The sequence below is a fragment of the Novosphingopyxis baekryungensis DSM 16222 genome (genome assembly GCF_000420305.1).
Lineage (GTDB): Bacteria > Pseudomonadota > Alphaproteobacteria > Sphingomonadales > Sphingomonadaceae > Novosphingopyxis > Novosphingopyxis baekryungensis.
This window is the reverse complement of the sequence record NZ_ATUR01000007.1, coordinates 1-57,671: the sequence shown is the minus strand read 5'-3', so window position 1 is coordinate 57,671 and position 57,671 is coordinate 1. Positions and strand designations below refer to the sequence as shown.

General features: G+C 58.6%; 48 protein-coding genes and 2 pseudogenes (1 of these 50 running past the window's edge). 25 read left to right on the top strand and 25 right to left on the bottom strand.

Going from position 1 to position 57,671, the window contains the following annotated elements; translation table 11 throughout:
* Positions 1-69: the 3' end of a nucleotidyltransferase family protein gene (locus G410_RS0112110; protein WP_028971396.1), read on the top strand. The gene continues 498 nt to the left of window position 1, outside the view; 69 of the gene's 567 nt are visible here — the last part of the coding sequence; its start codon lies beyond the left edge, outside the window; the stop codon is at positions 67-69.
* Between the two features lie 58 nt (positions 70-127).
* Here G410_RS0112110 and G410_RS0112105 read toward each other — a convergent pair whose 3' ends face one another.
* The 6 genes from G410_RS0112105 to G410_RS0112080 all read right to left on the bottom strand — a co-directional run bounded on the left by G410_RS0112105 (position 128) and on the right by G410_RS0112080 (position 6,441).
* The gene (locus G410_RS0112105) at positions 128-2,320 is read right to left on the bottom strand and encodes a xanthine dehydrogenase family protein molybdopterin-binding subunit (RefSeq protein ID WP_022673925.1); all 2,193 of its coding nucleotides are present in this window, start codon (positions 2,318-2,320) and stop codon (positions 128-130) included.
* Positions 2,317-3,309, bottom strand: a complete 993-nt coding sequence (locus G410_RS0112100; protein ID WP_022673924.1) for an FAD binding domain-containing protein — start codon at positions 3,307-3,309, stop codon at positions 2,317-2,319. Before G410_RS0112100 ends, G410_RS0112105 begins: the two co-directional genes overlap by 4 nt.
* Complete coding sequence (locus tag G410_RS16650) at positions 3,306-3,818, bottom strand: 2Fe-2S iron-sulfur cluster-binding protein (RefSeq protein WP_022673923.1); 513 nt, start codon at positions 3,816-3,818, stop codon at positions 3,306-3,308. Before G410_RS16650 ends, G410_RS0112100 begins: the two co-directional genes overlap by 4 nt.
* Before the next feature lie 87 nt (positions 3,819-3,905).
* Positions 3,906-4,481 (bottom strand): molybdenum cofactor guanylyltransferase, encoded by a 576-nt coding sequence (gene mobA, locus G410_RS16645; RefSeq protein WP_022673922.1) that lies wholly within the window; start codon positions 4,479-4,481, stop codon positions 3,906-3,908.
* Positions 4,482-4,491: 10 nt separating this feature from the next.
* Positions 4,492-5,298 (bottom strand): formate dehydrogenase accessory sulfurtransferase FdhD, encoded by an 807-nt coding sequence (gene fdhD / locus G410_RS0112085; RefSeq protein WP_022673921.1) that lies wholly within the window; start codon positions 5,296-5,298, stop codon positions 4,492-4,494.
* A 42-nt stretch (positions 5,299-5,340) separates the two neighbouring features.
* Positions 5,341-6,441: a catalase family protein gene (locus G410_RS0112080; protein WP_028971395.1), complete on the bottom strand. Its 1,101-nt coding sequence runs from the start codon at positions 6,439-6,441 to the stop codon at positions 5,341-5,343.
* A gap of 109 nt (positions 6,442-6,550) precedes the next feature.
* Between G410_RS0112080 and G410_RS0112075 the strand changes: the two genes are divergently transcribed.
* The 6 genes from G410_RS0112075 (at position 6,551) to G410_RS16630 (ending at position 16,569) form a co-directional block, all read left to right on the top strand.
* Positions 6,551-8,854, top strand: coding sequence for an FdhF/YdeP family oxidoreductase (locus tag G410_RS0112075; RefSeq protein ID WP_028971394.1), 2,304 nt, complete (start codon positions 6,551-6,553; stop codon positions 8,852-8,854).
* Complete coding sequence (gene moaA, locus G410_RS0112070) at positions 8,854-9,867, top strand: GTP 3',8-cyclase MoaA (RefSeq protein WP_022673918.1); 1,014 nt, start codon at positions 8,854-8,856, stop codon at positions 9,865-9,867. The genes G410_RS0112075 and moaA overlap by 1 nt, the downstream gene beginning before the upstream one ends.
* Positions 9,868-10,005: 138 nt before the next feature.
* Positions 10,006-10,461, top strand: a complete 456-nt coding sequence (locus G410_RS17465; RefSeq protein ID WP_022673917.1) for a GbsR/MarR family transcriptional regulator — start codon at positions 10,006-10,008, stop codon at positions 10,459-10,461.
* A complete protein-coding gene (locus G410_RS16635) occupies positions 10,458-11,720 on the top strand; it encodes an efflux RND transporter periplasmic adaptor subunit (protein ID WP_022673916.1) in 1,263 nt (420 codons plus the stop codon). Before G410_RS17465 ends, G410_RS16635 begins: the two co-directional genes overlap by 4 nt.
* Positions 11,721-11,731: 11 nt before the next feature.
* Positions 11,732-14,977: an efflux RND transporter permease subunit gene (locus G410_RS0112055; protein WP_022673915.1), complete on the top strand. Its 3,246-nt coding sequence runs from the start codon at positions 11,732-11,734 to the stop codon at positions 14,975-14,977.
* A gap of 8 nt (positions 14,978-14,985) precedes the next feature.
* The gene (locus G410_RS16630; RefSeq protein ID WP_156851957.1) at positions 14,986-16,569 is read left to right on the top strand and encodes an efflux transporter outer membrane subunit; all 1,584 of its coding nucleotides are present in this window, start codon (positions 14,986-14,988) and stop codon (positions 16,567-16,569) included.
* Positions 16,570-16,815: 246 nt separating this feature from the next.
* Here the strand turns inward: G410_RS16630 and G410_RS0112045 are convergent, their stop codons facing one another.
* From G410_RS0112045 to G410_RS0112035, 3 genes are all read right to left on the bottom strand, one after another.
* Positions 16,816-18,090 (bottom strand): nucleotide sugar dehydrogenase, encoded by a 1,275-nt coding sequence (locus G410_RS0112045; RefSeq protein WP_022673913.1) that lies wholly within the window; start codon positions 18,088-18,090, stop codon positions 16,816-16,818.
* Positions 18,087-19,142 (bottom strand): SDR family oxidoreductase, encoded by a 1,056-nt coding sequence (locus G410_RS0112040; RefSeq protein ID WP_245559361.1) that lies wholly within the window; start codon positions 19,140-19,142, stop codon positions 18,087-18,089. Before G410_RS0112040 ends, G410_RS0112045 begins: the two co-directional genes overlap by 4 nt.
* A 127-nt stretch (positions 19,143-19,269) precedes the next feature.
* A complete protein-coding gene (locus G410_RS0112035; RefSeq protein ID WP_022673911.1) occupies positions 19,270-20,238 on the bottom strand; it encodes a UDP-glucuronic acid decarboxylase family protein in 969 nt (322 codons plus the stop codon).
* Positions 20,239-20,389: 151 nt separating this feature from the next.
* Between G410_RS0112035 and G410_RS16625 the strand changes: the two genes are divergently transcribed.
* The 6 genes from G410_RS16625 to G410_RS0112005 are packed head-to-tail and all read left to right on the top strand — an operon-like array spanning position 20,390 to position 27,036.
* On the top strand, positions 20,390-21,148 hold the full coding sequence (locus tag G410_RS16625) for a TylF/MycF/NovP-related O-methyltransferase (RefSeq protein ID WP_022673910.1): 759 nt from the start codon (positions 20,390-20,392) through the stop codon (positions 21,146-21,148).
* A gap of 6 nt (positions 21,149-21,154) precedes the next feature.
* A complete protein-coding gene (locus tag G410_RS0112025) occupies positions 21,155-22,699 on the top strand; it encodes an O-antigen polymerase (protein ID WP_156851951.1) in 1,545 nt (514 codons plus the stop codon).
* Between the two features lie 9 nt (positions 22,700-22,708).
* Complete coding sequence (locus G410_RS0112020; RefSeq protein ID WP_022673908.1) at positions 22,709-23,872, top strand: glycosyltransferase; 1,164 nt, start codon at positions 22,709-22,711, stop codon at positions 23,870-23,872.
* Between the two features lie 2 nt (positions 23,873-23,874).
* Positions 23,875-25,029, top strand: coding sequence for a glycosyltransferase family 4 protein (locus G410_RS0112015; protein WP_022673907.1), 1,155 nt, complete (start codon positions 23,875-23,877; stop codon positions 25,027-25,029).
* 1 nt (position 25,030) lies between these two features.
* Positions 25,031-26,371, top strand: coding sequence for a lipopolysaccharide biosynthesis protein (locus tag G410_RS0112010; RefSeq protein WP_162604096.1), 1,341 nt, complete (start codon positions 25,031-25,033; stop codon positions 26,369-26,371).
* Positions 26,368-27,036 (top strand): class I SAM-dependent methyltransferase, encoded by a 669-nt coding sequence (locus G410_RS0112005; RefSeq protein ID WP_022673905.1) that lies wholly within the window; start codon positions 26,368-26,370, stop codon positions 27,034-27,036. The genes G410_RS0112010 and G410_RS0112005 overlap by 4 nt, the downstream gene beginning before the upstream one ends.
* On the opposite strand, the gene G410_RS16620 is transcribed toward G410_RS0112005, so the two are convergent.
* The 8 genes from G410_RS16620 to G410_RS0111970 form a co-directional block, all read right to left on the bottom strand.
* Entirely contained in the window at positions 27,019-28,218 is a 1,200-nt protein-coding gene (locus G410_RS16620) for a glycosyltransferase family 4 protein (RefSeq protein WP_022673904.1), read from the bottom strand. The genes G410_RS0112005 and G410_RS16620 overlap by 18 nt on opposite strands.
* Positions 28,219-28,300: 82 nt before the next feature.
* On the bottom strand, positions 28,301-29,632 hold the full coding sequence (locus G410_RS0111995; RefSeq protein WP_022673903.1) for a glycoside hydrolase family protein: 1,332 nt from the start codon (positions 29,630-29,632) through the stop codon (positions 28,301-28,303).
* A 130-nt stretch (positions 29,633-29,762) separates the two neighbouring features.
* A complete protein-coding gene (locus G410_RS16615; RefSeq protein WP_156851950.1) occupies positions 29,763-30,962 on the bottom strand; it encodes a hypothetical protein in 1,200 nt (399 codons plus the stop codon).
* The gene (locus G410_RS0111985; RefSeq protein WP_022673901.1) at positions 30,959-33,112 is read right to left on the bottom strand and encodes a GumC family protein; all 2,154 of its coding nucleotides are present in this window, start codon (positions 33,110-33,112) and stop codon (positions 30,959-30,961) included. The genes G410_RS16615 and G410_RS0111985 overlap by 4 nt, the downstream gene beginning before the upstream one ends.
* 10 nt (positions 33,113-33,122) lie before the next feature.
* A complete protein-coding gene (locus G410_RS0111980; protein WP_084489188.1) occupies positions 33,123-33,743 on the bottom strand; it encodes a polysaccharide biosynthesis/export family protein in 621 nt (206 codons plus the stop codon).
* A gap of 155 nt (positions 33,744-33,898) precedes the next feature.
* Positions 33,899-35,197 carry an O-antigen ligase family protein gene (locus G410_RS17790; protein WP_162604095.1) on the bottom strand — a complete coding sequence of 433 codons (1,299 nt, stop codon included), beginning with the start codon at positions 35,195-35,197 and terminating at the stop codon, positions 33,899-33,901.
* Positions 35,198-35,358: 161 nt separating this feature from the next.
* Complete coding sequence (locus G410_RS16610) at positions 35,359-37,350, bottom strand: polysaccharide biosynthesis protein (RefSeq protein ID WP_156851949.1); 1,992 nt, start codon at positions 37,348-37,350, stop codon at positions 35,359-35,361.
* A gap of 101 nt (positions 37,351-37,451) precedes the next feature.
* Complete coding sequence (locus G410_RS0111970; RefSeq protein ID WP_022673898.1) at positions 37,452-38,588, bottom strand: glycosyltransferase family 4 protein; 1,137 nt, start codon at positions 38,586-38,588, stop codon at positions 37,452-37,454.
* Between the two features lie 5 nt (positions 38,589-38,593).
* On the opposite strand from G410_RS0111970, the gene G410_RS0111965 reads away from it, so the two are divergent.
* Positions 38,594-39,847: a DegT/DnrJ/EryC1/StrS family aminotransferase gene (locus G410_RS0111965; protein WP_245559360.1), complete on the top strand. Its 1,254-nt coding sequence runs from the start codon at positions 38,594-38,596 to the stop codon at positions 39,845-39,847.
* 12 nt (positions 39,848-39,859) lie between these two features.
* Here the strand turns inward: G410_RS0111965 and G410_RS0111960 are convergent, their stop codons facing one another.
* Entirely contained in the window at positions 39,860-40,480 is a 621-nt protein-coding gene (locus tag G410_RS0111960; protein WP_028971388.1) for a NeuD/PglB/VioB family sugar acetyltransferase, read from the bottom strand.
* On the bottom strand, positions 40,480-41,070 hold the full coding sequence (locus G410_RS0111955) for a sugar transferase (protein ID WP_022673895.1): 591 nt from the start codon (positions 41,068-41,070) through the stop codon (positions 40,480-40,482). Before G410_RS0111955 ends, G410_RS0111960 begins: the two co-directional genes overlap by 1 nt.
* A gap of 643 nt (positions 41,071-41,713) precedes the next feature.
* Here G410_RS0111955 and G410_RS17785 point away from each other — a divergent pair.
* The 3 genes and pseudogenes from G410_RS17785 (at position 41,714) to G410_RS18470 (ending at position 43,586) form a co-directional block, all read left to right on the top strand.
* Positions 41,714-42,494, top strand: a pseudogene (locus G410_RS17785) (IS5 family transposase).
* Between the two features lie 757 nt (positions 42,495-43,251).
* A pseudogene (locus G410_RS18475) lies at positions 43,252-43,419 on the top strand (CobW C-terminal domain-containing protein); the annotation flags it as partial.
* An 8-nt stretch (positions 43,420-43,427) separates the two neighbouring features.
* Positions 43,428-43,586: a GTP-binding protein gene (locus G410_RS18470; protein ID WP_084489209.1), complete on the top strand. Its 159-nt coding sequence runs from the start codon at positions 43,428-43,430 to the stop codon at positions 43,584-43,586.
* Between the two features lie 381 nt (positions 43,587-43,967).
* On the opposite strand, the gene G410_RS18405 is transcribed toward G410_RS18470, so the two are convergent.
* From G410_RS18405 to G410_RS0111910, 5 genes are all read right to left on the bottom strand, one after another.
* Positions 43,968-44,108 carry a hypothetical protein gene (locus tag G410_RS18405; RefSeq protein WP_022673891.1) on the bottom strand — a complete coding sequence of 47 codons (141 nt, stop codon included), beginning with the start codon at positions 44,106-44,108 and terminating at the stop codon, positions 43,968-43,970.
* 136 nt (positions 44,109-44,244) lie between these two features.
* Positions 44,245-44,469, bottom strand: coding sequence for an SDR family NAD(P)-dependent oxidoreductase (locus G410_RS18400; RefSeq protein ID WP_022673890.1), 225 nt, complete (start codon positions 44,467-44,469; stop codon positions 44,245-44,247).
* Complete coding sequence (locus tag G410_RS0111920) at positions 44,466-45,659, bottom strand: zinc-dependent alcohol dehydrogenase (RefSeq protein ID WP_022673889.1); 1,194 nt, start codon at positions 45,657-45,659, stop codon at positions 44,466-44,468. The genes G410_RS18400 and G410_RS0111920 overlap by 4 nt, the downstream gene beginning before the upstream one ends.
* Positions 45,659-46,315 carry an SRPBCC family protein gene (locus G410_RS0111915; RefSeq protein ID WP_022673888.1) on the bottom strand — a complete coding sequence of 219 codons (657 nt, stop codon included), beginning with the start codon at positions 46,313-46,315 and terminating at the stop codon, positions 45,659-45,661. Before G410_RS0111915 ends, G410_RS0111920 begins: the two co-directional genes overlap by 1 nt.
* A 17-nt stretch (positions 46,316-46,332) precedes the next feature.
* Positions 46,333-48,420: a catalase gene (locus tag G410_RS0111910; RefSeq protein ID WP_022673887.1), complete on the bottom strand. Its 2,088-nt coding sequence runs from the start codon at positions 48,418-48,420 to the stop codon at positions 46,333-46,335.
* A gap of 261 nt (positions 48,421-48,681) precedes the next feature.
* Between G410_RS0111910 and G410_RS18020 the strand changes: the two genes are divergently transcribed.
* From G410_RS18020 to ligD, 8 genes are all read left to right on the top strand, one after another.
* The gene (locus tag G410_RS18020) at positions 48,682-48,888 is read left to right on the top strand and encodes a hypothetical protein (protein ID WP_156851948.1); all 207 of its coding nucleotides are present in this window, start codon (positions 48,682-48,684) and stop codon (positions 48,886-48,888) included.
* 146 nt (positions 48,889-49,034) lie between these two features.
* Positions 49,035-50,018, top strand: a complete 984-nt coding sequence (locus tag G410_RS0111900; RefSeq protein ID WP_156851947.1) for a glycosyltransferase family 2 protein — start codon at positions 49,035-49,037, stop codon at positions 50,016-50,018.
* Positions 50,011-51,105: an acyl-CoA dehydrogenase family protein gene (locus G410_RS16595; RefSeq protein ID WP_022673884.1), complete on the top strand. Its 1,095-nt coding sequence runs from the start codon at positions 50,011-50,013 to the stop codon at positions 51,103-51,105. Before G410_RS0111900 ends, G410_RS16595 begins: the two co-directional genes overlap by 8 nt.
* Entirely contained in the window at positions 51,102-51,833 is a 732-nt protein-coding gene (locus tag G410_RS0111890; RefSeq protein ID WP_022673883.1) for a PIG-L deacetylase family protein, read from the top strand. The genes G410_RS16595 and G410_RS0111890 overlap by 4 nt, the downstream gene beginning before the upstream one ends.
* Entirely contained in the window at positions 51,823-52,446 is a 624-nt protein-coding gene (locus tag G410_RS16590) for an SAM-dependent methyltransferase (protein ID WP_022673882.1), read from the top strand. Before G410_RS0111890 ends, G410_RS16590 begins: the two co-directional genes overlap by 11 nt.
* Positions 52,447-52,454: 8 nt before the next feature.
* The gene (locus G410_RS0111880) at positions 52,455-53,684 is read left to right on the top strand and encodes a DUF389 domain-containing protein (protein WP_245559358.1); all 1,230 of its coding nucleotides are present in this window, start codon (positions 52,455-52,457) and stop codon (positions 53,682-53,684) included.
* A 288-nt stretch (positions 53,685-53,972) separates the two neighbouring features.
* A complete protein-coding gene (ku, locus tag G410_RS0111875; protein WP_022673880.1) occupies positions 53,973-54,797 on the top strand; it encodes a non-homologous end joining protein Ku in 825 nt (274 codons plus the stop codon).
* 3 nt (positions 54,798-54,800) lie between these two features.
* A complete protein-coding gene (ligD, locus tag G410_RS0111870; RefSeq protein ID WP_022673879.1) occupies positions 54,801-57,290 on the top strand; it encodes a DNA ligase D in 2,490 nt (829 codons plus the stop codon).
* A gap of 153 nt (positions 57,291-57,443) precedes the next feature.
* Here ligD and G410_RS0111865 read toward each other — a convergent pair.
* Positions 57,444-57,671, bottom strand: a 228-nt coding sequence (locus G410_RS0111865) for an integrase core domain-containing protein (protein WP_022673878.1), incomplete at its 5' end; no start/stop codon positions are given.

Sequence of the window (57,671 nt, the reverse complement as noted above, 5' to 3'; positions counted from 1 at the left end):
GACGCGGTGTCGGTGCCGGTCGAACCGGCGCAGCTGCGCGATATCGACCGGCCATCCGATCTGAGCTGACGCCCGCACGGCACCCCCGTCATGGCGAGAATGCCGTGCGCGCCCTATCGACTGCGGCTTATTCCGGCAGCTGATCCAGCAATTTGTCCAGCGTTACCGGATATTCGCGCACGCGCACGCCGGTGGCGTTGTAGATGGCGTTGGTCACCGCTGCCGCCGCGCCGCACAGGCCCAGCTCGCCGATGCCCTTGGCCTGGATCGGGCTGGCCCAGTCGTCACGCTCTTCCAGCAGATGCACGTCGATCTGCGGCACATCCAGGTTCACCGGCACATGATATTCGGCCAGGTCATGATTGACGAGGTGCCCGTCACGCGTATCGAACAGCAGCTCCTCGTGCAGCGCCATGCCGATGCCCCAGATACAACCCCCATAGCATTGGCTGGTGGCGGTCTTCTCGTTCAGGATACGGCCCGCACCGAACACCGCGGTCAGGCGGCGCACGCGGGTTTCACCGGTCACGGCATTCACGCCAACCTCGGCAAAATAACTGCCATAGGTGGCCTGCCGCTTGTCCTTGGAGGTCTCGCCCGGTTCGATATGGCCATTGCCGACGATCGCGTCTCCGGCCAGCGCATCGGCCAGGGCCATGTCGCCAGCCTTGCCGCCGTCCAGTTTCAGATCGTCCTCGTCCATGCCCATCTTCTGCGCCAGCTGCGTGCGGATATCCTGGCAGGCCAGGAACACGGCGCTGCCGCTGGACGATGCCCCGAAGCTGCCGCCCGAGCCGGAACCCTTGGGCAAATCGCTATCGCCCAGCACGGTTTCCACCTTGTCGCCGGGCAGACCCAGCATGTCCGCGGCGATCTGCGTCAGGATGGCATAGGTGCCCGTGCCGGGGTCCGACATGTCGGTTTCCACCGTGGCGGTGCCATCGGCGTTCAGCGTCACGCGCGCCTTGGCTTCCTTCAGCATGTTGACGCGGGCTGCCGAGGCCATGCCCATGCCGATCCACCATTCGCCATCGCGCGTCTGCGCCGGCTTGGCGTTGCGCTTGTCCCAGCCGAAGCGGCGGGCGCCTTCGTCCAGCGCCTCCGCGAACGGGCGTGAACTATAGCCCTGGCCCGTTTCGGGATGCATCTCCGGAATGTTGCGCTTGCGCAGCTCGACCGGATCGATGCCGCTGATATCGGCCAGCTCGTCCATCGCATTTTCCAGCGCCACCATGCCGATCGCCTCACCGGGCGCGCGGACGGAGCCGGCGCAGATGCGGTTCACGCGGGCCACTTCCATGTTCATCCGCCGGTTCTCCCCGGTGTAGATGAAATGGGTCGCCTGCATCACCGGCTCGTAGAAATCCTCGCCGGGCAGGTTGGAGACCAAGCTGTCATGGCCAAGGCCGATCAGCTTGCCGTCCGCGTCCGCCGCCAGCCGAATGTGCTGGCGCGATTCGGATCGGCGCATGACCGTCTCGAACACCTGTTGGCGGCTCAGCGCCACCACCACGGGCTTGCCGAGTTCCCTGGACGCGATGGCCGCCGCCACCGCCTCCGCCGAAATGCCGAGCTTGGAGCCGAAGCCGCCCCCCACGAACGGGCTGAGCATGCGGATATCCTCCGCATCGATCTTCAGCGAATCGGCCAGCTCGTTGATATTGTAATTCAGCATCTGATAGCTGCCGCGCAGGGTCAGCTTGTCGCCTTCCCAGCTGGCGATCGAACAATGCGGCTCCATCGCGGCGCTGTTATGGCCCGGTGTGCGATAGACCTGATCGACTACCGACACCGCCTGCTTCATGGCCGCATCCAGATCGCCCTGATCGAGCTGATCGTCCTCAGGGCGTTCATGCGGCACATTGGTCGCTTCGGGATCGAACACGCCGTCGGCGGCCACATCGTAGCGCATCTGCAGCCGATGGGCGCCATGGCGGGCCTGCTCGAAGGTCTCGGCAACCACCAAGGCGATCGGCTGACCGAGATAGGCGATTTCGTCCGGACCCTGGATCGGCGCTTCATTGGCGGTACCCTGCGCCGGATTGCGCAGGAAACGCTCATCGTTGAACACGCCCAGCACGCCGGGCAGCTTCATGACCGCATCCTTGTCGATGGCCGTCACCTTGCCCTTGGGCACGGTGGCGCGCACCAGCACGCCGTGCACGGTGCCCGGCAAGTTCCACTCATGCGCATAGGTGGCCGTGCCGGTGACCTTTTCGGGGCCATCGGGCCGGTCCATCGGCTTCCCGGTAAGCGATTGGGGCAGCTCATCGAGCACGCGCTTGGTGGCGGGCTCGTCCATCACGAGGTGACGTGTCATGCGGTCTCTCCCATCTGGGTGGCTTCGCGTAGCACGGCTCTCAACGTGCGGCGCAGAAGCAGAATCTTGAAATTATTGCCGCCCTGTCCCTGGGCTTCGGCCAGCAGCAGATCCGCCGCCTCCGCGAACAAGGCGTCGGACGGCTCCTTGCCGGTCAGCAGCGCATCCAGCTCCGGCTTGTGCCAGGGCTTGTGCGCCACACCGCCAAAGGCCAGCGCAGCATGGCTGATCTTGCCATCTTCCATGCCGATGTCTGCCGCCACGGACACCAGCGCAAAAGCATAGGAGGCCCGGTCACGCACCTTGCGATAGCTCTGCCTGCCGCCGGTGGGTGCGGGCAGCGTGACGGCGGTGATCAGCTCGCCATCCTCCAGCACATTGTCCTTGTCCGGCCGGTCGCCCGGCAGGCGATGAAAGTCGCGGACCGGCACGGTACGGCTCGCTCCGTCCTTGCCTTCGATCTCCACCGAGGCATCCAGCGCGCTCATCGCCACCGCCATGTCGCCGGGATAGGTGGCAATGCACTGGTCCGACGCGCCGAAGATGGCGTGCAAACGGGTCGCCCCGCCGATCGCCTGACAGCCCGATCCGGGCTCGCGTTTGTTGCAGGGCATGGCGGTGTCATAGAAATAATAGCAGCGGGTGCGCTGACACAGATTGCCGCCCGTGGTAGCCTTGTTGCGCAGCTGACCGCTCGCCCCGGCCAGAATGGCGCGGGACAGCACCGGATAATCGCGGCGGATGCGGTCATCGGCGGCGCAATCGCTGTTGGTCACCAGCGCGCCGATACGCAGGCCACCGTCTTCGGTCTCGCTGATCTGCTTCAGGTCCAGCCGGTTGATGTCGACCAGCTTGTCCGGCGCCATCACTTCCAGCTTCATCAGATCGAGCAGATTGGTGCCGCCCGCGATGAAATCATGGGAGGGGCCGCTGGCCTCGCGGACCGCTTCAGGCGTGTCTGCGGCGCGGGCATAGGTGAACGGCTTCATGCCTCGGCTCCTTCGGCGACTTCGCGGATCGCATCGACAATATTGGGATAGGCGGCGCAGCGGCAGATATTGCCGCTCATGCGCTCGCTGATTTCCTCGTCTGTCAGCTTCTGGCCCTTTGCCAGATCGTCCGACACATTGCTCGGCCAGCCATCCTTGGCCTCCTGCAACATGGCCGTGGCGGAACAGATCTGGCCCGGCGTGCAATAGCCGCACTGATAGCCATCATGCGCCACAAAGGCGGATTGCAGCGGCGACAGATTGCCCGGCTGACCAAGCCCCTCGACGGTGGTGATCTCGTCTCCATCATGCATGCAGGCCAAGGTCAGGCAGCTGTTGATCCGCCGCCCGTTGACGATGACCGTGCAGGCCCCGCACTGGCCATGGTCACAGCCTTTTTTCGATCCGGTCAGCCCGATATGGTTGCGCAGCGCATCCAGAAGCGTGGTGCGCGGATCGGCATCGAGCGCATGCTCCTGCCCGTTGATGGTGAGATTGGTCTGCTGCATGGGGGGCCTCTTTCGGGGACGATCATTTCCCCACCAATGCGCAAGGCCCCAGAACAGTTCGACCGGCACCGCTATTTTATGCGTTTGTTACGTTGGGTCCCTGTCTGACAGAGCGCCTGAATGGGCGTCTGGCCGGGCGGGATGATCATCCAGGGCCACCAGATCGCCGGGCCGGTTGATATTGGCAATGGCATGGGGCGAATGCACCGCCCGCGCGCCGACATGCGCCGCAAAGCCGCGCAAGGACCGTTTCGGTTCCGTATCGATAAAGTGCAGCAACGGGGCAAGCGCGCTGCCGGGCCAAGAGCCGATGGTGGGATGGCCTTCCAGAAAGGCCGGGCCGGGGGTCAGCAGCGCCGCCAGATCGGGCGGCAACGATATGATGTCCACCGGGCAGCAGATGATGGCGCCATGGCCGCGCCGCGCCGCTTCGGTCAGCGCGCCAGCCAGCCCGCCCAGGGGGCCGAGATCGGGGGCCGGCATGTCGGGGGCGCAAGGGTAGTGCGGCTCTTCCCGCCCGACCACCACCACCTCGGCGCAGGCGGGCTGCAAGGCGGCCACCGCCCAGTCGATCAGCCGCTTGCCCCGATGAACCGCCAGCGCCTTGTCCGATCCGAAGCGGCTGGACCGCCCGCCCGCCAGCACCGCGCCCATGATGGTCATGGCGCTATCGTCATGTCAGGCGATCGAACGGATCGTTCAGCACCAGCATCGAATCGCGCCGGGCCAGTGCCACCAGGGTCAGCCTGGCCAGGGTCGCCCGCTCCACCGCCAGACTGGTCGGCGCGCTGATCGTGACCAGCAACCCCGCCCCGGCGCGGGCGCATTTCTCCACGATCTCATAGCTGCAGCGGGAGGACAGCAAAACCATGCCGCCCGCCGGATCGATATCAGCCAGCGCCAGCGCCCCGATCAGCTTGTCGAGCGCATTGTGCCGCCCGACATCCTCGTAGGCGTGGCGGATCACGCCATCGAAGCCGGCAAAGGCCGCCGCATGCACCGCGCCGGTTTCCCGGTTGAGCGGTTGCCAGTCGCGCAAATCATGCATGGCCGCGGCGATCGCGGCGCGCGCCACCGGCGGGCCGGAGGGCAATTGCGGCAGCGCGCGGTGAACCGCGGCGATATTTTCCACCCCGCACAGACCGCAACTGCTTTCGGACATGCGTGCGCGCTGCCGTTCCAAGATGCGCGCGGCATTGTCCTGCGGCACCGAAATCCGCACGATCCAGCCGCCCTCGATCTCGGCGACATCGCTACGGATTTCGTCCGCCCGCGTGGCCAGCCCTTCGGACAGGGCGAAGCCGGTTGCGAAACAGGCCAGATCGGACGGGGTGGCCATCATCACGGCATAGCCCAGCCCGTTGACCGCGATGGAGATCGGCGCTTCCACCGGCACCATGCGCAGCACGTCCGGCCGCTGCGCATCATCGAAGCGATATTCGCGCGCCGGAAAGGCGATGGCGGAAGGCGGCTGGTCCATGGGCCCGGTCTAACCGATGCCAGCCGTCGCCGCCATCCCGGCTCAGCCCAGCGCGTCCAGTTCCGCCGCGCTCGGTTCATGCATCGGGCAGCCATTCACCCGGCTGCGGAAATTGGCGGACTGGTCATAGCTGTCCTGCCGGATGCGGTTGATCCGCCCGATCGGCTGGAAGGCGGCAAGGCCGTTCCACGGACTGAACCGCATGCAATCGTCCACCCGGTGCGCGCGCGCCTCGCTCCAGCCTGTCTGCGCCGGGACGGTAAACCGCGCGACCGGCACATAGGGACTCTGCTCCTCGTCCCATTCCACCGTGGCATCCTCGATCGGCATCGCGGCAATGTCGTGGCACAGTTGCACGCGCAGTTCCCACACGCCGTCGCCTTTCTGCATGGCGCTGGCCACTTCTTCACGCAGCGCATCGGGGCGGCCGGCGGTATCGACGATCTCACCCGTCAGCGCCGTAAGGCTGTCCGAAACGGGGGCGAGCGAGAATTTGGCCATATAGTCGCCATAGCGATAGGCGGTCGCGGTAAAATAGGTCTCGCCCAGGGGATGGACATTGGCCGCGCCGCCCATGGATTGCAGCAGCGCGCTTTCATGGCCCGTGGCCTCGACCAGCTTCTCCGCCCCGCGCAGCACGGCGGCCAGCCCGCGCTTGGCCCATTCGGCGCGATCGGTGGTCTTGGCCAGAAGCTTCAGATTGCGCAGGAAATCGGCCCCGTCGGCGGCGTTGAAGGTCGGCGCGTTGATCATGAGGAAATCCTGCACATGGCTGTCCTCGGATCCCGGCAGGCGATCGCCCGCCACATCCAGAATCTTGAGCGCCATGCCGCGTGGCAGACCGATGGAATCGTGCAGGATATCGCCGGGATTGGTGGACACCCGCGCCAGTGCGGCATGGCTGCCGGGGCGCGCGAACATGCCCTGCGCATATTCGGGCGGCAGATCGGGCAATATGTCCACCCTGCCGGTCAGGATGCCATGGCTCTTGGCGTGGACCGAACGCACGGCCCGGCCCTCGTCCTTAGCCGTAATATCGAGGATCTCCTGAAAGGTTTCCTGCATCTCGCGATTGGTCTGGCTTTCCCCGTCCTCGAGCGTTTCATAGGTGGGTGCATAGGGAACGGGATCGTTTTGGGGCACAGCGGCGTTTCCTTGGGAATTGATCGGGCGCATGATAAAGTGTGGAATCGCCGACCGGTTCCGCTGTGCAGGCCATGATCATGAAACGTCCGATGGAAAGATATCCGCGATGAGCGATACGCGCGATCCCGCAAACAAATCCAATCCCGATATGCCCAATTATGACTGGCCGGCGGGCGGCTGGGGCAGCATGAAGGGCATGGTGCGGATCCTGGGCACGGAAAAGCCGTCGCCAGGCATGCTGGAAACCCTGCAGCGACAGAACAAGCCGGACGGCCATATGTGCACCAGCTGCGCCTGGGGCAAACCGGCCAAGCCGCATATCGCCGAATTCTGCGAAAATGGCGCCAAGGCGACGATGTGGGAGCTGACCTCCAAGCGCTGTACGCCGGACTTTTTCGCCAAGCACAGCGTGACCGAACTGCGCGGCTGGAAGGATTATGATCTGGAGATCGAGGGGCGGCTGACCCACCCCATGCGCTACAATGCCGAGACCGACCATTATGAACCGGTCGCCTGGGAAGAGGCTTTTTCCGCCATCGGCGCCACGCTCAAGACGCTCGATCCCAAATCGGCCATCTTCTACGCGTCCGGACGGGCCAGCCTGGAAACCAGCTATCTCTATGCCCTGTTCGCCCGGCTTTATGGCCACAATAATCTGCCGGACAGTTCGAATATGTGCCACGAAACCACTTCGGTGGCGCTTAGCAAGGTGATCGGCGTGCCGGTGGGCACCTGCACGCTGGACGATTTCGAGCATTGCGACGCGATCTTCTTCTTCGGCCAGAACACCGGCACCAACAGCCCGCGCTTCCTGCATCCGCTGCAGGCCGCTTCCAAGCGCGGCTGCAAGATCGTGACGTTCAATCCGCTCAAGGAAAAGGGGCTGGAGGAGTTCATCTCCCCGCAAAACCCCCTGCAGATGCTGACCGGCAAGGCGACGAAGATCAGCGCCCAATATCATCAGGTGAAGGCGGGCGGAGACATTGCGGCCATTCTGGGCATGTGCAAGTTCATCCTGGAATGCGACGCCAAGCGGCGGGAGAGCACCGGCCAGGCCATCCTGGACGATGCATTCATTGCGCAGCACACCCATGGCTTCGATGCCTTCAAGGCCAAATGCGCCGCGGTCAGCTGGGAAGAGATCGAAAGCCATAGCGGGCTGAAGCGCACTGCATTGATGGATGCTGCGCGTGTCTACATGGATGCCGACAAGGTGATCGGCGTCTATGGCATGGGCCTGACCCAGCATGTCCACGGGTTCGAAAACCTTGCTTTGCTGACCAACTTCCTGCTACTGCGCGGCAATATCGGGCGGCCCGGCGCGGGCATGAGCCCCGTGCGCGGGCACAGCAATGTGCAGGGTCAGCGCACCGTTGGCATTGCGGAAAAGACCAAGCTGGTCCCGCTCGACAAGATTGCCGAGCAGTTCGGCTTCGCGCCGCCCCGAGAGGACGGCATGAACACCGTGGAGGCCTGCGAGGGCATTCTGGATGGGTCCGTGAAGGCGTTCGTTTCCCTCGGCGGCAATTTCGTGCGGGCCATCCCGGACATCGTGAAGATGGAAAAGGCGTGGGCGCGGATGGACCTGACCGTCCAGATCGCCACCAAGCTCAACCGCAGCCATCTGATCAACGGAAAGCAGGCCTATCTGCTGCCCTGCCTCGCCCGGTCCGAGCAGGACAAACAGGCCAGCGGACCGCAATATGTCTCGATGGAAGACACGTTCAGCCATGTCTCCGCCTCGCTCGGCAAGCGCCCGCCGGCCAGCGGTGCATTGCTGAGCGAAGTCGCTATCGTCGCCGGCATCGCCAAGGCCACGCTGGCGCCCAATCCCAAGGTGCATTGGGACGACTGGACCAGCGATTATGCGCTGGTGCGCGATCTGATTGCCGAAACCTATCCCGAGCAGTTTTACGACATGAGCACGCGGATGCATCAGGCGGGCGGCTTCTATCGCGGCAACAGCGCGCGCGAGCGCATCTGGAAAACAGCCAGCGGCAAGGCGGAATTCACCACGCCCACCATGCTCTCGGCCACCGGCGTGGCGGACAAGGCCGGGCGCTTCCGCCTGATCACGCTGCGATCCAACGACCAGTTCAACACCACCATCTATGGCTATTCCGATCGCTTCCGCGGGATCGAGGGGACGCGCGACGTCATCCTGATCAACCCGGCGGAGATGGAACGGGCGGGCCTGCGCGCCGGACAGCTCGTTACGCTGGTGGGCGATGCCGATGATGGCGAGGACCGCCGCGTTGCCGGATTGGCGGTGACCCCCTATGAATTGCCGGACGGTTGCCTTGCGGGATATTTTCCCGAACTCAATCCGTTGGTGCCGCTGTGGTATCATGACGAACATTCGAAAACCCCGGCGTCCAAGGGCGTGCCGGTGAGGATAGAAACCAACTGATGGCTTGCCAGAATCTGGTCGATGAATTCGGCCGCACGATCAAATATCTGCGCATGTCGGTCACGGACCGCTGCGATCTGCGCTGCAATTATTGCATGGGCGAGGCGATGCAGTTCATGCCCCGGCGCGAACTGCTGGACCTGGACGAGCTGGTCCAGGTAGCCGATGCGTTCATCGCGCGCGGCGTGAACAAGATCCGTCTGACCGGCGGCGAGCCGCTGGTGCGCGCCGTCACCTTGCCGCTGATCGACGAACTGGGCACGCGGCTGGGCACCAGGGCCGGCGAACCGGGTCTGGACGAGCTGACCATGACCACCAATGCCACCAATCTGGCCCGCCATGCCACGCGCATCGCGGCGGCGGGCGTGAAGCGGCTCAACGTCTCGCTCGACACGCGCGATGCGGAGAAATTCCGCGCGCTGACCAATCGCGACATGCTGGACCGGGTGCTGGCCGGGATCGATGCCGCGCTGGATGCAGGCATCCGGATCAAGCTCAACACCGTGGCGCTGGCCGATACCAATCGCGAGGAAATTCCCGAACTGACCGCCTGGGCCCATGGCAAGGGCATGGACATCACCTTTATCGAGGTGATGCCGCTGGGCGATATCGTGGCCGAACGGTCGGACCAGTTCCTGTCGCTGGAAACCGTGCGGCAGGATCTGGAGGCGCGCTATACGCTGAACGCCTCCAGCCATGTCAGCGGCGGCCCGGCGCGCTATTGGGACGTGCCCGAAACGGGCGGGCGCATCGGGTTCATCAGCCCGATCAGCCATAATTTCTGCGCCAGTTGCAACCGCGTGCGGGTGACCGCCAAGGGCGAGCTGTTTCCCTGCCTCGGCCATGGCGAGCTGACCGATCTGCGCGCCGCCGTGCGCGGCGATGCACCGCAGTCCGCGCTGGACGTGGCGCTGGACCGCGCGATGAAGACCAAACCGGAACGCCATCATTTCCAGATCGCCAAGGGCGCGCAGCCCACGCTGGCCCGCCATATGTCGGTAACCGGCGGCTAGCACCTCGCCGCGCCAAGCGGCCCCGCCGCTGGCCAGCCGTGCCGCGCCATTTTTCTTATTTCAGTGACTAGTGAAATGCTTGACGCTGCACTGCAACATGGCTAATGGCCCTCCCTGCCCAAGCAGTGGAGACCGACATTGTCGTTACGTATCAATACTGCCGAGCAGGAGTTTATCGAGCAGATCGGATTGATGGCCGAAGGAGAAGGCCACCCCAGAATCTTCGGACGCATCTGGGGGCTGCTGATGATCATCGGAGAACCGATAACAGCGGGCTCCATTACCGAAATTCTGCAAGTCAGCCGTGCGAGTATCAGCACGAACCTGCGGTTGCTGGAATTGCGGAACATCGTGTCGCGCGAAGGCCGGACCGGTGAACGTGAATCCTATTATGCCATCGCCTGCGACGCTTACCAGACCAGGCTGGAAAATGTTGCCGATGGTCACCGCAAGCACCGCGTGCTGATCGAAGATTTTCTCCCGGAGGCCCGCTGCCAGGCGGCCCGACGCAATCTCCACCGGTTTGCCCGGTTCCACGAGCTGCTCGAGAACCAGACAAAACTGGCCATGGAAAAATTCAAGGCACTATCATGATGTTGAACAATCGGACCTTTCGCAGCGCTGCCGGACATCGCCGCCCGCCCATCGCGCGCGGCGCGATGCTGGCCTGCCTGCTGGCGCTCGGCGCCTGTTCGGACGGGGAAGAGGCCCCCGCCGCGCCGCCCGCCATTCCGGTGGACGTGGTGACCGTGCAGACCGGCAGCGTTCCCAATATCGTCGAACTGCCTGGCCGCGTGGAGCCGGTGCGCGTGGCAGAAGTGCGCGCCCGGGTGACCGGCATCGTGCAGCAGCGTGTCTATCAGGAAGGCAGCGACATCGCCCAGGGCGCGCCGCTGTTCCGCATCGATCCGCGCGAACTGCAGGCCAGCTCGCAACAGGCACGCGCCAATCTGCAGCGTCTGCGCGCCACCGCCGCCAATGCCCGCGCGGTCGTGCGCCGCTACGAGCCGCTGGTGAGCGAGCAGGCGATCAGCAAGCAGGAATATGACGCCGCCGTGGCCGCTGCGCGCGAGGCGGAAGCCGCCGTGTCCGAGGCTAGCGCGCAGGTCGATGCCGCGCAGCTGCAACTGGGCTATACCACCGTCCGCGCGCCGATCTCCGGCCGGGTCGGCCGGGCGCAGGTGACGCAGGGCGCGCTGGTCAGCCAGGCCGAAGGCACGCTGCTGACGCGCATCGAACAGCTCAACCCGGTCTATGTCACGCTGACCCAATCCTCGTCCGATTTGCTGAAAATCCGCCAGGGGATTGCATCCGGGCAGATCGATATCGGAAGCGATGGCAATCTGCCGTTCGAGGTGACCTTCGAAAATGGCACGGCCTATCCGGTTCAGGGGCGGATGAACTTCCTCGATTATTCGGTGGATCAGGCCACCAGCACGGTCACCCTGCGCGGTGAGATCGCCAATCCCAAACGGCTGCTGCTGCCGGGCGATTTCGTCCGCGCCAAGATCATGGCCGGTACGCGCGATGGCGGCATTCAGGTGCCCCAGCGCGCCGTGCAGATCAGCGACGATGCGGCAACGGTCTTCATCGTCGGGCCAAAGGGCCAGGCCATGAGCCGCCGAGTCACTCTGGGTCAGCTGATCGGCACCAACTGGATCATCGAAGACGGTCTGAAGGGCGGCGACAAGGTGATCGTCAGCAATCTGCAAAAGGTCCGTGACGGCGCGCCCGTCAAGGTGCGCGATGCGCGTCAGGTGCTGGGATCGGGCGGGCCCCAACCGGGTGCCAAAGCCTCCGGTGCCACGCCCAAGGCCAAAGCCGCGCCGACGCCTGCCGCCAAAGCCAACTGAGCCCCACCGCCATGTCACGCTATTTCATCGACCGCCCGGTTTTCGCCTGGGTTCTCGCGCTCGGCATCCTGATGGCCGGCATCATCGCGCTGCGCGGCCTACCGATCGAGCAATATCCGCAGGTCAGCCCCCCGTCGCTCACCATCTCGGTGGTCTATCCCGGCGCAGACGCGCAGACGCTGGAGCAGAACGTCACGCAGGTGATCGAGCAGCAGCTGAACGGGGTCGAGGGCTATCTGTACATGGCCAGCTCCAGCCAGTCGAACGGCACCGCGTCGATCACGCTGACCTTCGAGGCCGGAACCGACATCGATATCGCGCAGACCGAGGTCCAGAACCGCCTGTCCACGGTCGAGGCGCGCCTGCCCGAAACCGTCCGGCAGCAGGGCATCACCGTGCGCCAGGCCAATTCGGGCTTCCTGATGATCGTGGCGCTCACCAGCGCGAACCAGAGCTACGATGCCGTGGATCTGGGCAATATCGCGTCCCAGCAGGTGATCGACGAGCTGCGCCGCGTGCAGGGCGTGGGCGATATTCAGCTGTTCGGGTCCGAATATGCCATGCGCATCTGGCTGGACCCGGAACGGCTCGCCGGCTTTTCGCTGACGCCATCGGACGTGCTCAACGCGGTGCGCCAGCAGAATAACCAGACGGCGGGCGGCTCGCTCGGCGCCTTGCCGACGCTGTCCGATCAGCAGATCCAGGCCACCATCGTCACGCAGGACCGCTTCTCCACCGTCAAGCAGTTCGAGGACATCATCCTGCGCGCCACCGCCAATGGGGCCACGGTGCGTTTGGCGGATGTCGCGCGGATCGAGATCGGCGCGCAGAGCTACAACACGTCCACCACCCTCAATGGCCAGCCGATGGCCGGCATGGCCGTCCAGCTGGCGACGGGCGCGAACGCGCTCAACGCCGCGGCCGGCATCAAGGAGCGGATGGAGGAACTGAACGCCAGCCTGCCGCAGGGCGTCAGCTATTCCATCCCCTATGACACCACGCCCTTTGTCCAGGCATCGGTGGATGAAGTGATCAAGACGCTGATCGAGGCGATGGCGCTGGTGTTCCTCGTGATGTTCCTGTTCCTGCAGAACTGGCGCGCCACGGTCATCCCCACGCTGGTCGTGCCGATCGCGCTGGCGGGCGCATGCCTTGGCCTGTATCTCTTCGGCTTCTCCATCAACGTGCTCAGCCTGTTCGGCATGGTGCTGGCCATCGGCATCCTGGTCGATGACGCCATCGTGGTGATCGAGAATGTCGAGCGGATCATGCGCGAGGAAGGCCTTCCCCCGCTGCAGGCCACGCGCAAAGCGATGGACCAGATTTCCGGCGCGATCATCGGCATCACGCTGGTGCTGGTGGCGGTGTTCGTGCCGATGGCGTTCTTCCCCGGCTCGACCGGTGGGATCTACCGGCAATTCTCGGTCACGCTGGCGGTTTCCATCCTGTTCTCGGCGCTGATGGCCCTCACGCTCACGCCGGCGCTGTGCGCCGTCTTCCTCAAGCCGATCGAAAAGGAAGACCGCGAAAGCACGGACGATCCGGATCAGCCGCAAGAACAGAAAAGCGGGGCCAAAGGCTTGCTGGCAAAGGTCATCGGGTTTTTCACCGCCTTTTTCGCGCGCTTCAACCGCTGGTTCGCCAGGATCACCGACAAATATGATCGCGGCACCGCCAGGATTCTGTCGGCCCCCCTGCGCGGCCTGGCCGTGTTCCTGCTGCTCGGCGTGCTCGCCATCTTCCTGTTCCTGCGTCTGCCGACGGCCTTTCTGCCGACCGAAGATCAGGGTTATCTCATCACCGTGGTGCAATCGCCGCCCGGCAGCACGCGCAACCGGTTGAACGAGGCGATCGCGCCTGTCGAAAAATACTGGATGGACCAGCCGGAGGTGGAAAACCTCGTGGTGGTTCGCGGGTTCAGCTTCTTCGGCCAGGGGCAGAACAACGCGCTGATGTTCGCCAGCATGAAACCCTGGGAAGAGCGCACCGCAGAAGGCAGCGATGCCAGCTCCATGCTGGGGGCCGCCATGGGCGCGTTCTCGCAAATTTCCGAGGCGGTGGTGTTCGTGATCCAGCCACCGGCGATCCAGGCGCTGGGCAATGCCAGCGGCTTCTCGCTGAAGCTGGAAGATCGCACCGGCGTCGGCCGCGAGACGCTGAACGGCGCCATGGGCCAGTTGATCGGTGCTGCGTCGCAAAGCGAGGTCGTCACCAATTTGCGGCCGGAGGATCAGCCCGCCGGCCCGCAGCTCAAGGTGGAGATCGATCGCACGCTGGCAACCGCGCTCGGCCTGTCCATTTCCGATGTGAACGCCGCGCTCGCGATCAATTTCGGCTCTGCCTATGCCAATGACTTCAACCGCGACGGGCGCGTGCTGCGCGTGATCGTGCAGTCCGATGCGCAATATCGCATGACGCCCGACGATATCATGCAGATCCGCGTGCCGACGCCGGAGGGGGAACTGGTACCGTTCAGCGCCTTTGCCACCGCCGAATGGACCGCCGGACCGCCCAGCCTGGCCCGCTATAATGGCTATCCCGCCATGACCTTGTCCGGCGAGGCCGCCCCCGGCCGCTCGTCCGGCGCGGCTCTGGCCGAGATGGAGAAGCTGGCCGAAAATCTGCCGCCGGGCATCGGCTATGAATGGACCGGCATCAGCTATGAGGAAAAGCAGTCCGCCGGTCAGGTCGGCGCGCTGCTGGGGCTGTCCCTTCTGGTGGTCTATCTGTTGCTGGCCGCGCTGTATGAAAGCTGGGCGGTGCCGGTATCGGTGCTGCTGATCGTCCCGATGGGCGTGCTGGGCGCCGTGCTGTTCTCCATTCTGCGCGGACTGTCTGCAGACGTCTATTTCAACGTCGGCCTGATCACCATCATCGGTCTGGCGGCGAAAAACGCCATCCTGATCGTCGAGTTCGCGATTGAGGAAGAGGCGCGCGGCCTGTCCAAAATCGACGCGGTGAAGGAAGCGGCCAAGCTGCGTCTGCGCCCGATCATCATGACCTCGCTCGCCTTCATCCTCGGCATGGTGCCGCTGGTGCTCGCCAGCGGTGCCGGTGCGGCCAGCCGCATCGCCGTGGGCACGGGCGTGATGGGCGGCATGATCACCGCGACCGGCATCGGCATCTTCGTCATCCCGCTGCTCTATATGCTGGTGCGCCGTCATCTCAGCCGCAAGCAACCAGCCGCGGTCGGCTCGCTGGACGAAGACAAGGAAGACCCTGCCGCCCCCGATGACAGCAAGGCGGAGCCTGCATGATGACCCGCATGACCTATCGTATCGCCCTGGCCGCCACGGCCGCCCTGGCCCTGTCCGCCTGCACCAACTTCGCGCCCGATCATGTGCGGCCGGCGCTGACGACCCAGCCGGCCTATGATCCCGATTACCGGCCTGACGGCACGGTGGTGGCCAGCACGCTGGCGTGGGAGGACTATTTCGCGGATCCCCGGCTGGATGCGCTGATTGCCGAGGCGCTGGTCAACAACCGCGATCTGCTCGCCGCCACGGCGCGGATCGAGCAGGCGCAGGCACAATATCGCATCCAGGCCACGCAGCAGCTACCCACCCTGACTGGCAATGCCGGCTATACCCGTTCCCGCATCGGCACCGCCGGGGGCGGTGTCGGTGTCGGGGCCGGCGCCGGGGGCGGCGTTGGCGCAGGGGCTGGACAGGGCGCAGGCGGCGCGGTGACGACCGGCTCCGGCGGCTTCACCTTCGATCGCTTTTCGCTTGGCGTCGGCGTGTCCGCGTTCGAACTGGACTTCTGGGGCCGCGTCGCCAATCTCACCGAAGCGGCGCGCGCCCAATATCTCGGCACGCTTGCGGCGCAGCGAAGCTTTTATCTGTCGCTGATCGGCGATGTGGCGTCGGCCTATTATCAATTGGTCGAGACGCAGGAGCAGCTGGATCTTGCCCGCCGCACGGTCGAAAGCCGCCAGGAAGGCCTGCGCATCGCCAAGCTCCGCCTGGATGCGGGCGTCACCAGCGCGCTGGACTTCTATCAGGCCGAAACGCTGCTGACGCAGGCCGAACAGCAGGTTTCGGTGCAGCAGCTCAATGCCGCCAATCTCACCAATCAGCTCACCGTCCTGGTCGGCGGGCGCATACCCACCGGCCTGCCCGATGGGCATTCGCTGGAGGAGCAAACGGTGCTGGCAACGCTGGATGCCGGGCTGCCCTCGCAGCTTCTGCTGGTCCGCCCGGACATCGTGCAGGCGGAAGAACAGCTGCGCGCCGAAGAAGCCAATATCGGCGCGGCCCGCGCCGCCTTCTTCCCCAGCATCTCGCTCACCGGCACGGCGGGCCTCGCCTCGTCCAGCCTGGGCGATCTGTTTTCCGGCGATGCCTTTACCTGGAGCATCGGGCCTGCGCTCAACCTGCCGATTTTCGATTGGGGCGCGCGCGAAGCGGACCTCGGCCTGGCCAAGGCCCGGCGGCTCGAGTCCGTCGCCAATTACGACAAGGCCGTGCAGACCGCGTTCCGCGAAGTGTCCGACGCGCTGGCCGGGCGCCGCTACATCGCCAATCAGGTGGCCGTGCTGCGCAACGCCGTCTCCGCCAATGATCGCCTCGCCTATCTCGCCCGCCTGCGTTACCGCGAAGGCGTGGCCGACTATCTGGAAGTGCTCGATTCCGAACGCACCCTGTTCGCCGCAAGGCAATCCCTGCTGACCGCACAAAGGCAGGAATTGCAGAACAAGGCAGCGCTCTACGTCGCACTAGGCGGCGGAACACAGATGCCGAGCGAGCCGGTATCGCTAGCCCCGCTGCGGCGTGGAATAGCGGAGCCGGGTGTAACGATTGAGGGTTACAATAAACTTGGCCTTCAACGCTTGCCAGATGGCCGTTAGATCTGGCGGCGATCTGCGCTCCCGCCTTATTCTAGGACGACCGCGAAAGCACTCACATCTATCTGCGCCGCTCGGCGCCTCCGTTGCAAGGCCGGACATCAAGCGAAAAAACGGTGCTTCAATTGGGGAAATCAATAAAAAAAGGCGCACGCTGCTCTAATACTCAATCTCGTGTATTGGCCAGTCTTGCCTTATCTAGACACTGTATCCGGCGGTTGTCATTTTGCTTGGGCGGGTCGCAACCAATCAGAGCGACCAGTATCGAAACGGTGGAGGCACCATATCTACTTTAAGTAATGAACAAATGTCGAGGATCGCCGCATCGTCTTTCAAGCGGGCCGAAAAGCTTTCGGCCCAACCGGAAAACTCTTCATGCGCCACAGAAATTAGCAATGCATCAAGGTCGACCAATGCGTCGGAAGCAACCATATCGATACCATATTCTTGTTGCGCTTCGACTACATTGGCTCGAGGATCATGTACTAAAACCTCGGCTCCATTCTCTTCAAGTATCTTCACTACTTCGGGCACCTTGGAATTTCTCAAATCCGGCACGTTGGCTTTAAACGTCAGACCCAGTACGCCAATACGCGGGACATTTCGTCCCCTAGTCATCGAAAGTGCCTTTTCTGCCACGAACGCGCTCATGTTGCTGTTCACGCGCCGCCCCGCCAAAATCACCTCCGGATCGTAGCCTGCTTTCTCGCTGGCATGGGTGAGATAATAAGGGTCCACGCCAATACAGTGGCCGCCGACCAGACCGGGCGAAAAGGGTAAGAAATTCCACTTTGTCCCGGCCGCCTCCAATACATCGCGCGTGCTCAGGTCCATTTTGTCGAATATCAGCGCTAGTTCGTTCATCAGCGCGATGTTGAGATCGCGCTGTGTGTTCTCGATAACCTTGGCCGCTTCGGCCACCTTGATCGACGGCGCCTCGTGCAGACCGGCAGACACAACGGCTCCATACACTTGGCGGAGTCGCTGCAGCGTCGGTGCATCTTCCGCTGCGATCACCTTAGTAATGCTATCCAGCCTGTGCTCGCGGTCACCTGGATTGATCCGCTCGGGCGAGTAGCCAAGGAAAAAATCCTTACCTCGAGTCAGGCCGGAATGCTCTTCAAGCAGTGGGGCACAGATATCGTCCGTCACACCCGGATAAACTGTCGATTCAAATACGATGACGGCACCTGGTGACAGTTGTGGCCCCAGCATAGCGCAGGCCTTAATAATCGGGCTGAGATCAGGACTGTTATCACTATCAATGGGTGTCGGCACCGTTACTATAAAAAAACTGCACCCAGTCAGATTGACGGCATCGCAGGTGATTTTCAGCGTGCTGGCTGCGAGCCGTGATCCATCAATCTCGCCGGTCCAGTCATGGCCTGCCCGCAAGGCCTCAACGCGCTTGTGAGCTACATCGAAGCCGACAACCTGTTCGAAACGTTCCGCCAGCGCCACGGCAACCGGCAGGCCGACATAGCCCAACCCGATAACCGCAATCCGTTCCACCGCGCTTTTCATTCTGCATCTTTCCGAAAGAAGTTTATGTACCAAGGCATGGCCGTGCGCAGTCCGGCTACTAGGTCGTGCGTTGGGTCATAGCCGAGCAGACGCATCGCCTTGGATACATCGGCAAGACTGTGGCGGATATCGCCCGCTCGCTTAGGGCCATGGAATATCGAGGAGGAACTTGTCAAACCTTCCTGCTCAAGTGCCTCAGCAATTGCGCGGTGGAGGTCATTCAGCGACGTGCGCTGTCCAACGGCAACGTTGTAGACCTCTCCCCAGGCAGCATCGTCGCTCAACGCCGCGCGGATGTTGGCCTGTACGGTATTTTCGACAAAGCAGAAATCCCGGCTTGTTTCTCCGTCGCCATTAATTTGCAGTACGGACCCCGTTATCATGGCCTTTACCCACAGGGGGATCACCGCGGCATAGGCACCATGCGGGTCCTGACGCGGACCGAAAACGTTGAAATAGCGCAGCCCAATGGCCTTCAGTCCGTATGTGCGCCGAAAAATATCGGCATAAATTTCATTGAAGACCTTGGTGGCCGCATAGGGGGAAAGGGGTTTGCCGATCCTCTCCTCGATCTTAGGGAGGTTCGGCTCATCGCCATAAGTAGAGCTCGATGCTGCATAAACGAATCGAATATCGCCCTCACGCCGCGCAGCGTCCAGCATATTGATGAAACCAGAGACATTGACTGCATTGGTCGTAAGTGGATCGTCAATCGAACGCGGCACCGAGCCCAGCGCCGCCTGATGCAAAACATAGGATACGCCGCGGCACGCATCCCGGCAGGCTTGGGCGTCACGGATATCGGCCTGGATGAATTCGAAACGCGACCAGCTTTGCGCATCAAGCGTGGACTGCAGATCATCCAGGTTGCGCGCATAGCCCGTGGCGAAATTGTCTAGCGCCCGTACGCGCTGACCCAGCCGCAACAATGTCTCCACGATATTAGAGCCGATAAATCCGGCCGCTCCGGTGACGAGCCAGAGCTTGTCTTCGCTCCTGATCCTGGCTGTAAAGGCGGGATCGTTGTTCAGCCATTCTGATAGTTCGGACACCATGGTTCCTTATTTAGCGCTTTAGCCCGGCTGATCGAAACAGATTTGCCCCATGCCAATCGATTCAGACTGGAACTTGATCGGCCACAGGATTTTTGGGAATGTTGTGCGCGATCACAACATGCAGTCAGGCAGAGACAAGCAGTCCGGCGCGAAAATGTTCGATCGTCTTGGCTAGACCGTCTTCAAGTTTTACGCCGGGCTCCCAGCCCAGCCTGTTTCTAGCCAGTGAAATATCTGGCTTGCGCTGCAGAGGGTCATCCTGCGGCAAGGGCTCGAACTGCAATTTTGACCTTGACCCGATTTGATTAATAATCATTTCGGCAAGCTCCCGAACGGTAAATTCCCGCGGGGTGCCCAAATTGACCGGCCCTGGAAAGCCTTCTTCACTGTCCATAAGAGCGAGAAAGCCATCGATTAGATCGCTAACATAGCAAAAGCTTCGGGTCTGCTGACCTTCGCCATAAATGGTGATCGGAAGATCTTGCAAAGCCTGTAAAATGAAGTTTGATACAACGCGTCCGTCGCTGGGGTGCATCCGCGGTCCATAGGTGTTGAAAATACGGGCTACCTTTATGTCCAGCCCATGCTGTCTGTGATAATCGAAAAACAGCGTCTCGGCGCAACGCTTTCCTTCGTCATAGCATGACCGAATGCCGATTGGATTTACGTTGCCCCAGTAACTTTCTTCCTGCGGATGCACGGCAGGATCGCCGTAAACCTCGCTTGTTGATGCCTGGAATATTCGGCAACCAAGCCGCTTTGCCAGCCCCAGCATGTTAATTGCGCCGTGGACACTTGTTTTCGTCGTCTGCACGGGATCGTGTTGATAGTGAATGGGCGATGCAGGGCACGCCAGATTCCATATCTCGTCCACTTCAACATATAGCGGAAAGCAGACATCATGGCGCATGAATTCAAAGCGCGGTTCGGCCTTCAGATGATCAATATTCTGTTTGTCACCAGTAAATAGATTATCGACACATAGAACTTCATGCCCACGTTCCAGTAGGCGATCGATGAGGTGTGATCCCAGAAAACCGGCGCCGCCTGTCACCAATACTCGCTTACGACCATATGCGTTGCGCTGCGCCATATTTTATAACGACCTTCCAATGAGCGATGCCAGCCGTCTGCGGGCGGAGGCAGAGTGATAATCAGCGCAGCCTCCATCATCAAGAAAGTTCTATGGTTGCGCAGAATTTGGGGACTGCTTATTGCACCGGCTCGTTTCAGGAGAAGTGCCAGTGTCTTTTCGAACTACCCTTTCCGCATATGTCGTCGCGTTGGGGAATAAGATTTCGCCTGATTATAAGGGCTTGCGCTCAGACATTCCAGAGCTGAACGACGAAGATGCGGCGTTGCTGAGCAGTATTCAGGGACTCTCCATGACTTCAAAAATAGCCCAGTGGGAGTACGTCAGGGCAATCCGAGATGTAGAAGCGCGCGGTATTCCAGGCGATTTGGTGGAGTGCGGCGTCTGGCGTGGGGGCAACCTAGCGCTCGCTGGGCTCGTTCGCAAAAAGCTCGGTTTTAATAGGCAAATCTGGGCATATGACACCTACGCTGGAATGACCGCGCCGACTGAATTTGACGAAAAACTTGCAAAAGACATCGATACCGTTGCTAAGTTTAACAAACTTGATCGCGCTGATTATAATGACTGGTGCTATGCTTCCCGTGACGATGTAACGCAGAACTTTGCAAATATTGTTGGAGAAAACGCTGAGTTGCGGATAGTTGAAGGGCCAGTTCAGGAAACGCTGCTGGATCGTGATAACTTGCCAGAAAAAATAGCCATACTTCGACTAGATACTGACTTTTACGATAGCACGAAGGCTGAAATGGAGATTCTGTATCCGCGCCTGTCGTCAGGCGGCCTGTTGATCATCGACGACTATGGTGAATGGGCAGGCGCCAGAAAGGCGGTCGACGAGTATTTTGCCGGCCAGCACGTCTGGTTGCAACGGGTTACGCATTCGGTGCGCATGATGGTCAAACCGTAGACCTTTATGTCTCGGCTTGAACTTTGGCAGGTAAATGCTGATAAGTCTCGAAATGAATTGCCTGTCCCTCGTGTTTTTCAGCTGGGCGTATTGATCTTTATTTTACTAACAGGAGCAGTTCCTGTTATTCTTCAAGCATTAATTAATGGGTTGACTACCCCGGGCAACGGATTTGCCTTAGCGCTTATCGCAGGATTGTTTTATGATATCTTGCGGATAGCGCCGCTAATCGTTCTCGCTCGGCACCCTGCAGGCGTACTGCATCCGGTCATTATAGCCGTGGTCCTATGGCCCCTGCTCACTACATTGCCCTCACTTATTGATACCTTTGGCGGTTATGCTGGCCTTCTGTCCGGCAATCCGCTGCGCCCTCCCTATTTTGTCGCAATTGCCTGGCTTGATGGGGACACGACTTGGCTTGAGGTGGCGCGCTACAGCAGCTTTCAGATCATTGCTCTGCTCAGCTTTTATGGGGGATTTGTCCTTACCCGGCCTCGTACAAGGCGCCGTATCAAGGTTTTCGATACTGTCGACACGCTGCGTTTGCGATCCATTCTGGCTGGCATTATCATCATGAATTTTATTGGCGTCGCTGTCTTCATCCAGTTGCGCGGGGGACTGGTAGAACATATCGGCGAACTGGCTTATGGCCGTTTCCGCGCGCTCGAGGGGCTCGGCCCGCTGCTCGCCTTGTTTGACATCGGGTTTCTGGCGTTGCTTTTGTGGATATGTCTGCGGCCGCAGGATGCCAAAAGCAAATTGTTCATTACGCTCCTGCCGTTGGTATCGGCTCAGCAATTTATCGTGGCTGGATCACGCGCCGCAACTCTGCTGGTTTTCGTGCTTATCGGGTTGGGCTGGGCGCTGGCGGCCCGCCGGGTGCCTTGGCGGCTAGGCCTGATCCTGTTGCCTATTGCATTTTTGTCCTTCGGAGCCCTCAATATCATCCGGACTGCCAGCCTTAGCAATGCCACGGCGCTGGAAGCGGCACAGGATTCGGATCTGGCATCGATATTGGAACGATCGCAAAACGAGTTCGACCTGCGTCAGTCGCTGAGCGGCACCATTCCCGTTATAAGCGATGGTATGCGGACCACCGGTCCAATGTGGGGTTATACCTATAGCGGCGCCATTTTTGCGATGGTGCCGCGTTCCATCTGGCCGGAAAAGCCGCGTGGTCCGGGCTCTCTCTATGCACAGACATTTCTGGGCGAGACAGTACAGGGCACGGCGGTGCCGATCGGCCCCGAGGCGGAAGCCTTTTGGAACTTCCATATCCCTGGCCTCATCATCATTTTCGCGTTCTACGGATTAGTGCTTAAATTGGCTTTCTCTATTTATATCCGCAGTCCGGACAATGGCTTGGTGATCGCAGGATTCTTGCTGGTTGCAACCCAATTCGGCGTGTCGACTGATCAGCTGGTCGCGTTCCAGCAAATGGTCCTGACATTCGCGATCATGCTTGGCGTTATTTTTATCTTCTATCGTGATGCGTTTCGACCGGCGAGGCGCCAAATGACGGCTCTGGTCAAGCCGTCCAAAGCTTATTAGGGGCGTTCCGTGTCCAGATTTCTCGTTAACCCTGACGGCGACAAACCGCGTATCCTTCATCTGTTAAAATGGTTGCCGCGTGGCGGCATCGAAACTTGGCTCACACATATTTTCGATGCCAGCGTGGGCGGCAGCTACCAGCATGAGGTTTTGCTCATGCAGGATGAAATCGGCCCGTATGAGACCAAGGTGCGCAATGCCGGCGTGTACATACATCGACTACCGATGGATAGCCGCGCCCGATGGTTCCTCGATCTCTATCGGTTCCTTAAAAAAGCAGGGCCGTTTGCCGCGTTTCATGCGCACGTAGATTCTATTGTATCTGGGCCAGCGCTGGCCACCGCAGCCGCAGCCGGCATCCCCGCCAGGATTATTCACAACCATGCCGCGCGCAGCATGGGTTCTGATTACCAGAAATTGCGCTATCGGGTCCGCGAGGGTATTGGCAATGCACTTGCGATGTCCGCCTCGACCCGCGCTATAGGCATTAGCGAAATGGCCATGGTGCATTTGGCCGGAGTGCGTTGGCGGCAGCGGCAGGATTGCACGCTTTTGCTCTATGGCTTCGATTATTCAGCCTTTCATGGCGCGTTAGCGCGTTCAAAAGTCCTTCGTGCGGAGCTCGGAATTGCGCCCGAGGCTACGGTCATCGGTCACGTCGGGCGGTTTGACCCCGTTAAGAATCACGAGTTCCTGTTGCAGAGCTTTGCGCGCTACAAAAGCGCGGACCCCGGTGCCGTTTTGGTTCTTGTCGGTCGCGGGCCGCTTCAAGACCGATATGAAATGCTGGCCCAGCGGCTCGGTATCGCGCAGCACGTGAGATTCGCTGGTGGAACGGATGATATACCCGCCTATATGAGCATGTTCGACATCTTTGCCTTCCCATCCTTCAGCGAGGGACTCGGCATCGTCGTGCTGGAAGCACAAGCAGCTGGCACGCCCGTCTTGATGCCTGAAAACATGCCGCAGGAGGTGATTGTGATTGAGGAAGGCGTTACGACCTTGCCTCTCGACCACGGGGTCACGGCTTGGGCGGATATGATCGGGGATATAATGCGGCAACCCAAGCCGCAGCGGTCCGTCTGGTTGCAGAGAGTAGAAAAAAGCCCGTTCGGAATGGAACGCTGCATCACGGAACTGAACGCCATCTATCGCGAAGAAATTGTACGTTAAGGATGCAGAACGGTTCCTCCGGTGGCAAACCATCGATAGTCTTTGTCGCATTGCAGACCGGCGCCGGGGCCAACGGCGGTATTGCAAGTCTGGGCGAGATTATGTGCGCGCTGACCCGCTACCGCGCCATCCTGATCACGAATTTGGACAGTCCGGCCGTCGCTCAGTGGCGCAGCGCAGGCATAGAGGTCCTTATCGTGAGGGAAGAGGCAAGCCTAGGTCTCAGGCGCGCACCCTGGCGCACGATCCTGACCTATGTGCGGTTCTTCAGGGCGTTGCGTCATGTCCTTAGCCAATCCGGGGCTAAAGTGGTGCACGCCAACGACCCGCTCGCTTTTCAGCTATGCTATGCAGCCACCAGATCGTTTCGCGGGAGAACAATTGCTCTCAACATTCGTGACACTCTCGAGCCATGCCGGAAAGCGCCAACTGCGCGCTACGGCTGGATGTTCGGTCATGCCGACCATGTATTTTTCTTGTCTGACGATATGCGAGATCGCTGGATCGACATTATTCCTGAAGCGGCGCGCGCATCTTCTGCAACCAGATCGATCGTGGATTTCACGCGCTTTCATTATGCACCAATTGCGGAGGAGATGCCGCCAAAGATCATATTGCTGTCAGGTGTAGTCAGCGCGAAAAAGGGGCAGCTTCGCTTCCTTGAAAAAGTCGCGCCAATTTTGGCGGCTAACGATATCCAGATCTGGCTGAGCGGTGACTATGCGCCTGATGCCGATGCCTATGCATTCGCCTGCCGTCGCGCGGCAGCTAATTTGGGAGACGCAGTCCGCTTTTTGGGATACCGCAGTGACTTGCCGCAATTACTGAAAAATGTACGCATGGTTTGCGTAAGCTCAACGCATGAGGGGCTGATGCGCACGATGATCGAAGCGATGGCCGTTGGCCGAGCGGTCATAAGTACCGATGTATCTTCCGCGCGTGAAATGCTGGAAAAGCCGGGCCGTGAGGCGGGTATCGTCTTTCCAGTCGCATTCGATTCCACGATGGGCGAGGCCATACTGCGCCTGTGTAACGACGAAAACAGGCTCTCAGAAATGGGCAGGCACGGGGCTAAAATTGCGAGGGAATTGTTCAGTCGGACCACAGTCGTGGCATCCTATGAAGATGTCTACGATCAGCTTTTGCAGACTACTTAGCGTGAGCGTCAGACCCTTGCCTCCTAAATCACAGTTTCGGTCCCGAACTGGCGGCGTGCGGCAACGCGTCGTCAAGAACCTCATATTGCTGGGCGGCAGCAGCGGCGCCAGCGCACTTTTATCGATGTTATCGACAGCTACAAACTCACGTGCCCTCAATCTTACCGATTTCGGCACCTTCATCCTGTTACAAACCTCGGCTTTGCTGGTTGCAGGCATCTTCAGCTTTGCCACCCAGCAGCCGATCATCAAACTCGGCGTCAGAGCACTTGAGGCAGGGGAAACGGAAAAGTTCGAGAGTTTTGTCGGCCTGGGGCTGCTGGTCGACACCGCCAGCGCTGTTGTCGCGACGATCGTATCGCTTGTTCTCGTTTCCACGCTACCGGCATTGATCGGCATTTCCGCAGAGCGGATCTCACCGGCAATTCTCGTCGCTGCCAGCCTTCTATTTCAGGGATATCGCACCAGTGAAGGAATTTTCCGGGCGTTCGATCGGTTCGATCTCATAGGCTTCATCCAGATACTTTCTGCGGCCATCCAATTCTTGTTCGCGCTCATACTTTGGTGGTATGACGCGGCATTCATTTTGTACGCAGTGCTTGCTGCCCTTGTCATATCCCTTTCATCCTGCTTGCAGCTTATCACGGCGCTCTTCTTGCTGCGATCGAACGGAATGTGGCCCCGACTACGCTATATCAGTGCAAAATCCAGCGAGCGTAGCGAATTCATGACCTATTGCTGGTCCACCAGTGTCATGGGCACATGCGATACCATCCGGGGTTTCGGGGATTCGCCGCTGGTCGGTGCGCTGGTCTCAGTGGAGGCGGTCGGTATCTACAATGTTGCTAAGCAGCTTGCGGGCATCTTGCGGAAGGGCACCGCCATCTATGCCTCAGTCCTGTTCCCGGAACTCGCCTCGATGGCTGCCGCCGGCCGTTTTTTGGAGGCCAAAAGAACACTGCACAAGGCCGTCGCAGTTAGTCTGGCGATTACCGTTGTTGCCGTAATCGGCTCAGTGCTAGTTGGCAGCCCCGTTCTGACTCTAGTTTTTGGTCCCCGATTTGCCGCCGGAAGCACCGTTCTGACGCTGCTGACACTGGCGGCCGGCCTGCAGCTTGTCAGCGCATCCTATTCCATGCTGGTACAGGCGTTCATTGGCCCGATTCCGCTTCTATATGCATACTTCTTGGCTGCATCATCGTTTCTGCTAGTGGCCTTTATCGGCTTATCAAACCTCGGGGTCTGGGCGATGGGGCTGGCACAAATCGCCTTTGTTATCGCTCTTACGGCAGGCTGTGGCTTGAAATTAATGCGTTATACGGCGCAGGAAAGGTTGTTGTGAGGCGCGAGGAAGCACGTACTATACTGCAATGGATACTGGCTCTGGAGCTACCTGCTGGCACGCTCTGCTTGAATCTTGGCTCTTCAACCGGGGAGTTTCGTAGCGAGGTCCAGCCGCATATAGAGACGGAGCTTTTTGCGCCGCTCAAGGCGGCAGGTCTTGTCGTCCTCCATTGCGACGTCAAAAGTGCGGACGGCGTCGACGAGGTTGGCGACCTGCTGGACCCGGCTTTTCAATCAAAGCTGCGAGCCAAGGGTGCCAAGCTGATTTTATGCTCAAACCTGCTGGAGCATCTTACCGATGCCGGGCGTTTTGCGAATGCTTGCGGCGCGCTGGTCGAGCCGGGCGGATATGGTATTTTCACGGTTCCGTATTCCTATCCCTATCATCCGGACCCAATTGACACGATGTTTCGGCCAAGCCCGGATAAGCTGGCGGCCATGCTAGAAAACTGGGTTACCGTCAGGCAAGAAGTGATCAAGGGCGGCAATCATTGGAAAGACCTGCAGCAAAGCGGAGAGCCGGTACGGCGTTTGATTCGGCAGATCGGTAGGGTCGCTCTGCCTTTTTACCGATCGAAACATTGGAAGCATATCGCTCATCGGTTACTTTGGCTGTACCGGCCATTCACTTCCAGCGCGGTTCTATTACGCAAAGCGGGATGATGTGCTGCTCGCGGCGCGCTTGGCAAGATCATGCAAAAAGCGCGCTCGATCGTCATCCAGCGCCTCCGGCAGATATCGGGTACTTGTTGCAAGATCTTCCGCCGATGCCGCTCGTACCAGTCCCGGATCGCTGGCAAATTCCCTGATGAAGCGCGCCAGCGCATCAACATCTCCGGGCGCATGCAAACGACTTGCCGGCAACAATTCCGGTAGACCTCCCGCGGTCGAGCCCAGACATGCGCAGCCGCGGCTCATCGCTTCCACGGTAGCACGGGGCAACCCTTCCTGATAGCTGGGCTGCAGATGGACATCCACTTCGTCCAGCCAAGATCGTACACCGTCACCCGATGCTTTGGTGCCGTCAAAATAGATCTGATCGGCGACGCCAGCCTGCTCGGCCCTTTCGATCCAGGGCTGCCGATTGCCACCGCCGAGAACCCGGTATTCCGGTGCCAGTCCGTCCTTCCGCAATTGCTTAAGGGCCAGAATAACGTCCTGCACACCTTTCGACATGATGCCCAATGATGCGACCGTCCCAAACACTGGCTGGCGGCCTTGGGCAATGGTGACCAGCCGCTCCGCACGGCTAGATCGCGCAGCCTCGTCCAACTGGACGATCTCAACATCGGATACCCCAACGGCCTTGCCCCTCGTTGGATAGCGTTTCTGCAGGAACTGCCGAGTCACATACAGGATCTGTTCGGACCCGGCAGCAACACGCTGGAGCCGTTGCATCGCCAGTGGAGCGTAGAGCTGCGATAGCTTACTGCCATGGTTTTTATAGCCATCCCAGGCACAGCCAACAATTTCACCCGCCCACGCCATGTTGCGTTGGTTCGCCATATTTGCTGCAAGGTTGCCGAGGTCGCTCGGCAATCGGACCAGAACGGCGTCTGCCCTGGCAATCTCTCGCTCCAGAAGGGCGAATGCTTCGCCGGACCTATTGAAAAGCCTCTGGGATAGAGGATAGTCCCGGATGAGCTGGAACTCGACATGCGGCACGTCCGACTGTGCCAGATCGCTTCCAGGAGGAATCATGCCGCCGTCGCGGGCGACCACCGTAATCTCATCGAACGCATCAAGATATCGTTTCCAGACAGACGCTGGAAATGACCCCACTGTGTAGATGTTATCTTCAGGTCCGCGCAGGAATCGATGGTCATGAACAAATAAAAGACGCATTGTTATTGTACCCGGGAAAGAGGACTATTGAAGAACGTGCCGTACTTTGGCGAGCTGGAAATACGCAGTTCAAGCCGGATACTCAAAGCGCGCTGCCTCCCCGACTTGGGGCGTTTGTGGTTATGATCGACACATCGTTCTGGTGAAATTTTGAATCGGCCCAGATACCCGCGCCGCCCAGACTGCTCGGGGGGTCCAATCCGATGGCGGTAAGCCGCGCTTTGTGAATGGAAACGGCGTTATCCAGACCGGCGCCGATATGAATCCCGGAAATGCGGGCATGTGATCCTGTGACGTCCAGCTTGATGTTGCTCATCCACCCTATATCCGGCGCCGCTTTTTCTACACGTACAATGTGATCGACTGGAAAACCCGCCTCGCCACCACCGGCAAAGTCGACAGCTATTTCCACATTTTTGATAGTAGCCGCAGGCAGTTGCGACCGAATTACGATATCAACAGCCGCAGTCTGCATGACGCCTTGGGTTCGGGCGCGCGCGACGATCAAGATGTTTCTGGCGCTGATATTACGGACGACCGCGCCACGTGCCGCGTTGATCACTAGACCGCGGGCAAATAGGAAACCATCAGGATCGACGAGCCGCATATCCGTCAGCCGGACATTTTCGACTAAACCGTTACGCCAGTCATAGATTAGGGCACCGGGTTTGATGAAGGCCAGCATCTGGCAACGATCTGCTGTGACATTGCTTACGGTGACGTTGCGAACCGCGCCCTGTCCGGGAAATTCCGTATTCGACCCTATTTCTGAGCCGATAGAAATAGCAGCGGCAAACCCCCGGACGGTACCGTTTCGAATATCAATGTTTCGTGTGAGCGAACCGGCTCCTTTGATCGCAAAGGCATCATCTCCGCCAAAGTCACGCCGCATTGTCGATATAAAGTGAAAGCCATCAAATACGTGATCGTGACCCGCAACGAAGAGCCCATTCGAACCGCGCAAACTCAGATCCTCAAAACGGCAACGGCCGGATTTGCTGCGAAGGTAGCCTTGATATCCCCCGGCAAACGGCCGCTTTTCCAACTTGAGACCTGAAAAATAACACCCGGTTCCGGACACATCGAGAAGGTAGCTTGCCGCGTCACCGGAGGTTTCGAGAAGAGTGAGATCGCGTATGACTATGTCCGCGGCTTCCTGGGTAATGGTGATTCGGCAATCAATCAGGGTTCCGCCCGCCCCATTGATCTCTATTTGCGACCCTTTAATTACGAGGTGTTCGCAGCGCCATCTGTCGCCAATCGTTAGCGTGCCACCGCCCTTTTCGACGAGGCGATCCAGTGCCGACTGGAGGGCAGACCGAGCATCGTCGCCAGGCTTGATGCCGAGGTCGCGCGCATGGATTTGCGGCCGGCGCAGCGGTTCATAGCGACCCTTGGCAGATGCCTTGCTCATCAGTGCCGCTCCTCCGACTCCAATGGTCAGTTGAGTTAACATTGCGCGCCGGGACACAGCAAAGGAACTAGTCATGGTCGGCTATCAAATGGCGCAAAATAGCTTCACGGAATGTAAATTTGCCAAGGCATCAGTCCTTAGCAATCGGACGCAGAACTATATTTTGAATAGCCCAATCCATGTCCTGAGCGTCGGATGGCAATTGAATAACGACGCGAAGATACGCCCAGGTGCACGTTGAGTTATTGATAAGAGCAGGTAGCCGTGCGATCCGGTCTTTAAACAAAATATTGGCCGCTTGGTCAGCGCATATGAGCGATACGCCCAAATGGTCACCTGGGGGAGCCGAACGTGGATCCAATTGTACCGATAATCGGTATGCGCCTTGTGAAAGGTGAACGAGCTGTTCTGCTGCGGTTCCGGAAGATCCCGCCAGTGCGCTTATAGCCAAGACACTGTGGGCCAAATCAATGGTCGTGCCGTAATCACCATTGCTAATCAAACGCCAATCAAACGGCAGATAATCGGGTTGAAACGAAAAACTGGTATTACGAAGCACGATCTCCTGCTTTCGGCCGATCCCCGCTTCAGGAAAAAGGGTATTGCCGATACGCTCAGCATCGCCAAACAAACCTTGACCAGCCAGGCCCTCAATTAGCATTCTGTCGAGGTCAGGGTCAACTGAAGCGTTTTGGCGCGCACGAGCGAGCCGGAGCTCCGCGGCGCCAGGCAGCCCCTGAGCCGATTGTGCAAGCCGCCGCCAGAATTGCGGCGCCCATGGCGGATTGCGCGAAAGCAGCCGCAGCATGCTTGGGCGCATGTTTGAATTGGCCACCATTGCCGATAACCCGTCAAGCAACGGGCCTTGTGCAACGCTGTTTCGACGCAAGAGTTGATCTAGCACCTTTAAGCTTTCATGCTGATTATCAGCATAAGCATAGGCGGCCATCAGATCGAGGCTGACCTGATTGGATCGGCGCGAGATCAAGTTGGCCGCTTCAAGCATGGCCAGTTCCTTAATCTTGGTTCGGGTACCCATATCGCGGGCAATAAGCGCCAGCGCTTCTGGTGATAAAGGCTCGCGCGCATATGCCTGACGTGCCAGCAAAACCGTTGCGGGTGAGACGGAGGCCTGGGAATTTCGCGTTTCCAGAACGCTCGATTTGTACATGGAGTAGGCCAGTCGCTCCGAAGGAACGCCATTGAGCGGGAAGGCACCTGCCGCGTATAGCGGAGATATCCGCTGGCCGGCGGAAGAGATAGAAAAGAGACACGACGCTGAAGCTAGAAGAAGGGCTCCGAAGACAATGGCAATGCGGCTCATACTCAACTTTCAGCGGCGCTTTCATCGCGCCCGTATCCGTACCCATAGCCGTAGCCATAAGCCGTCTGATTCGAGCTATATTTAGTAACCAGCACACCAAAGACGTTGCCACGCGCAGCCGTGATACGCTCCAGCGATTGCTGTATCTGTCGCGCGCGCGCGCGGTTCATTTCAATCGTGTAGACCACGCCCTCTGCCACCTTTGCCACCAGCGGCACATCGGCAATGGCCAGCACAGGAGGGGCATCGATCAACACGACGTCGTACAGCTCGCACGCCTCACGGACCAACTGGGAGAGACGCGGAGAAAGAAGAAGTTCGCCTGCATTGGGCGGCTGTGGTCCAGCGCTCATCAAATCGAACCGTTCGATACCAGTTAGAGTGATCAGATCCGAACCAAATTCTTCACCTGCCAAGTAATTCGATAAGCCCCGGCGATTGGCGACATCTAGCAGCTCGTGACTGGAACTGTTGCGCATATCTGCGTCAATGAGCAGCACGCGCTTTCCAGTGCGCGCCAAACTGCGTCCGAGAGCTACGGCGGAGTTCGATTTGCCCTCATTCGGCTGTGTACTTGTAAACAGGATCGAGCGTGGAACACCATGGTCAGTCAAAAATGACAGATTTGTCTGAAAAGACAAAAACGCCTCTGAAATGTCCGATTTGGGATCAGCCACTGCTGTAGATACATCGCCATCGGCGACAACTGGTATGACGCCGAGCAATGGGAGACGAAGCCTCTGTGTAATATCACTCGGGTCCCGTAGCTTTTGATCAATCTGTTCTAGCAAAATGACAGCCAGAAGTGCAAGAAACAGTCCCAGTATTAGGGAAAGAAGCAGATTGAGCAACAAATTGGGGCTGGAAGGCACACGCGGCACGAGTGCGCGATCAACGATCGAAACATTGTTGCTGGCAACGCCCGAAACGCCAATCTCTTTGTAGCGCTGCAGCAATGCATCGTATAGCTGCCGGTTGGTATCAACTTCGCGCTGAAAAATATTATATTGGATTGATGCCGATTGCTCGCCAACAAGCGAATTCTTCAGCGCTCTGACCTGTTGCTGCAGCGCCTGTTCGCGGTTGGTGGCTTCTCGCAACGCCTGACCATAACCTGAGGCAATGCGACCGTTTTCCTGTGCAATCGAACGGTCCAGAGCCGCCAGCTTAGAGTTTATCGCCTTCACTTCAGGATACTCTGGCTCGAAACGTGCGCTCAGCTGAGCCAATTGGGCAGTGGCTTCCGCCCGGGCCTGCCGCAGACTGGCAAGGGTATCGCTCGTTTGCTCGCCCGGCCTTTGGGCCTCCAGGGCGCTCTGGGCAGAAATTCGTGCGTTCGTTGCCTGTGCAAGAGCAAGATTCAGCTCTTCCAGATCGAAGGACGTTAAGGTTCGATCCGGTTGCGCATTACCATCGCCGGAATCGCCGCGGCTGAGCGTGACAATACCCTGCCGTGCAGCATATCCTACGAGATCACGCTCAGATGTTTCAAGGCGGCGACGCAACTCAGCCAGCCGATCTTGCAAAAAGTCTCGCGCATCCTTGGTCGACGCATACCGACGGTCCAATGTAGAATCCATAAATTGCTCGAGCCATGTATTCGCGATTTCAGCGCTTAGAGCGGGGTCGGGACTTGTAAATTGGATATCAACCAGACTGGAGCCACGAATAGGTTCAATGTTCACATGTTCAAGTAGAATATCTGAAGCCTGACGCAGCCTAGCACTGCGCGCCTCGGCATTAGCCGGGCCATTACCGCCGACAGGATCGCGCCCAAACATTTCATAAAATTGTTCATTGGATGCCAAGTTCAGTTCACGTACCACCCGTTCGGCAAGCGACCGCGCGCCCAGCAAGGCATATTGCGTCTGATAGAATTCTTGGTCGTCCCCAGCATCAATTTCAGAGACTTGCTGAACATTTGTAACGCGCTCGCCTTCGCGTTCGATTTGAATCCGCGCAACGGCTTGATAGAGGGGCGTAGCAAGAAAGGTGAGGATTATACCGACGACCAGTGCCACGCCTACAATTGATGCAATGATCCACTTGCGGCGTCGCAATGTGTTCCAATAAGCAACGAGCGGCGGCACCGCTGTAAACGCAGTTTGGTCTGAATATTTGCCGACGACCTCAGCATTGGGGTAATCATTGTTCATCTATAAAATCTCAGTTACCGCCATTTTGCAGCAGTAAAATTAAGGGTGTCGTGGCCAGTGGAAGGATTTGCAGAAGATCCCGGAAAAGGCGGCGCTGCTTACTTTCGCCGACAACAATGATGTCCGAAGGGAAAACATCTGGATCCTTATAATTACCACGTCGGATCGCGCCGAGATTGTATAGGCCGATATAGCTGTTGCCCCCCACATCGCGTCGGATGATGACATCATCTAGGTCCGAGAACTCGGTGGGGCCGCCGGCGACGGCAACTGCACGCTGCAGCGTCATGCGCCCGGTTACGGGATATATACCGGGACGCGCAACCGAACCGTCCACAGCCAGGGTCTGACTCGTGGTTTCTTTAAGATTGATCGTTACCTGAGGGTCTTTAACATATCGGCCACGGAGACGACGCTCGATCTCCATTGCTATGTCCGCCGGCCTTCGACCGGCGGCCTCGATAACGCCGATGAGCGGAAAAGCAAGTCTCCCAGACTCGTCTACCTGAACTTCGCGTTGCAGTTCCGGAACGCCGAATACCTCTATGCTTATCCGATCGTTCGGACCGATAAAATAGCTACGCGTGGGGCGCGTATAATCTGCTGGCTCGGGTGAAGGCAGTTCGCCCATGGCCACTGGCTGAACCGATGGAGCCAGACCAATCGGGCCCGGTGCACTGGAACATGCGGCACAGGAAAACGCCAAACCTAAAACAAGCACCCTAAACATCAGTCTTTGGCCTCTCATGACCCGTCGTAAACGCTCACGCCAGCTATCTGATTGTCTCACTGCCGTAAACCGTCTTTGCCCAGCGGCCGACGTGAAGAAGATGTGCTATCCTGCTGCTGCATCACCACCACCCAGCATATTAGCAGAACCTGTAAGATAGGGGTTCTCAAAGGATAATCCAAAACAGATGCGACTGCGAACATGGCCGGTGGTGCCAAGATTGTAATACGATTGAGAAGAACGCCCCTATGCTGGCGCAGTGTATGAAGACCTGCACGTAAGACCATTATCACAAAAGCAGCTAATAAAACTAATCCCAGCAGCCCATGTTCTAAGACAATTTGAATCCAATCATTATGCGCCTGATTGAGATACGTATTGCTTAGCAGTGAAGTCGGCTCTGCAATTTTATAGACTGCTGCGAACGACCCTGCGCCCGAGCCTATTGGCCAGTATGTGCCGATGAGCTGTAAAATTGTAGGCAAGGCCTCGAACCGCAATTCTGCGGTCCAGTCATAACCGCCAGCTTCTAATCCCCCAACATTTTGGAGCGATGCCATAAGCGACCCTGCCACAACCAGAAGCAGGACAATAAGGCCACTTGCTATCAATCCAAGGCGCCGCTTAGCAGTTACTGCAAGATTACCGCTCGTGCCTGCAGTTGATGCAGCAGAATACGCCTTCTTGGTGAACTGCCCACCAAGCGTTAAAGCCGCTAAAATTAAGGCTAGTGCGGTAAGTACAATCCCAGATCGCGATCCGGTGAGGATGGCAACCAAAGCAAACAGTAGCGCGGCGGCGAGAGCAGCTAGCCACCGGCTTTTGCGCCTTTCCGGCCGACGATAGCCCCATAACGTAGCGACTGGAATGGACGTCGCAAGAAAGGCCGACTGATGGTTTGCATTAGAAAATAGACCGACCGATACTCCGCCATTTGTTACGGCATAACTGTATAGCGGCCCGTCTGGAGGCCCAAGCAGCTGCATAAGACCCAATATAGAACTGGCAAATGCCACAGCAAGCCAGATGAGCAATAGCACTTTTCGGTCACTTGGGTCGACTGCAGCAAACAGCAGTAAAGCCGCTATTGGGACGAAAAGAGAAAACAGGACATTCCACGCACCCGCCGGAGACATGGCTGCCGGACGCCACAAATCTGACCAGCCCAAAAGAGCGTCGGTGTGGCCAATCAGGGCACGGCCCGGTAATTCGTGCCAGAGCGAGGAGGGAAGCGGAATAAGCTGCCATCCGACTACCAACACGGCGGACAGAAGCAGGATCAATGGGAAGCGGACAGAACGCAAACGGTTAGGCGGCATGACTAGTAAAGCATAGGCCCCAAATAGAACGGCCATGGGACGCAAGACTATGAGGGAAGTTATATCGGCTCGGCTGCCTCCGCCCGTCAGCGCTACAAGCCCTACGAACAGAGACAGCGCAAGAAGTCTGACCTTGGCCGTCGCCATGCGTGTGCGCAAAGTATAAGGAAATCTTGCAGCTGGTTTTAGCGCTGTCATCAAAAGTGTCTCGCAATGGCCGGGTCAGAAGTTGGAAACTCTGGCGGCGTAACTGGTTTTTGATTGGGTCCGGCTCCGGATGGATCAGGTTGATAACCCTTCACCAATTCGTGCAGCAATTCACGAATGGCCAGTCTATCGCCCGTATCCGTTGCTCTTTTTATGCTGTTGAGTGCTGGGGCGAGCGTCTTCCATGTTAGCTTTTCCTCACGCGCCCGATATATGCGGGAATGATCGGTCGGAGAAGATTCCAGTCCGATGAGCAATTCTTCGAACAATTTTTCTCCGCTCCGCAAGCCGATCTCGACGATTTCGATATCGCCTTCGGGATGGTCGGCATCGCGGACCGTTCTACCCGACATCTGGATCATCGACCGGGCCAGATCGTAGATCCGAACCGGTTTGCCCATATCTAGCAAATAGACTTCGCCGCCTTCCGCCATCGCACCGGCCTGGATGACAAGCTCAGCAGCCTCCGGAATGGTCATAAAATAGCGCGTGATATTCTTGTGGGTGAGCGTGACCGGCCCACCTGCGGCAATCTGACGCCGAAAATGTGGGACAACCGATCCGGAGGAACCGAGCACATTACCAAATCGCACCATCGCAAAAATCGTACGATTGCCCTCTCCACTCGCGTCGTCCAGCGCTTGCAAGATCAACTCGCAGATTCGCTTTGAAGCGCCCATGACATTGGTCGGCCGCACAGCCTTGTCTGTACTGACTAGAATAAAACGTTCTACATTGGCTTTTATTGCTGCTTGAGCGCAGTTTAGTGTCCCGATCACATTGTTGCGCACGCCGGCGATCAGATTGACTTCAACAAGGGGTACGTGTTTGTATGCCGCGGCATGATAGACGGTATTTGGTCGCCAGGACTCAAAAAGCCGGGCAACAGTTGCTTCGTCGACCAGTGAGCCGAGCTCTGGCACGATTATACTCTCGATTGCGTCGGTACCAGCAACAGCCCGCAATTCGCCGTCAATCGCAAAAAGGGCGGCTTCAGTCATTTCGAATAAAATCAGTTTTTTGGGGCGTTGTTTTAATATCTGCCGGCAAAGTTCACTCCCGATAGAGCCGCCGGCACCGGTCACCAGCACGGTCTTACCGGTTATGGCTCGACCAAGAAGCTGGAAGTCTGGCGTTACCGGTTCGCGGGCAAGTAGGTCCGTCACCTCGATGTCGCGCAAATCACTGACCGAAACCTCACCGGCGACGATTTCATGCAACCCTGGCAAGATCTTTACGTGCGCGCCATGAGACCGCAGGCGTTCCACAATGGCAGCGCGTTTGCTCCGCTGGAGGCTAGGCAAGGCCAGCAAGATCAAGTCAATTTGACCGTCTTTCAAGGCTGCTTCGGTATTAGCCAAAGAAATGATTGGAACGCCTTCAATCCTCTGACCCTGAAGCGAAATGTTGTCATCGCAATAAGCAAACAGATTATATTTGGTTTCATGTTGCAGCAAGGTCGCCAGCTTCCGGCCAGCAACTCCGGCGCCGTATATTAGAACGCGTTGGTGGGCTTCATCACCTTTGAATAGATCCATCAGAAAATATCGAGTTACAATTCGGCTCACAGCAACAATTGTAAAAAATATCACCGGAAATATAACGCTTACAGTCCTCGGTATTCCTGGCATACTGATGAAGCCGAAGAAAACGACCAAGGGAACCGCGATGACAAAACATGACCGCGCTATTTGACCTAAGCCATTGGGGCCATGAAACCGGAAAATATTATTGTAGACACCGCGAGCGAAGAACGTCGTGATAGAAATCGCTAGGCCCGTGATGAGGAATATCAGGAATGAGCGATCGAACCATGGGAATTGGCCCAATCGCAAGCTAAAAGAAATCCATATCGCCAGAACACAGCTGAGGCTGTCGCTAATTGCAGCTAAGAGACGTTTGGAGCTGCGTCTTGCATTAAGCAAATGCATTATTCGGGGTCGAAACCATCCAATAAAAATATTGGCTGCTAAATCGGTCATAATGAGTGCGTTCTAGACGTCCTGTGCATCGCTATCCGCCCCGCCTTCGCGTTGGACGTGAGCCCAATCTCTGCCGTGAGCCAAACAACCTCGGCAGGTGCCTAGGAGCTTTCGGCTTTAACGTCGAGGCCAAGATGCCGGAACATAGAGTGATTCACCTTTTCCACGGCATATTTGGACGCGCAGCGGCGCCAGGCTGCGTCCGCCATTTCGGTGCGAAGACTGGAGTCGCGCGCCAACCGCCGCATGGCGTCCGCTAGAGCAAGCGTATCGCGCGGCGGCACCAACATACCGCTGACATTGTGCACGACAGTCTCGCGGCAGCCCGGCGCGTCGCTAGTTATGATGGGTCGGCCCGTCGCCATCGCCTCTAAAACTGAACGCGGCGTACCTTCCCGGTAAGAAGGTAGCACAAATATCGAGCAATCGGCCAGCGCCGGCCGCACGTTATCCAAAGCACCGATATAGTTAAGGCCCGCGCTACGCCAGCGATCGAGGTCCAAAGGATCGATACCATCCGGGCCTTCATCAAAATAGCCCGCCAAGGTGAAGCTTGCCGAATTCCCTTCCGCCAGCAATTTGGTAGCAGCTTCGCCAAATTCACGTACGCCCTTGTTGCCAATCAGCCTGCTAACCATCAAAAATCGGGGTGCCTGTGGCAGAGCGGCACGCCGATATTGTCGCATGTCCACGCCGGAGCCATCTACCAGCCGTGATTTACTCGTATCTTTCAATGCTCCTGCTGCGATAAAATCATCTCTGTCATCCGGGTTTTGAAAAATGACGGTCTTGTTTGCCGACGTTGCCGACCGCCAGAGACGTTTCGCGACCATAGATATCAGGCGATGCCGAAGTCCGGAATTTGCGATGAACGCATATCCCAAGCCGGTGATCAGCGAGACGGACTCCACGCCAGCGGACCGTGCGGCAAAGGCGCCCCAAATGCATGGCTTAATGGTGTAATTTAGAACCAGATCCGCGTTAGTTTTGCGTATAAGGTGAAGCAGGCTGGCACGATAATGCAAATCGGCCCGCAGATTAGTCCCGGTCCGAGCGAGCGGGACATTGTGGGCAACCACGCCTAAATCGAGCAATTGCTCTGCAATCTTGCTTGTAAGACCGGGCGCGCTGGCGTGAACCCGGTGCCCCGCCTCCACTAGCGTCCGCAGCAGAGCACCGCGAAATTCGACCAGCGACGCGGCGAATGAAGCGTTGACGAGTATCGTGCGTAGAGCCATGCAGCGTGCTATTAGTGAGCGTCGCCCTTACACGCAATATACGTGTTTTGGAGGCCGCAAACCGCTTCTTGGAATCGTTCATGCTCAATACTTCTGTTTCGCCGTGGCCAGTTTTTGACGAAGAGGAAATCGACGCCGTTTCCCAAGTCTTGCGCTCTGGCCGAGTCAACTATTGGACTGGGGACGAGACACGCCAGTTCGAGCAGGCCTTCGCCCAATTCGCAGACTGCGACCATGCGATTGCCGTGGCGAACGGGACGCTGGCCCTCGATCTTGCCCTAAAGGCCGTAGGCGTTGGCCCTGGGGACGATGTCATAGTGACCCCGCGAACCTTCATCGCCTCAGTCTCAAGCGTAGTCGCGGCGGGCGCACGGCCTGTCTTTGCGGATGTTGACCGGAGAAGTGGAAATATATCCCCGGATACCATTTCAGCTGTCCTTACAGACCGTACACGCGCGATTATTCCGGTTCATCTGGCAGGATGGCCGTGCGACATGCCGGAGATACTCAAGCTCGCCGAGCCACGGAGTATTTCTGTTATAGAAGACTGTGCGCAGGCGCATGGCGGGCGCATCAACGGTCGCTCGGTCGGCAGTTTTGGCGCTGTAGGCGCGTGGTCCTTTTGTCAGGACAAAATCATGTCTACAGGTGGCGAAGGCGGCATGGCGACCTGTAACGATCAGGATCTGCGACTGCGCATGTGGTCCTACAAGGATCATGGAAAAGATTGGGATGCCGTCTACAAGCGTGAACACCCGCCGGGATTCAGATGGCTTCACGAAAGTTTCGGCTCCAATTGGCGGATGCTTGAAATTCAGGCCGTTATCGGAAACATACAGCTACGGCGAATGACGCAATGGCACAACAGAAGAGCTGCGATTGCGCAGCGTTATGTCGATGCACTCAAGGCCTTCCCTAGCGCCCTTCGCGTCCCGCTGCCAGACGCGGAGTTCACACATGCATGGTATCGGTTCTACGCATACACTCAGCCTGACGGTTTGCGGGCCGGATGGAATCGAGATCGCATTGTAGAAGAGGTGCGGCGGAGCAATATACCCCTGTTTCAAGGCAGTTGTTCGGAAGTCTACAGGGAAAAGGCTTTCGACGGGACAGGCCTTAGACCCAAAGAACCGTTAGCAGCAGCTGTCGAACTAGGGGAAACAAGCCTAATGTTTGTTACTCATCCCACATTGACAGATGAGGATGTGGACAAGATTATTGAAACCTTTTCTACCGTAATGAAAAAAGCATCAGCTTAATCATAAGGTACTTCAAGAAGTTAAAGAACGCGCCGGATTGCCGGCAACGATTGCTCCCGCTGGAACATCCTTTACCACGACAGCCCCCATTCCAACCACTGCCCCCTGTCCGATCCAAATACCTTGCCGGATTGAGGCCGCCGCACCGATATAAGCGCCATCGCCAATCGTCACCGAGCCGTTGCAGCAGACCCCTGGCGCAAACGTTACGAAATCGCCAATCACGCAATCATGCTCCACGTAGGAGTGCAGATTGCAGTGGAAGTGCCGACCAATAGTAACATTGCTTCCTATCGTACTCCTTGGAGAAATAATTGCGCCCGATTTCCACGACGCGTCATCCATAACGATCAAATCATTGGCTAGGATATCGTAAAAACCAAGGCCGGCTGCAGTACATTTATACGCCAGTATTTTCCGGATCGCAGGCTGGGAGATTGCAATAGTGATCAGTCCGCCATCTATTTTAGCGAAGTCATCGAAGGATAGTACTTCAGCCCCATTGCACTGTTTGGCATTTGGCGCGTCATCTACAAATACAAGCCGATCGTCAGGAAATTGCGTGCGTGCCACCGGCATGACGCTGCGTCCGCATCCGCCCGTTCCGTAGATGCCAAGGGTTCTGCTGGTCACTAATTATTGCCTTTAAAAGGGGCCATAGTAGCGTCGCTTGCGCTGGAAATGCCTTTTCGGCGAATCACAATTAGAATAGTGCGCCAGAGAATTTTTAGATCCAGCCAGAAAGACCGATTGTCGACATACCAGACATCCGCCTCAAACCTTTCATTCCAGCCAAGCGTGTTTCTACCGGATATCTGGGCCCATCCTGTTATGCCGGGCCGGACCTCATGTCGCCTCTTCTGTGTATCATTGTAGAGAGGTATATAAGCCATCAGTAGCGGCCTGGGGCCTACAAGGCTCATATCTCCTTTGAGCACATTCCAAAGCTCTGGAAGCTCATCGAGACTGGTGGATCGGAGAAACCGGCCAAAGGGAAGCAATCTATCAGCGTCGGGCCGATCGGTTCCATCTTGATTGCGCGCTTGGGTCATTGACCTAAATTTAATCATTTCGAAGGGCTTGCCGTCTAAGCCTGGCCGAGTTTGCCGAAAGAACACCGGGTCTCCAAGGCTCATTCTGACCGCCGACCATATTACGGCCAGCAGCGGCATTAAAAACAGTATGAGCAGGAGCGACACGGCAATATCGAACGAACGTTTCATCCTTTGGCCCGTAAACCGAAATACCTAATCACTTCAAGCTTTAGCTGACTCATTCGCTTACGACGAAAGTCCGAGAAATGGCGATAGGAGTACTTCGCTAAAAATAAAACAAATTTACGGGTCTAATGGCCTCGGCCGGATCAACACGTCGCGCTTTTTTGACAAGTGTTTTGACGACCTATTGCTAATGCTCTGTATTTTTCGAATTTGGTCTTTGACATCTAAGTTATCTGTAAAGTTTGGAGACGTTGCTGGAAATTGGGTCATGCCATCAGAGGTTCAGATGAACTGGGCCATCAACTTAAAAAGGTGCTTACGCAAAAGGCGGTGACCGAATAAAAGTTCTAGAGAGCGGTGTTGGCGATGCGTTGTATTTCTTTATTTATTTGTTTAGCTAATTCGAGATTGATAACGGCATCATAATGGGTTTTGAAGTCGCCGTTTGAGACTGACTGCCATTTAACCTACGTCATATTGCGGAAATCTCGCTCCTAAGGATTATGGGCGGACATGGCAGAACGATACAGTTCGTATGCCTGTAGCTGTTATCAAAAAGCTTGGCACACCTAGGCTCAGGACCTATTAAATCGCTTGCGTGCAGTATGATTGGCTGATTCAATGGCGACGCTGAGGAGGCGTTGCCATGAGTGATTTGATCTGGTTGTCGGAGGCGCAGATGCGCCGGATTGAGCCGTATTTTCCGTTGTCGCATGGGGTGCCCCGGGTTGATGACCGCCGGATCATCAGCGGCATCATCTTCGTGATCAGGAACGGCCTGCGCTGGCGTGACGCACCCGCAGACTATGGCCCGCCCAAGACGATCTACAACCGCTTCATCCGGTGGAGCCGCATGGGCGTGTTCAACAAGATCTTTGCAAGTCTGGCGGCGAAGGGCGGCAAACCGGACCAGTTGATGATCGATGCAACCCATTTGAAGGCTCACCGCACTGCTGCCAGTCTACTCAAAAAGGGGCTGTACCCCGACGTATCGGGTGCACCAAAGGCGGCCTGAACTCCAAGCTGCATGCGGTCTGCGATGGTCATGGCCGCCCACTGATCATGCTGCTCAGCGAAGGCCAGATGAGCGACTTTAAGGGCGCGGCGCTGATGATCGGCGCCTTCCCGAAGGCCAAGGCCGTGCTCAGTGATAAGGGCTATGACGCCGACTGGTTTCGAGAAGCCCTGGCAAAACGCAAGATTGCAGCCTGCATCCCGTCAAAGGCCAATCGCGAGGTCCATGTTCCGCACCACGTCGTGCTCTACCGCCAAAGACACAAGATCGAAAACATGTTTGGAAAACTCAAGCCTGTCCTGAGCCTGTCGAAGGGGACTGGCGCCGTATTCACACTCGCTACGACCGATGCGCCCACACGTTCATGTCCGCTATCTGCATCGCCGCAACCGTCATCTGGCTCAATCAATGATTCCTGATCCTAAATGTCGGGCCGCCAATGAGCGAGCTCGTGACGATCAGTAGAACCGTTCCGGTTCGTCTCAAGCGCACCGGACTGGCTCTAAAGCTGGTGCTACCATCGAACAGGGCAGTAAGGAGCAATATAGATACCAAGCTTGTTCGCGCCATCGCGCGAGGCCGCGACTAGTGGCATCAGCTGAAGGACAATCCAAAAGTGACGGTGACGGACCTTGCAGCACGCGAAGGAGTGACCTAGTCCTACGTTACGCGAATGACCAGGCTCGCGTTCTTATCTCCCGCCGTCATCGAACGCGTTCTCGCCACTGACATGCCGACCGAGTTCTCGCTAAACTGAATCCTGACAGCCAGGAAGATTCCTGCCGACTGGATCGAACAGGCTATTAGATTCGCCTCACCGGGTTGATTGGTCTGCATTCAAATGTCGTACTGCCGAAAAGCCGCCTGAAGAAAGGGCGGCTTTTTGGCTGAAATGGCATCGGAGAAACGCTCTCCGCAGTCGCGCCTTCTTACCGGAACGCCGCAGAAATGCGGGCTCATTCTGCCAAGCTATCGTTCTATCTCAATAACTTGAGACTAGCTGGCGGAGCGGGTGGGATTCGAGCTAACCCGCTAACTTTCGACTATGTTTGGTTTTTGTTGCCTACTCTTTTCGGAATACCCTTTGTCATACCCCCTAATAACCACGAACATGGCAGTCACGACACGACGTCCAAAACGGCCATGACATCAATTAACACGACGATCGTATTCGATCAGTCTCGCTGGGGTCAGATGAACCGCTTTCGGGTCATGCGGCCGAACGATGGCTTGATGCGCTGATGATCTTTCGCAGCCAGGACATGCTGCGAACCAAGGACATCCTCAACCTGAAGGAATTTGATCGGCCGCTGGTGATCCATGGCGTCAAGCACATCTTCCTGCCATCATACTCGACAAATGGCCAAGCGATGACCGGCGAACGCGGATTGTCTTCATTACGCAAAATATCGACGAGACGAAGCTGCACGACAGGCTTGGCCGGCTGACCCAAGGCATTTCGCGCTTCGAGGTGCACGGGCCTGCCGATTCTGGGGGGGACTAAGATCATTCCGCGATCGCAAAGAGATCAATGTTTCCCGTAGTCGGAACGCTCGTCCGGATGATGTCCACCGGCGTAAGCGAATTGCTCGTCGGCTCGGATCATTTTGCCTGAGACAACCGGCGGTGCATTTGGGCGACAACCTCCGCGGGCAGGAGGTCGGCAAACAGATCCTGCACTTTGTTCATGATGCCGCTGACCTCCTAAGTCCCCCCTTTCAGCAGCACCTGATAACCATCCCGGGCGACTTTCGCCGGGTCTGCCTTGCTGGCCGACTGGCGTGTTCTCCATGCTCGCCCGATCGAAGAAGTTCGTGTCAGTCACACCGGGTATCAGGCCCGAAATCACGACATCAGTATGCTTGATCTCGTTGGCGAGGCCGACTTAGAAGTCGTTCACGAACACCTTCGTCGAATTATACATCAATTGGTAGGCGCGCGGCATGTCGCCCGCGATCGAACGGGTCACGAGGATACGGCCCCGTTCGCGCATCACCATGCGCGACCCGATCTTGTGGATCAGCAAGACCGTGCCCTTTGCATTGGTGTCAATTATATGGGCGATGTCTTACCAATGCTCGAGGAAGAATGCGTCGCCCAGGCTATGTCCGGCATTGGCGACCAGCACGTCGACTTCGCGGTCGCCGATCTAGTGCATCAGGTCATCGATGCCCCCTCGCGCTGCCCAAATCCACTTCGATCCGTTCGACCGAAACCGTCCCGCATTCATGCAAGGTGGCCTCGGCGGGGGAGAAATCGCAGTCCGCGGCGATCAGCAAATCGCATTCATCCTTGGCCGCAAACTTGGCAAGCTCGAGGCCGATCCCGCTGGACGCGCCGGTGACGACACAGAAGCCAGACAGCTCGTCGATCGGGTTCTTGCTCATCCTGCGCCCTCCTTCTCCATCCCGGGCTTGAGGATCACCTTGGTCCAGCTATTCTGCTGCTCGCGGAAATTCTTGTATCCGCGTGCGGCGTCTTCCAGCGGAAGGCGGTGCGAGATCAGGAAAGTAGTGTCGAGCGTGCCATCCTCAATCTTCTCGAGCAGCGGCTGGGTGTATTTCTGTACGTGGGTCTGGCCCGAATTGACCTTCAGCCCCTTCTCCATCAACGCGCCGAGCGGGAACTTGTCGGTCATCCCGCCATAGACGCCCGGGATCGACACCCGTCCGCCGGGCCGCACCGCGAGGATCGCCTGCTTGAGTGCGGAAGCTCGATCCGCACCCATGCCGACCTTCTGCTTCACCATGTCGATCATGTTGTCGACCGCGAAGCCGTGCGATTCCATGCCGACCGCATCGATCACCGCGTCCACGCCGATACCGCCGGACATTTCCATCAGCGCTTCGCGCACGTTGGTAGTTTTGAAATTGATCACCTCTGCGCCAAGCTGCTTCGCAAGTTCGAGCCGATGAGGATAGTGATCGATCGCGATCACCTTGCTCGCCCCCATGACCAGCGCCGACTGAACCGCGAAGAGGCCGACCGGGCCGCAACCCCAGACCGCCACCGTATCGTCAGGCTGAATCTCGGCATTCTCCGCCCCCATCCAGCCGGTCGGCAGGATGTCGGACAGGAACAGCACCTGATCGTCTTCGAGATGGTCGGGGATCACGATCGGGCCGACATCGGAGAAGGGGACACGGACATATTCCGCCTGCCCGCCGGAATAGCCGCCGGTGAGGTGAGAATAGCCGAACAGCGCCGCCATGGGATGACCATAGAGCGTAGCCGACATGTCTTGCTTTTCCGCCGGGTTGGAATTCTCGCAGGCCGAATATTGCTGGATCTTGCAGTGGAAACAGCCGCCGCAGCTGATGGTGAACGGCACCACCACGCGCTGGCCCTTCTTCAGCGTGCTGCCCTTGCCGGTTTCCACGACCTCGCCCATGAATTCGTGCCCCAGGACGTCGCCTGGCAAGGCGCCGGGGATCGCGCCGTCATATAGATGCAGATCGGACCCGCAGATCGCGGTCGATGTGATCTTGAGAATCGCATCGCGCGGATTGATGACTTGGGGATCGGGTACGTTATCCACGCGGACATCGTGCGTCCCGTGCCATGTAAGTGCACGCATTATGCGTTCTCCTGTTGCTTGGCTTCGCGCGTTTCGCTCCTGCGGTGCGCAGAGGTGGCGATTTCGCCGGTTTCCATCAGCATCTTGAAGCGCTTGAGGTCGTGCCGGGCCTGCACTTCAGGTTCGCGCAGAAACGCCTTTGCGATGGACCTGCCGACCGCGCCGCCGGGTGCATCATATTCGATCCTCAAGGAAACGCGCGTGCCCCGGTCTCCCGGAGCCGGGCTGAACCTTACCTCGCCCATGATCTCGATGTCGGATCCCTCGACCGATCGCCACGCTATGCGCTTGTTCTCGACCTCTTCGGCAATCTCGGTCTTCAGCGCGATCGTGCCCCCGCCGGGTGCCTTGACCTTCCAGACAGCGCCACCTGTCGGCCCGCCCTGCTTGGCGATTTTCTCGACATTCTCCATGAACTCGGGAAGATTGCAGAAGTCGCGCCAATATTCGTAAAGCTCTGCCGCTGGCTTGCGGATCGTGACCGATCGCCCGACCAGCGCATGTTCGGCCTGGTTGCTGCGCCGCGCGAACTGCGGGGCATCGTCGTTTCCGCCGCTATGACGCCGGCCGAGGAAAATGCCGAAGGCGGCGGTGCCCACAGCCAGTCCTACCGCGACCAGACCACCGGCAATCCCGGCTTCCTGTTTGTGCTTCATCTCGACTTCCTTTCCGATCAGTCCTGCTTCACGCTTTCACGGTCCCAGAAGCGCAGCTTGCCGCACTTCTCGATGAAATCGCTCACCGCATCCTTGCCGGAGGAGACATCGACGAAGCCGTCGTCCATCCAGTTCCACACGCCCGCCGTTTCGAAAAGCGGCTTCACGGCAGGCACGTAGGCAACGAATTTGGCGTGGGCGAAGGCATCGTTGACGAAGTCGATGCTCGGCTTGTCGGTGTTGTAGCGCTTGGCCGAAGCATCGCTCATCACCACGGCAACCGCGTCATAGGTCACCGATGGACCGCCATCGATCTTCTCGTCGGCTTCCATCATCTTGCCGTCGGACAGCTTCGCCCCCGCGACATGCGGCGCGACGATCTCGACCATTCCGCCCGCGGCGGTCGCGGCGTCTTTCAGCCCCTTGACGACATCCGCATCAGCGCCCTCGGCAATGTAGATGCCCAGCTTGCGGCCCTTAAAGTTGCCAGGACCGTTCTTGATGATCGACAGCGCAGGGCTTTCGGGCAGATCGGTGATCGGATCGCGCGCGGCGGGGACCTTATCGGGAAGTTCGGTGAGCCCGAGGCCGTCTGCAACCTCCTGTGCCAGGCCATCATCGATATGGCGCAGATGGCCCACCATTCGCTTTCGGATATCCATTCGCTCGACCTTGGACAACTCAAACGTCAGCGCGTTGGCCATGTGCGTCTGCTCGACCGGGGTCTGGCTGATGTAGAACTGGCGCGCCTGGCTGTAATGATCGGCAAAGGTTTCGCTCCGCACGCGGACTTTCGGGCCGGAAACTTGCGCCGGATAGCTTTGGAAGCCGTTCATCGGGCAGGCACGCGGGCCGCGTTCTTCCCCGGTGCCCTCGCCCCAGCTGTTGGGTTCATAATTGGCACGCCCCTTCGGATTGCTCATCGCCATGTGCCCATCCTGCTGGAAGTGGCGCACGGGGCATTTGGGCGCATTGATCGGCAGATGGGTGAAGTTGGGCCCGCCGAGCCGCTTGAGCTGCGTGTCCAGATAGCTGAAATTGCGCCCCTGCAGCAACGGATCGTCCGAATGGTCGATCCCCGGCACGATGTTCTGCGTACAAAAGGCGACCTGCTCGGTCTCGGCGAAGAAATTGTCGACATTGGCGTCAAGCGTGAGTGTGCCGATGATCTCTACCGGGATCTGCTCCTCAGGAATGATCTTGGTCGCATCGAGCACATCGAATTCGAAGCTTTCGGCGAATTCCTCGTCGAAGACCTGAATGCCCAGGTCCCATTGGGGGAAGTCGCCCGCATCAACCGCGTCCCACATGTCGCGGCGATGAAAGTCGGGGTCCATCCCGTTGACCTTCAGCGCTTCGTTCCAGACCACCGACTGAAGTCCCTGCTTCGGCTTCCAATGAAACTTCACAAAATGCGACTTGCCCTCGGCATTCACCAGCCGGAAGGTGTGGACGCCGAAGCCTTCCATGAAGCGGAAGGAGCGCGGGATAGTACGGTCGGACATCTGCCACATGACCATATGCATGGCTTCAGGCGTCAGTGTTATGAAATCCCAGAAGTTGTCGTGCGCACTTTGCGCCTGTGGAAAACCGCGGTCGGGGGCGGGCTTCACGGCATGGATCAGATCGGGAAACTTGATGGCATCCTGAATGAAGAACACCGGGATATTGTTACCGACAAGATCCCAGTTGCCTTCTTGGGTATAAAACTTCGTCGCAAAGCCACGCACATCGCGAGCCAAGTCGGGTGAGCCCTTGTTGCCGGCGACGGTCGAAAAGCGCGTGAAAGTGGGCGTTTTAACGCCTTCTTCATTGAAGACCGCTGCGCGCGAATATTGCGGGATTGCTTTTTTTAACTCGAAATGACCATGAATACCGTAGCCGCGCGCATGGACGACACGCTCCGGAATGCGTTCATGGTCGAAATGAAAGATCTTTTCGCGCGCGATATGATCTTCGAGAAGCTGCGGCCCGCGCGGGCCGGCGGTCAGCCAGTTCTGGTCGTCTGCAATCGGATGGCCCTGCGCAGTGGTCATCACATCATCATCGCCTCTGGGTTTCTGATGGTTTGCGCCTCCGTCGGAGAGTTCGAAGTCGTCGGTCATGGGCCAGTCCTCAATATATTGACATCGCGGCATGAAACGTTGACCAAACGCTATTGTTTCAGGAAATTACTGAATTATTTTGGTATTCTAGCGTACTTATCAAATGTTATACAAAGGGTGTCCGAGCAGACCACTACGCCGGATAGCAATAGCAAATGATATTAATGCCTATGTCCTGTGGAACACTTTCTCTCATGGTATCGTTTTCTGTCGCATCCCACTAGCGGTGGCCGCTGCAGTTGACGAAAAGGAGACTTGAAGATGTCAGCCCCTGCAAGTCTGACGCATTGTGATACCGAAAAACTCTCCGATTTCTGGTCGGCGAATGACCAAATGGACAAGGTTATCCGCGACCTCTTCGAAAAGACCAATGACGAAACGCTTTGTGCAATCGCCGAGGATCTCTATCCCGCTGGCGCATGTTTGAGCGACCCGGCACTGCGCAGCGTCAATCGGGACGCCAAATGAGAGGGACAATTCCGACCGGAGGCATGCCCTTCCAGCCGACATCTGGGTTACCGGCCGGTCATACGGACAAACCAATAACTAGGCTTTCGCGTAGGGAAGATGTTGAACTTACAGCGCTGCTGTCCTCCCCACCCTTCGGCGGGAAAGTGGAGCTTTTGAACATCAGAGGGGCGCTTGAACGCGACAACAACTTTGCCGTTTCAATCCCTGTACGAAATGAAGAGCGTCGGCTTCCGGCTACGCTCGATGCTCTCTCGACGGCCATCCGCGCAGTGCCCGGCAAAGGTTGCGCGATATTTGTGCTAAACGATAGCATTGACCGGTCCGGCGAAGTGATCGAGCGCTGGGCGCAGCTTACAGATCTTCCCACTCTTGTCGTTGAAGTCGCTTTTGCGCCTACTATCCGCAATGCGCCCCATTGCCGCAGACTTGCCCTCGACATCGGGGCGCGGGCGGCACCCTTTGGAGCTTTGTTTACCAGCGACGCCGACACGAAGGTGGGCGGCCGCTGGATCGAGAGCGGGCTCCAAAGCTTGTCTGACGGTTATGACCTTGTCTGTGAAGATGTTCTTTTGGACGACGAGGAACTCGCTGCATTGCCACGCCAAGTGCGCGAGGTGGGCGATACAGAACGCGCCTATTTCGACATCTGCGATCGCCTGTGGCGCTACTGGACCTACGAGCGCGCAGGAACATTGGCTTTGCGTCCATCAGGTGCGAGTATCATGATGAAGACAACAGCCTATCTTGCGATTGGCGGTCTCCCTACCCCCGGCATGGGCGAAGATCGGGCGCTTTGCGAAAAAATGGCCGCTTCGAAATATGCGATTAAAGCGCTGGAGAACATCGGAACCCGCACCTCAGCGCGTATCACAAGCCGCGCGTCGGGCGGATGTGGGGATGCCTTGGCCGACCGCGCTAACTCAACAGATCCAATGTGTGACTCCCGGCTCAAGCCTGTCTGGTTGTTGTACGATGAAGCTGCACGCTGGCTGAAGGTTCACAAGTGCCCGGCCCCAGGCTCCCACGCGATACCCAAAACCAGCGGCCCATTAACGTTCGTCGCTGTGCAACGCGAACTGGAAATCGCCCGCAAGCTTGCTTCCGCATGCGGTTTGACCAATGCTTGAGGGGGCTATTGTAAGCGAGATCGAGGCCGTCGTCCGGAAACTGGCCCCCGCCTCGGATGAGGTGGACGGTGCTCTCGACAAAGAAGTGGCGTTGCTGGCCACGCGAGGCTGGTTGCGCGCCTGCTTGCCGACACGATGGGGCGGTGAGGGCTGGGGCTGCGAGCCGGCCGGTGCGGGCGATGCATTCGACGCTTTGCGCAGCTTGGGCCGGGCTAACCTATCACTTGCTCGACTGTTCGAAGGTCACATGAACGCCGTTAAACTTGTGGTCTTTTATGGGAGCGAGGAAGCTGGACATGGCATGGCAGTCGCAATTGCCGCAGGGGCGCTTCTCAGCGTCTGGGGCGCCGATGAGCCAGGTGACCCCCTCAGGTTCGAGCATCTCGGAGATGCCTTGGCGCTGAAAGGAACCAAGCGATTTGCATCCGGGCTCGGGGTCGTTAGCCTTGCGGTGGTTACGGCTGCTACAGAGAAGGATCAGCAGTTGCTGCTCGTTCCGGCTAGCAGGCCGGATCGCTTTGATCTTGCGGCGTGGTCTATGGGGGGGATGCGCGCCACCCAATCGGGGCGGTATAATTTCTCGGGCGTTCAAACGGGGGTAGATGCGCTGATCGGTGCTCCGGGCGACTATCCACAAGAACCGCATTTCGAAGGCGGTATCTGGCGCTATTGCGCAGCGCATCTCGGCGCGGCCGAGGCGCTGTATGATGCGATGCTGATCCATCTGAAGGATAGCGACCGGGCGCATGACACCAACCAGCAGCGCCGGATCGTCGCCAGCGCCATCGCGATCGAGACAGCCCGGCTATGGCTACTACGCGCAGCCAACGAGGTGGAGACCCCCGGGGCCGAGCCTGAGAAGGCCGCTCTATCCCTGCTCGCGCGCGAAGCTACCGAAGATGCGTGCCGGCTGGTCGCGGAGAGCGTCGAACGCGCACTCGGCATGGCCGCGCACATCGAAGGTTCATTCGTGCACCGGACCATGCGGGATCTGCGCCTCTTTCTGTGTCAGGCGGCGCCTGATGCGAAGCGCGGCAGGGCTGCCGAGGTCCTGATCACGCGGTCCGCGCGCCCAGAGCAGTTATGAGCGTACCCACTGCCCCCGAAGGCGCCGTACTTCGCGCGGCCCAGGATGCGCCGCACGTATCGATCGATGCGCTGGCGCAGCCCGGTCGCCTGCTAATCGTCGCGCCGCACCCCGATGACGAGACGCTGGGTTGCGGAATGGCATTGGCGGCGGCTTTGGCCGGGGGACGGCAGGTCGCGATCCTTCTTTTGACCGATGGTGAAGGCTCCCACCCGAATTCACGCAAATTTACCGCCGAACGCCGCATTGCAATCCGCTCCGCCGAGCTCAACAGCGCGCTGGAGACGCTCGCTTCCGGGCAGACAATCCCGGTGGTGAAAGCGCGGTTGCCCGACGGCAAGACGACCGACAGGGACGCCGCACGAGCCGTGAACCGCCTCTACGAACATTGCTGCATCGCGGACGCGAACACAATCTGGTCGACCTGGGCGCATGATCCACATTGCGATCATCGCACTGCGGCCATTTTGTCGTGCATGCTTGCGGAGCGCTCGCATGCAACGCTGTGGAGCTTTGCCGTCTGGGGCCGGTTCGGGAAGCGGCCGGTGCCGGACAAGCTGAGTCTTTTCTCCGACAGCCGCTTCACAGGCGCGAAGCGTGAGGCAATGGGAGCCTATGCGTCGCAAATGGGTGGTGTGATCGACGATGATCCAACCGGTTTCACGATGCCGCCTGCCTTGTTCGAGCACTTCGCCAGCCACCCCGAGATATTTTTTCATGAGCGATGACCAATCTGATCGTCGCCAAACATTCGACGCGCTCTTCGCGAGCGACCCCGATCCATGGGGCTTCGAACACAGCGAATATGAGGCGACCAAACGACATGCGACGCTCGCCATACTTTTTCCCGATCGGTTTAAAAGGGCGCTGGAAATTGGATGTGCAAACGGGATTCTGACTGCGGAACTTGCCACCATATGCGAAACGGTTCTCGCCCTCGACGTGTCGTCCGAAGCACTGCAGCTTGCGGCACGCCGCGTCGGCACCTTGGGAAATGTCTCACTGGCCCGCGCCGAGGTCCCCCGAGAATGGCCCGACGACACGTTCGACCTGATCGTGTTCTCCGAGATCCTCTATTTCCTGTCTGAGGACGAGATTTCGCAGGTCGCTCAGCTCGCGTGGAAAAGCCTCACCGAAGAAGGCGTATGTCTGCTGGTGAACTGGACCGGCCCCAATGATCTCCCGCTCAATGGGGCCGAGGCATCCGAGATTTTCACGCGGGATCTGCCCTGGCTCAAAGCCGCAGACGGCGTGTGGCCGCTGTACAGGATCGACCGTCTGCACAAGGCACGTGGCCGGGGGGAACCGCGAGCAGCTGCGGGGGATATATGCGACAAATAGCGCTAACTGTGCCCACAGAAGCTTCCGCAAGGGTCGCAGAAGCTGCGGGCCAAGCAGGCGCTTCGATCTTCGCCGAGATCAATGCCCATCGTGGCGACGATCCGTGCCGCCTGTTCATCCTCGAGGTTCCGAACGCGCGCGTCGAAGACCTGTTCGGTGCGCTGGAAAATATCGAGCCCGTGCGTGCCAGTTTCCTTCCAGCCGGCATCCTTTCACTCAGGTCTCCGTCCAGCGAGCCCGAAACGGCAATGCTGGATATCCAGCCCCGCAGCCCCTTGGAAATATTTCTAGGGGCTCTCCAGAGCATCGGATCATGGTCCGGTTTTCTCGGCTATTCGGCGGTAGCCGGGGTCATCGTGTGGGTTGGCCTTTTTACGCAAAGCGTGTTCTTGCTGGTCGCCGCCATGCTGATTGCACCGTTTGCAGGACCGGCGATGACTGCGGCGCTGGCCACCGCCCGGGGAGATGCGAAGCTGCTCGGCAGGTCATTGCTGCGCTACGTGGCCGCTCTCGCGACGACGATCACGATCGCCTTCGTGCTGAGTGTGGTGTTCGACCAGCATATTGCCACGGAGCTGATGGTGACCACCAGCCAGCGCTCGACAGTATCGCTGCTCCTGCCACTGGCAGCGGGCGTGGCGGGAGCTTTGAATCTCGCGCAATCGGAGCGCAGCAGTCTGGTAAGCGGGGCGGCGACCGGCATGTTGATCGCGGCCGCGCTGGCTCCTCCTGCCGGCCTCGTCGGGATGGGGCTCGCAATCGGTCAGACCGACATCGTGAACTCCAGCCTGTGGGCGCTCGCCATCCAGATTGTAGGCATCAATCTGGCAGGGTTTCTCGTCTTCCGCATCTACGGGATGAAAAGCAAAGGTGCGCGATACCCTCGCGGAAAAACTATCGTTTCGATGGTCTCGGTTATCGTCAGCCTCGGCGGGCTTGCGGGCCTGATCGCCCTGCAGTTTTCGCACGCACCGGAATACCAGCAGTCATCGATTGCCCAGCGTATCTCAGCGAGCGTCAAGCAGCAGGTGGAAGCTCGGAGCGACATTGCGCTGGTATCGGTCGACGCGCAATTTAGCCGCCAACGTAGCCAGGGGGAAAACCCTGTCTGGGTCGATACGCGTATTCAGGGTAGCCTTTCAAACGCTGAAAGCGACGCGCTTTCTGGGGCCCTTGCCAACCGGATCGAACATGAGTTCGGCATAGACGCTCTGGTCAACGTGACGGCTATCCCATGACCAAAACATATTGCTCACATGAACCAGGCAAGTGCAAGCCCGTGGCTCATCGAAGATTGACTCAACATTGTTGGCTTGGCGGAAAGCAATTCACGTTCGCACCTTGAAGAGAGAGAGAGGGAGAGTAGGACAACTGTCGAGGGAGAACCACGATCGTCGAAGCAGCAGCAAGTTCCAGTCCGGGATTGTCGAAGCGCCGCACAGATATCCATCGGTTCGCAAGCTGCGTTATCGAAGTGGCAACCAAGCGCCAACCTCGCGTGTTTCTGCTTTTAGAAAGGAGATTTTGTGGCGGCACGCGCTTATTGGCAAGGACAGATCAGGCTTGCACTGGTCTCGATTCCAGTGGAGATTTACTCTGCTTCTCAAAGCTCGGCAAAAATTAGTTTTCGCCAGATTCACGAGCCTTCAGGCAAGCGTATTTCTTACGAAAAAGTGGTCGATGGTATCGGCCCGGTTGACCGCGAAAACATCATCCGAGGGTACGAGCTGTCCAAGAACAACTACGTCCTGCTTGAGGATGAAGAGATCGAGGCGGTCAAAATTGAGAGCAGAAAGACGCTCGAACTGGTCCAGTTCGTCGACCAGTCGGAAATCGATCCGCTCTATTTCGAAAAGCCCTACTATGTTGTCCCGAAGGACGATCTGGCTGAGGAAGCGTTTATCGTGTTGCGCGATGCGCTGCGCAAAGCGAAAAAGACCGCGCTGGGCCAGCTATCCGTTCGCGGACAAGAAAAACTCGTCGCGATCAAGCCCTGCGGCAAGGGCATGCTGCTGGAGACGCTGCGCTATGCTGACGATGTGCGCGAGGGACAGAAGTTCTTCGACACCATCGGCGAAGATGAACCTGAGGAAGAGCTGCTCGATCTCGCCAGCACGCTGATTGAAAAAAAGACCGCGCCCTTCGATGCGAGCGAGTTCGAGGATCGCTATGCCGAAGCGCTCAGGAAGCTGATCGACAAGAAAGCCAAAGCGAAGGGCAACAAGACGATCATCGAAGGCGCCGGCGAACCCTCCGGCGACCGGGGCAATGTGATCGACCTGATGGCCGCTCTGAAGCAGTCGGTCGATGGGGAGAAGCCCGCGAAGGGCAAGAAGAAAAAGAGCGCCTAGGCCATGGCCCGGAAAGACGACCCGCTCGCCGCGTATAACGCGAAGCGCGACTTCACCCGCACGAAAGAGCCCGCAGGCACGGCGGGCAAAAGCGGCGAGGACCGAATCTTCATGGTCCAGAAGCACGACGCTACCCGGCTGCACTGGGATTTGCGGCTGGAAGCGGACGGCGTGCTCAAGAGCTGGGCCGTGACCAAAGGCCCCTCCCCTGACCCCGACATCAAACGCCTGGCTGTGCGGACCGAAGATCACCCCATGGACTACGCCACTTTCGAAGGCACTATTCCGGCCGACGAATATGGCGGCGGCACGGTGATGCTGTGGGATCGCGGTACCTGGCATCCGATTGATGGCAAGAGTGCCGACGATATAGAGGAAGGCCACCTGCATTTCGTGCTTCATGGTGAGCGGATGAAGGGCGAATGGCTGCTGATCCGCATGAAGCCGAAGAAAGGCGAAAAACGCGAAAACTGGCTGTTGCGCAAGCTGGACGATGCATATGCGCAAGACGGAGACGTGCTGGTTGAACAGGCCCTCACCAGCGTCGATACTGGCCGTTCGATGGCGGAGATCGCAGCGGGGCGCGAGCCTAATGGGGCGACCGGGAAGGACGAGGCGGTCGAACCGCTCGCGAAAATGAAGCAGGCCCGCCGTAGCAAGAAAGCCAACCAGGCCCCAACCTTTCGAAAGCCGCAGCTCGCTACGCTGGTCGACGAGGCGCCCGCTGGCAACGGCTGGATGCACGAGATCAAGTTCGACGGCTATCGCGCACTGATCGCCATCTCGGGCGAGGATGTCACCGTGTGGACCCGCAACCAGAAGGACTGGACCGATAAGTTCGGCCCATTGGTAGAAGCGCTCGCTGCGCTTGACCTGCCCCCTGCCCTAATCGACGGCGAGATCGTCGCGCTGGATAGCGATGGCAATCCCGATTTTTCGACCCTGCAATCGGTGCTCAAGCGCGGGCATGGATCGCAGGGGCCAAGGGACAAGCTCGCCTTCTTCGCTTTCGACGTAATCGAGATCGACGGAGAGGATCTGACCGTTCACTCCAATATCGAGCGCAAGGAACGGCTCGAAGCGCTCCTTCGCGGTGCCGAGCCGCCGATCCATCTCGCCGACCATATCATCGGTGCTGGCGAGAAGCTCTATGTGCAGATGTGTAAGGCTGGACAGGAAGGGATCATCGCCAAGCGTATCGACACGCCATACCGCCACAGCCGGACAAAGAACTGGGTTAAGGTCAAGTGCATCCAGCGGCAGGAGTTCATCGTGGTCGGGTGGTCCGAAAGCTCCGCCAAGGCGCGGCCTTTCTCCTCGCTACTGCTCGCGACGAAAGAGCGCGACACTATGTTCTATCGCGGCAAAGTGGGCACCGGGTTCAACGGCGACGATCTGGACCGGCTCGCCCGCAAGCTCGATCGGCTGGAGCGCAAGACGCCGCCGCTCGACGTAGATAAATCTCACGCACGAAGGGCGCATTGGGTTACGCCCAAGCTGGTCGCCGAAATTGCCTTCGCCGAGCTCACGGCGGAAGGCCGCGTTCGCCATGCCAGCTTTCTCGGGCTGCGACAGGACAAGGATGCAGATGAGGTCGCCAGCGAGGGCAAGAGCTCCGCCCCCGCTCCGAGCGCAAGCGTGGAAATATCCAGCCGTGACCGGGTGATCTTCCCCGGCAGTGGGGAGACCAAAGGCGACCTCGCCGATTACTACGAGGTCATCACACCGGTCATGTTGCCCTTCGGGGCTAAACGCCCGCTCAGCCTCGTGCGCTGTCCGCAGGGGCGCGCCAAAAAGTGCTTTTTCCAGAAGCACGGCAATAGTGGGTTAGGAGACGCGGTGAAGGCGGTCCCGATCAAGGAGAAGGACGGCGGTACGGAGGACTACCTCTTCATCGAGGATAAGCGCGGCCTGCTCCAGTGCGTGCAGATGGGCACGATCGAGTTTCACGGCTGGTGCGCACGCACTGGTGCGGTCGAGAAACCCGACCGGATGGTATTCGATCTCGATCCCGATGAGGGGCTGGACTTTGCAAGGGTGCGGGATGCGGCAATGGACCTGCGGAAGCATTTGGCCGACATCGGGCTGACCAGCTTCGCCATGGTGACGGGCGGCAAAGGTATGCATGTCATTGTACCGCTGACGCCCGGCCATTCATGGGAGGCGCACAAGAGCTTTTCGGAAAGGTTCGCCAAGGCGCTCTCGCAAGCCCAGCCCGACCGCTTCACAGCCACGATGAGCAAGGAAAAGCGCAAGGGACGTATCTTCATCGACTGGCTGCGCAATCAGCGTGGCAGCACGGCGATAACGCCCTACTCAGTCCGTGCTCGCGCAAATGCTCCAGTGGCCGCGCCGGTGGCATGGAACGAACTAGCCGGGATGAAGGATGCGCGCGGGTTCACCATTGTGAACGCCAAGCAGCTGCGTGACCGAGCCGAATCCAAGAACCTCGCCGGCTGGGGCTTTGCCGATCAACACTTGCCTGATGTATGAAAACCTAGTTCTTGGGCACACCTGTTTCGCTCGCAGATTTCCGGTACGAGAAGAAGGCAGCTAAGCGTTTGCGCGGCTTTGTCCGTCGTCAGAACATTTGGCACAACTCGCGGCGTAGTCTTGCGGAGTGTGGGCTTCGACTGATGGTTGGTTTTAGGCGGCGAGCCTGCGGTGTTGCAAGCGCCGATATTCGAGGGTCTGTCGCTTGATCCTTTCTCTTCTTTTGATGATCGTCGGTGCCCTGCCGAAGTAGGCATCGGCGGGTGTCACATTGTCGAGGCTTTCGTGGTAGCGCTGGTGGTTATAGTGCTCCACAAAGGCCTCGATCTGGTTTTCGAGATCGCCGGGCAGGAAGTAGTTTTCCAATAGCACGCGGTTCTT

Coding starts and splice junctions, on each gene's coding strand:
- G410_RS0111890 (WP_022673883.1), top strand. CDS start 51,102: ATGAGCGTACCCACTGCCCCCGAAGGCGCCGTACTTCGCGCGGCCCAG.
- ligD (WP_022673879.1), top strand. CDS start 54,801: ATGGCCCGGAAAGACGACCCGCTCGCCGCGTATAACGCGAAGCGCGAC.
- G410_RS18020 (WP_156851948.1), top strand. CDS start 48,682: ATGTCAGCCCCTGCAAGTCTGACGCATTGTGATACCGAAAAACTCTCC.
- G410_RS16635 (WP_022673916.1), top strand. CDS start 10,458: ATGATGTTGAACAATCGGACCTTTCGCAGCGCTGCCGGACATCGCCGC.
- G410_RS0111955 (WP_022673895.1), bottom strand. CDS start 41,070: ATGAAACGTTCGTTCGATATTGCCGTGTCGCTCCTGCTCATACTGTTT.
- G410_RS0111985 (WP_022673901.1), bottom strand. CDS start 33,112: ATGAACAATGATTACCCCAATGCTGAGGTCGTCGGCAAATATTCAGAC.
- G410_RS0112105 (WP_022673925.1), bottom strand. CDS start 2,320: ATGACACGTCACCTCGTGATGGACGAGCCCGCCACCAAGCGCGTGCTC.
- G410_RS16610 (WP_156851949.1), bottom strand. CDS start 37,350: ATGACCGATTTAGCAGCCAATATTTTTATTGGATGGTTTCGACCCCGA.
- G410_RS0112035 (WP_022673911.1), bottom strand. CDS start 20,238: ATGGCGCAGCGCAACGCATATGGTCGTAAGCGAGTATTGGTGACAGGC.
- G410_RS16590 (WP_022673882.1), top strand. CDS start 51,823: ATGAGCGATGACCAATCTGATCGTCGCCAAACATTCGACGCGCTCTTC.
- G410_RS17790 (WP_162604095.1), bottom strand. CDS start 35,197: ATGGCCGTTCTATTTGGGGCCTATGCTTTACTAGTCATGCCGCCTAAC.
- G410_RS0111915 (WP_022673888.1), bottom strand. CDS start 46,315: ATGAAGCACAAACAGGAAGCCGGGATTGCCGGTGGTCTGGTCGCGGTA.
- G410_RS0112025 (WP_156851951.1), top strand. CDS start 21,155: ATGTCTCGGCTTGAACTTTGGCAGGTAAATGCTGATAAGTCTCGAAAT.
- G410_RS18400 (WP_022673890.1), bottom strand. CDS start 44,469: ATGAGCAAGAACCCGATCGACGAGCTGTCTGGCTTCTGTGTCGTCACC.
- G410_RS0112015 (WP_022673907.1), top strand. CDS start 23,875: ATGCAGAACGGTTCCTCCGGTGGCAAACCATCGATAGTCTTTGTCGCA.
- G410_RS16620 (WP_022673904.1), bottom strand. CDS start 28,218: ATGCGTCTTTTATTTGTTCATGACCATCGATTCCTGCGCGGACCTGAA.
- moaA (WP_022673918.1), top strand. CDS start 8,854: ATGGCTTGCCAGAATCTGGTCGATGAATTCGGCCGCACGATCAAATAT.
- G410_RS0111920 (WP_022673889.1), bottom strand. CDS start 45,659: ATGCGTGCACTTACATGGCACGGGACGCACGATGTCCGCGTGGATAAC.
- G410_RS0112075 (WP_028971394.1), top strand. CDS start 6,551: ATGAGCGATACGCGCGATCCCGCAAACAAATCCAATCCCGATATGCCC.
- mobA (WP_022673922.1), bottom strand. CDS start 4,481: ATGACCATCATGGGCGCGGTGCTGGCGGGCGGGCGGTCCAGCCGCTTC.
- G410_RS0111910 (WP_022673887.1), bottom strand. CDS start 48,420: ATGACCGACGACTTCGAACTCTCCGACGGAGGCGCAAACCATCAGAAA.
- G410_RS16595 (WP_022673884.1), top strand. CDS start 50,011: ATGCTTGAGGGGGCTATTGTAAGCGAGATCGAGGCCGTCGTCCGGAAA.
- G410_RS0111980 (WP_084489188.1), bottom strand. CDS start 33,743: ATGGGCGAACTGCCTTCACCCGAGCCAGCAGATTATACGCGCCCCACG.
- G410_RS0111970 (WP_022673898.1), bottom strand. CDS start 38,588: ATGGCTCTACGCACGATACTCGTCAACGCTTCATTCGCCGCGTCGCTG.
- G410_RS0112100 (WP_022673924.1), bottom strand. CDS start 3,309: ATGAAGCCGTTCACCTATGCCCGCGCCGCAGACACGCCTGAAGCGGTC.
- G410_RS0112055 (WP_022673915.1), top strand. CDS start 11,732: ATGTCACGCTATTTCATCGACCGCCCGGTTTTCGCCTGGGTTCTCGCG.
- G410_RS0111995 (WP_022673903.1), bottom strand. CDS start 29,632: ATGAGCAAGGCATCTGCCAAGGGTCGCTATGAACCGCTGCGCCGGCCG.
- G410_RS16630 (WP_156851957.1), top strand. CDS start 14,986: ATGACCTATCGTATCGCCCTGGCCGCCACGGCCGCCCTGGCCCTGTCC.
- G410_RS16650 (WP_022673923.1), bottom strand. CDS start 3,818: ATGCAGCAGACCAATCTCACCATCAACGGGCAGGAGCATGCGCTCGAT.
- G410_RS0112045 (WP_022673913.1), bottom strand. CDS start 18,090: ATGAAAAGCGCGGTGGAACGGATTGCGGTTATCGGGTTGGGCTATGTC.
- fdhD (WP_022673921.1), bottom strand. CDS start 5,298: ATGGACCAGCCGCCTTCCGCCATCGCCTTTCCGGCGCGCGAATATCGC.